This window comes from Brevibacillus fulvus (assembly GCF_016908525.1).
Taxonomy (GTDB): Bacteria; Bacillota; Bacilli; order Brevibacillales; family Brevibacillaceae; genus Brevibacillus_G; species Brevibacillus_G fulvus.
In genome coordinates this window covers 1-55,334 of record NZ_JAFBEB010000018.1, presented here as the reverse complement: position 1 = coordinate 55,334, position 55,334 = coordinate 1, and the positions used below count along the sequence as shown (strand labels likewise).

Annotated in this window: 64 protein-coding genes (1 of these 64 running past the window's edge); 45 read left to right on the top strand and 19 right to left on the bottom strand. The window is 49.8% G+C overall.

Annotation, left to right across the window (positions count from 1 at the left end; genetic code table 11):
* Both JOD01_RS18065 and JOD01_RS18060 read left to right on the top strand, forming a co-directional pair.
* Positions 1-2, top strand: partial view of an MFS transporter gene (locus tag JOD01_RS18065; protein WP_204519692.1) — a 2-nt sliver only. It extends 1,150 nt beyond the left edge of the window; a 2-nt sliver of its 1,152-nt coding sequence is all that appears in the window; its start codon lies beyond the left edge, outside the window; only part of the stop codon is in view: it crosses the left edge, with 2 bases visible at positions 1-2.
* 89 nt (positions 3-91) lie between these two features.
* A complete protein-coding gene (locus tag JOD01_RS18060; protein WP_204519691.1) occupies positions 92-1,396 on the top strand; it encodes a globin-coupled sensor protein in 1,305 nt (434 codons plus the stop codon).
* Between the two features lie 62 nt (positions 1,397-1,458).
* On the opposite strand, the gene JOD01_RS18055 is transcribed toward JOD01_RS18060, so the two are convergent.
* Entirely contained in the window at positions 1,459-2,352 is an 894-nt protein-coding gene (locus tag JOD01_RS18055) for a DUF421 domain-containing protein (protein ID WP_204519690.1), read from the bottom strand.
* Positions 2,353-2,432: 80 nt separating this feature from the next.
* On the opposite strand from JOD01_RS18055, the gene JOD01_RS18050 reads away from it, so the two are divergent.
* The 9 genes from JOD01_RS18050 (at position 2,433) to lipA (ending at position 11,676) form a co-directional block, all read left to right on the top strand.
* Positions 2,433-2,780 (top strand): DUF4363 family protein, encoded by a 348-nt coding sequence (locus JOD01_RS18050; RefSeq protein WP_204519689.1) that lies wholly within the window; start codon positions 2,433-2,435, stop codon positions 2,778-2,780.
* Between the two features lie 11 nt (positions 2,781-2,791).
* On the top strand, positions 2,792-2,992 hold the full coding sequence (locus JOD01_RS18045) for a DUF1657 domain-containing protein (RefSeq protein ID WP_204519688.1): 201 nt from the start codon (positions 2,792-2,794) through the stop codon (positions 2,990-2,992).
* Between the two features lie 113 nt (positions 2,993-3,105).
* Positions 3,106-4,224, top strand: coding sequence for an amidase domain-containing protein (locus tag JOD01_RS18040; protein WP_204519687.1), 1,119 nt, complete (start codon positions 3,106-3,108; stop codon positions 4,222-4,224).
* A gap of 84 nt (positions 4,225-4,308) precedes the next feature.
* Positions 4,309-5,817, top strand: a complete 1,509-nt coding sequence (locus tag JOD01_RS18035; RefSeq protein WP_204519686.1) for an oligosaccharide flippase family protein — start codon at positions 4,309-4,311, stop codon at positions 5,815-5,817.
* A gap of 60 nt (positions 5,818-5,877) precedes the next feature.
* Positions 5,878-6,603: a sporulation protein YunB gene (gene yunB, locus JOD01_RS18030; RefSeq protein WP_239565563.1), complete on the top strand. Its 726-nt coding sequence runs from the start codon at positions 5,878-5,880 to the stop codon at positions 6,601-6,603.
* A gap of 77 nt (positions 6,604-6,680) precedes the next feature.
* Complete coding sequence (locus JOD01_RS18025; RefSeq protein WP_204519684.1) at positions 6,681-7,232, top strand: DJ-1/PfpI family protein; 552 nt, start codon at positions 6,681-6,683, stop codon at positions 7,230-7,232.
* A gap of 163 nt (positions 7,233-7,395) precedes the next feature.
* Positions 7,396-8,520, top strand: coding sequence for a metallophosphoesterase family protein (locus JOD01_RS18020; RefSeq protein ID WP_204519683.1), 1,125 nt, complete (start codon positions 7,396-7,398; stop codon positions 8,518-8,520).
* The gene (locus JOD01_RS18015) at positions 8,517-10,691 is read left to right on the top strand and encodes an ATP-binding protein (RefSeq protein WP_204519682.1); all 2,175 of its coding nucleotides are present in this window, start codon (positions 8,517-8,519) and stop codon (positions 10,689-10,691) included. The genes JOD01_RS18020 and JOD01_RS18015 overlap by 4 nt, the downstream gene beginning before the upstream one ends.
* Positions 10,692-10,788: 97 nt before the next feature.
* Positions 10,789-11,676, top strand: coding sequence for a lipoyl synthase (gene lipA, locus JOD01_RS18010; RefSeq protein ID WP_204519681.1), 888 nt, complete (start codon positions 10,789-10,791; stop codon positions 11,674-11,676).
* Positions 11,677-11,734: 58 nt separating this feature from the next.
* Here lipA and JOD01_RS18005 read toward each other — a convergent pair whose 3' ends face one another.
* Positions 11,735-12,682 carry a YhcN/YlaJ family sporulation lipoprotein gene (locus tag JOD01_RS18005; protein WP_204519680.1) on the bottom strand — a complete coding sequence of 316 codons (948 nt, stop codon included), beginning with the start codon at positions 12,680-12,682 and terminating at the stop codon, positions 11,735-11,737.
* 127 nt (positions 12,683-12,809) lie between these two features.
* Here JOD01_RS18005 and JOD01_RS18000 point away from each other — a divergent pair, with 127 nt between their 5' ends.
* On the top strand, positions 12,810-13,376 hold the full coding sequence (locus JOD01_RS18000) for a YutD family protein (RefSeq protein WP_204519679.1): 567 nt from the start codon (positions 12,810-12,812) through the stop codon (positions 13,374-13,376).
* A 61-nt stretch (positions 13,377-13,437) separates the two neighbouring features.
* Here JOD01_RS18000 and JOD01_RS17995 read toward each other — a convergent pair whose 3' ends face one another.
* Complete coding sequence (locus JOD01_RS17995; RefSeq protein ID WP_204519678.1) at positions 13,438-13,737, bottom strand: hypothetical protein; 300 nt, start codon at positions 13,735-13,737, stop codon at positions 13,438-13,440.
* A 165-nt stretch (positions 13,738-13,902) separates the two neighbouring features.
* Positions 13,903-14,172 carry a DUF3055 domain-containing protein gene (locus JOD01_RS17990; RefSeq protein WP_204519677.1) on the bottom strand — a complete coding sequence of 90 codons (270 nt, stop codon included), beginning with the start codon at positions 14,170-14,172 and terminating at the stop codon, positions 13,903-13,905.
* A gap of 139 nt (positions 14,173-14,311) precedes the next feature.
* Between JOD01_RS17990 and JOD01_RS17985 the strand changes: the two genes are divergently transcribed.
* The 5 genes from JOD01_RS17985 to JOD01_RS17965 all read left to right on the top strand — a co-directional run bounded on the left by JOD01_RS17985 (position 14,312) and on the right by JOD01_RS17965 (position 17,987).
* Entirely contained in the window at positions 14,312-15,628 is a 1,317-nt protein-coding gene (locus JOD01_RS17985; RefSeq protein ID WP_204519676.1) for an EAL domain-containing protein, read from the top strand.
* Between the two features lie 191 nt (positions 15,629-15,819).
* Positions 15,820-15,939 carry an amino acid ABC transporter permease gene (locus tag JOD01_RS17980; RefSeq protein WP_204519675.1) on the top strand — a complete coding sequence of 40 codons (120 nt, stop codon included), beginning with the start codon at positions 15,820-15,822 and terminating at the stop codon, positions 15,937-15,939.
* A gap of 14 nt (positions 15,940-15,953) precedes the next feature.
* A complete protein-coding gene (locus JOD01_RS17975) occupies positions 15,954-16,388 on the top strand; it encodes a DUF86 domain-containing protein (RefSeq protein WP_204519674.1) in 435 nt (144 codons plus the stop codon).
* Positions 16,389-16,486: 98 nt separating this feature from the next.
* Positions 16,487-17,116 carry a DeoR family transcriptional regulator gene (locus tag JOD01_RS17970; RefSeq protein WP_204519673.1) on the top strand — a complete coding sequence of 210 codons (630 nt, stop codon included), beginning with the start codon at positions 16,487-16,489 and terminating at the stop codon, positions 17,114-17,116.
* Between the two features lie 82 nt (positions 17,117-17,198).
* Complete coding sequence (locus JOD01_RS17965) at positions 17,199-17,987, top strand: TIGR01457 family HAD-type hydrolase (protein WP_204519699.1); 789 nt, start codon at positions 17,199-17,201, stop codon at positions 17,985-17,987.
* A gap of 8 nt (positions 17,988-17,995) precedes the next feature.
* Here the strand turns inward: JOD01_RS17965 and JOD01_RS17960 are convergent, their stop codons facing one another.
* Positions 17,996-18,520, bottom strand: coding sequence for a phosphatidylglycerophosphatase A family protein (locus JOD01_RS17960; protein WP_204519672.1), 525 nt, complete (start codon positions 18,518-18,520; stop codon positions 17,996-17,998).
* A 112-nt stretch (positions 18,521-18,632) separates the two neighbouring features.
* Between JOD01_RS17960 and JOD01_RS17955 the strand changes: the two genes are divergently transcribed.
* Positions 18,633-19,685 carry a hypothetical protein gene (locus JOD01_RS17955; protein ID WP_204519671.1) on the top strand — a complete coding sequence of 351 codons (1,053 nt, stop codon included), beginning with the start codon at positions 18,633-18,635 and terminating at the stop codon, positions 19,683-19,685.
* Positions 19,686-19,731: 46 nt separating this feature from the next.
* A complete protein-coding gene (locus JOD01_RS17950; protein WP_204519698.1) occupies positions 19,732-20,655 on the top strand; it encodes an alpha/beta hydrolase in 924 nt (307 codons plus the stop codon).
* A 13-nt stretch (positions 20,656-20,668) separates the two neighbouring features.
* Here JOD01_RS17950 and JOD01_RS17945 read toward each other — a convergent pair whose 3' ends face one another.
* Positions 20,669-20,896, bottom strand: coding sequence for a NifU family protein (locus JOD01_RS17945; protein WP_204519670.1), 228 nt, complete (start codon positions 20,894-20,896; stop codon positions 20,669-20,671).
* Between the two features lie 177 nt (positions 20,897-21,073).
* Between JOD01_RS17945 and cysK the strand changes: the two genes are divergently transcribed.
* The 4 genes from cysK (at position 21,074) to JOD01_RS17925 (ending at position 23,996) form a co-directional block, all read left to right on the top strand.
* Positions 21,074-21,994, top strand: coding sequence for a cysteine synthase A (gene cysK / locus JOD01_RS17940; RefSeq protein ID WP_204519669.1), 921 nt, complete (start codon positions 21,074-21,076; stop codon positions 21,992-21,994).
* Position 21,995: 1 nt separating this feature from the next.
* The gene (locus tag JOD01_RS17935; RefSeq protein ID WP_204519668.1) at positions 21,996-23,129 is read left to right on the top strand and encodes a bifunctional cystathionine gamma-lyase/homocysteine desulfhydrase; all 1,134 of its coding nucleotides are present in this window, start codon (positions 21,996-21,998) and stop codon (positions 23,127-23,129) included.
* Between the two features lie 14 nt (positions 23,130-23,143).
* Positions 23,144-23,467, top strand: coding sequence for a YuzD family protein (locus tag JOD01_RS17930; protein ID WP_204519667.1), 324 nt, complete (start codon positions 23,144-23,146; stop codon positions 23,465-23,467).
* Positions 23,468-23,654: 187 nt separating this feature from the next.
* The gene (locus JOD01_RS17925) at positions 23,655-23,996 is read left to right on the top strand and encodes a hypothetical protein (protein WP_204519666.1); all 342 of its coding nucleotides are present in this window, start codon (positions 23,655-23,657) and stop codon (positions 23,994-23,996) included.
* A 127-nt stretch (positions 23,997-24,123) separates the two neighbouring features.
* Here JOD01_RS17925 and JOD01_RS17920 read toward each other — a convergent pair whose 3' ends face one another.
* A complete protein-coding gene (locus JOD01_RS17920; RefSeq protein WP_204519665.1) occupies positions 24,124-25,191 on the bottom strand; it encodes an NAD(P)/FAD-dependent oxidoreductase in 1,068 nt (355 codons plus the stop codon).
* A gap of 209 nt (positions 25,192-25,400) precedes the next feature.
* On the opposite strand from JOD01_RS17920, the gene JOD01_RS17915 reads away from it, so the two are divergent.
* Entirely contained in the window at positions 25,401-25,664 is a 264-nt protein-coding gene (locus JOD01_RS17915; protein WP_204519664.1) for a YuzB family protein, read from the top strand.
* Positions 25,665-25,784: 120 nt separating this feature from the next.
* Here JOD01_RS17915 and mqnE (JOD01_RS17910) read toward each other — a convergent pair whose 3' ends face one another.
* Together mqnE (JOD01_RS17910) and mqnE (JOD01_RS17905) are read right to left on the bottom strand one after the other, a co-directional pair.
* Positions 25,785-26,888, bottom strand: a complete 1,104-nt coding sequence (mqnE, locus tag JOD01_RS17910) for an aminofutalosine synthase MqnE (protein WP_204519663.1) — start codon at positions 26,886-26,888, stop codon at positions 25,785-25,787.
* A 27-nt stretch (positions 26,889-26,915) separates the two neighbouring features.
* Entirely contained in the window at positions 26,916-28,025 is a 1,110-nt protein-coding gene (mqnE, locus tag JOD01_RS17905; RefSeq protein ID WP_204519662.1) for an aminofutalosine synthase MqnE, read from the bottom strand.
* Positions 28,026-28,287: 262 nt separating this feature from the next.
* Here mqnE (JOD01_RS17905) and JOD01_RS17900 point away from each other — a divergent pair, with 262 nt between their 5' ends.
* The 5 genes from JOD01_RS17900 (at position 28,288) to JOD01_RS17880 (ending at position 30,605) form a co-directional block, all read left to right on the top strand.
* Positions 28,288-28,509 carry an aspartyl-phosphate phosphatase Spo0E family protein gene (locus JOD01_RS17900; RefSeq protein WP_204519661.1) on the top strand — a complete coding sequence of 74 codons (222 nt, stop codon included), beginning with the start codon at positions 28,288-28,290 and terminating at the stop codon, positions 28,507-28,509.
* Positions 28,510-28,634: 125 nt separating this feature from the next.
* A complete protein-coding gene (gene erpA, locus JOD01_RS17895; RefSeq protein ID WP_204519660.1) occupies positions 28,635-28,988 on the top strand; it encodes an iron-sulfur cluster insertion protein ErpA in 354 nt (117 codons plus the stop codon).
* Between the two features lie 103 nt (positions 28,989-29,091).
* Positions 29,092-29,469 carry a cupredoxin domain-containing protein gene (locus JOD01_RS17890; RefSeq protein WP_204519659.1) on the top strand — a complete coding sequence of 126 codons (378 nt, stop codon included), beginning with the start codon at positions 29,092-29,094 and terminating at the stop codon, positions 29,467-29,469.
* Positions 29,470-29,614: 145 nt separating this feature from the next.
* Complete coding sequence (locus JOD01_RS17885) at positions 29,615-29,944, top strand: hypothetical protein (RefSeq protein ID WP_204519658.1); 330 nt, start codon at positions 29,615-29,617, stop codon at positions 29,942-29,944.
* A 19-nt stretch (positions 29,945-29,963) separates the two neighbouring features.
* Positions 29,964-30,605, top strand: a complete 642-nt coding sequence (locus tag JOD01_RS17880; RefSeq protein WP_204519657.1) for a hypothetical protein — start codon at positions 29,964-29,966, stop codon at positions 30,603-30,605.
* A 99-nt stretch (positions 30,606-30,704) separates the two neighbouring features.
* Here JOD01_RS17880 and JOD01_RS17875 read toward each other — a convergent pair whose 3' ends face one another.
* Together JOD01_RS17875 and JOD01_RS17870 are read right to left on the bottom strand one after the other, a co-directional pair.
* Positions 30,705-30,962: a hypothetical protein gene (locus JOD01_RS17875; RefSeq protein WP_204519656.1), complete on the bottom strand. Its 258-nt coding sequence runs from the start codon at positions 30,960-30,962 to the stop codon at positions 30,705-30,707.
* 68 nt (positions 30,963-31,030) lie between these two features.
* Complete coding sequence (locus tag JOD01_RS17870; protein ID WP_420829102.1) at positions 31,031-32,035, bottom strand: NAD(P)/FAD-dependent oxidoreductase; 1,005 nt, start codon at positions 32,033-32,035, stop codon at positions 31,031-31,033.
* A 316-nt stretch (positions 32,036-32,351) separates the two neighbouring features.
* Here JOD01_RS17870 and JOD01_RS17865 point away from each other — a divergent pair, with 316 nt between their 5' ends.
* Together JOD01_RS17865 and JOD01_RS17860 are read left to right on the top strand one after the other, a co-directional pair.
* On the top strand, positions 32,352-33,545 hold the full coding sequence (locus JOD01_RS17865) for an NAD(P)/FAD-dependent oxidoreductase (protein ID WP_204519655.1): 1,194 nt from the start codon (positions 32,352-32,354) through the stop codon (positions 33,543-33,545).
* A 166-nt stretch (positions 33,546-33,711) separates the two neighbouring features.
* A complete protein-coding gene (locus JOD01_RS17860; RefSeq protein WP_204519654.1) occupies positions 33,712-33,978 on the top strand; it encodes a YuiB family protein in 267 nt (88 codons plus the stop codon).
* 78 nt (positions 33,979-34,056) lie between these two features.
* Here JOD01_RS17860 and JOD01_RS17855 read toward each other — a convergent pair whose 3' ends face one another.
* Positions 34,057-34,230 carry a hypothetical protein gene (locus JOD01_RS17855; RefSeq protein ID WP_204519653.1) on the bottom strand — a complete coding sequence of 58 codons (174 nt, stop codon included), beginning with the start codon at positions 34,228-34,230 and terminating at the stop codon, positions 34,057-34,059.
* 163 nt (positions 34,231-34,393) lie between these two features.
* Between JOD01_RS17855 and JOD01_RS17850 the strand changes: the two genes are divergently transcribed.
* Positions 34,394-35,032, top strand: a complete 639-nt coding sequence (locus tag JOD01_RS17850) for a 3D domain-containing protein (RefSeq protein WP_204519652.1) — start codon at positions 34,394-34,396, stop codon at positions 35,030-35,032.
* Between the two features lie 52 nt (positions 35,033-35,084).
* On the opposite strand, the gene JOD01_RS17845 is transcribed toward JOD01_RS17850, so the two are convergent.
* Positions 35,085-35,564, bottom strand: a complete 480-nt coding sequence (locus JOD01_RS17845; RefSeq protein WP_204519651.1) for a divergent PAP2 family protein — start codon at positions 35,562-35,564, stop codon at positions 35,085-35,087.
* Positions 35,565-35,835: 271 nt separating this feature from the next.
* Between JOD01_RS17845 and JOD01_RS17840 the strand changes: the two genes are divergently transcribed.
* From JOD01_RS17840 to JOD01_RS17815, 6 genes are all read left to right on the top strand, one after another.
* A complete protein-coding gene (locus JOD01_RS17840; RefSeq protein WP_204519650.1) occupies positions 35,836-37,332 on the top strand; it encodes a leucyl aminopeptidase in 1,497 nt (498 codons plus the stop codon).
* A gap of 13 nt (positions 37,333-37,345) precedes the next feature.
* On the top strand, positions 37,346-37,774 hold the full coding sequence (locus JOD01_RS17835; protein WP_204519649.1) for a CoA-binding protein: 429 nt from the start codon (positions 37,346-37,348) through the stop codon (positions 37,772-37,774).
* A 57-nt stretch (positions 37,775-37,831) separates the two neighbouring features.
* The gene (locus JOD01_RS17830; protein ID WP_204519648.1) at positions 37,832-38,428 is read left to right on the top strand and encodes a sulfite oxidase-like oxidoreductase; all 597 of its coding nucleotides are present in this window, start codon (positions 37,832-37,834) and stop codon (positions 38,426-38,428) included.
* Between the two features lie 208 nt (positions 38,429-38,636).
* Positions 38,637-39,293: an urease accessory protein UreH domain-containing protein gene (locus JOD01_RS17825; RefSeq protein WP_204519647.1), complete on the top strand. Its 657-nt coding sequence runs from the start codon at positions 38,637-38,639 to the stop codon at positions 39,291-39,293.
* Between the two features lie 226 nt (positions 39,294-39,519).
* Positions 39,520-40,728, top strand: coding sequence for an MFS transporter (locus tag JOD01_RS17820; protein WP_204519646.1), 1,209 nt, complete (start codon positions 39,520-39,522; stop codon positions 40,726-40,728).
* Between the two features lie 89 nt (positions 40,729-40,817).
* The gene (locus tag JOD01_RS17815; RefSeq protein ID WP_204519645.1) at positions 40,818-41,642 is read left to right on the top strand and encodes an EcsC family protein; all 825 of its coding nucleotides are present in this window, start codon (positions 40,818-40,820) and stop codon (positions 41,640-41,642) included.
* 73 nt (positions 41,643-41,715) lie between these two features.
* Here JOD01_RS17815 and JOD01_RS17810 read toward each other — a convergent pair whose 3' ends face one another.
* Positions 41,716-42,831 (bottom strand): GGDEF domain-containing protein, encoded by a 1,116-nt coding sequence (locus JOD01_RS17810; protein WP_204519644.1) that lies wholly within the window; start codon positions 42,829-42,831, stop codon positions 41,716-41,718.
* 88 nt (positions 42,832-42,919) lie between these two features.
* Positions 42,920-43,816, bottom strand: a complete 897-nt coding sequence (locus JOD01_RS17805) for a LysR family transcriptional regulator (protein WP_204519643.1) — start codon at positions 43,814-43,816, stop codon at positions 42,920-42,922.
* 110 nt (positions 43,817-43,926) lie between these two features.
* Between JOD01_RS17805 and JOD01_RS17800 the strand changes: the two genes are divergently transcribed.
* Together JOD01_RS17800 and JOD01_RS17795 are read left to right on the top strand one after the other, a co-directional pair.
* Positions 43,927-44,322: a CidA/LrgA family protein gene (locus tag JOD01_RS17800; protein ID WP_204519642.1), complete on the top strand. Its 396-nt coding sequence runs from the start codon at positions 43,927-43,929 to the stop codon at positions 44,320-44,322.
* Complete coding sequence (locus JOD01_RS17795) at positions 44,291-44,992, top strand: LrgB family protein (RefSeq protein ID WP_239565561.1); 702 nt, start codon at positions 44,291-44,293, stop codon at positions 44,990-44,992. The genes JOD01_RS17800 and JOD01_RS17795 overlap by 32 nt, the downstream gene beginning before the upstream one ends.
* Positions 44,993-45,207: 215 nt before the next feature.
* Here JOD01_RS17795 and JOD01_RS17790 read toward each other — a convergent pair whose 3' ends face one another.
* Positions 45,208-46,464, bottom strand: a complete 1,257-nt coding sequence (locus JOD01_RS17790; RefSeq protein ID WP_239565565.1) for a (Fe-S)-binding protein — start codon at positions 46,462-46,464, stop codon at positions 45,208-45,210.
* A gap of 86 nt (positions 46,465-46,550) precedes the next feature.
* Positions 46,551-47,963 carry an FAD-binding oxidoreductase gene (locus JOD01_RS17785; RefSeq protein ID WP_204519640.1) on the bottom strand — a complete coding sequence of 471 codons (1,413 nt, stop codon included), beginning with the start codon at positions 47,961-47,963 and terminating at the stop codon, positions 46,551-46,553.
* A gap of 166 nt (positions 47,964-48,129) precedes the next feature.
* On the opposite strand from JOD01_RS17785, the gene murQ reads away from it, so the two are divergent.
* The 4 genes from murQ to JOD01_RS17765 are packed head-to-tail and all read left to right on the top strand — an operon-like array spanning position 48,130 to position 52,320.
* Positions 48,130-49,044, top strand: coding sequence for an N-acetylmuramic acid 6-phosphate etherase (gene murQ / locus JOD01_RS17780; RefSeq protein WP_204519639.1), 915 nt, complete (start codon positions 48,130-48,132; stop codon positions 49,042-49,044).
* Position 49,045: 1 nt separating this feature from the next.
* Positions 49,046-49,900 (top strand): MurR/RpiR family transcriptional regulator, encoded by an 855-nt coding sequence (locus JOD01_RS17775; RefSeq protein ID WP_204519638.1) that lies wholly within the window; start codon positions 49,046-49,048, stop codon positions 49,898-49,900.
* A 36-nt stretch (positions 49,901-49,936) separates the two neighbouring features.
* Positions 49,937-51,301: a PTS transporter subunit EIIC gene (locus JOD01_RS17770; protein ID WP_204519637.1), complete on the top strand. Its 1,365-nt coding sequence runs from the start codon at positions 49,937-49,939 to the stop codon at positions 51,299-51,301.
* A complete protein-coding gene (locus tag JOD01_RS17765; protein ID WP_204519636.1) occupies positions 51,298-52,320 on the top strand; it encodes a MupG family TIM beta-alpha barrel fold protein in 1,023 nt (340 codons plus the stop codon). The genes JOD01_RS17770 and JOD01_RS17765 overlap by 4 nt, the downstream gene beginning before the upstream one ends.
* A 66-nt stretch (positions 52,321-52,386) precedes the next feature.
* On the opposite strand, the gene JOD01_RS17760 is transcribed toward JOD01_RS17765, so the two are convergent.
* Both JOD01_RS17760 and JOD01_RS17755 read right to left on the bottom strand, forming a co-directional pair.
* Complete coding sequence (locus JOD01_RS17760) at positions 52,387-53,907, bottom strand: succinate CoA transferase (RefSeq protein WP_204519635.1); 1,521 nt, start codon at positions 53,905-53,907, stop codon at positions 52,387-52,389.
* Positions 53,908-54,027: 120 nt separating this feature from the next.
* Positions 54,028-54,675: a LytTR family DNA-binding domain-containing protein gene (locus JOD01_RS17755; protein WP_204519634.1), complete on the bottom strand. Its 648-nt coding sequence runs from the start codon at positions 54,673-54,675 to the stop codon at positions 54,028-54,030.
* 313 nt (positions 54,676-54,988) lie between these two features.
* Between JOD01_RS17755 and JOD01_RS17750 the strand changes: the two genes are divergently transcribed.
* Complete coding sequence (locus JOD01_RS17750; RefSeq protein WP_204519633.1) at positions 54,989-55,243, top strand: HPr family phosphocarrier protein; 255 nt, start codon at positions 54,989-54,991, stop codon at positions 55,241-55,243.
* The last annotated feature ends 91 nt before the right edge of the window (positions 55,244-55,334 follow it).

Here is a 55,334-nt window from a genome sequence, read left to right as displayed (position 1 = left end):
AAAATTGGCAAATACTCACAATTCACCGGAAAAATTCCGATATAGAAAGAGAGTTGGTTTTTTTGGAATGAGAGATGAGGGGGATCGGTTAATGAAACTATTTGTACGCAAAGGTAAGGAAACGGAGCGGCTCACGCTGTCATCCCTGGATTTGAGCGATGTCCGTTTGCAAGTAACTCCCAACAGCGAGTTGGAGAAACAACTCCAGATGATTCATATTACCAGAGAGGATCTGGCGGTGGCCAAAGCGTTGAGACCATTGATTGCCCGCCATATCGAGGCGATTGTCAGCCAATTTTATGACAACCTGGCGCACCAGCCGGGTCTGCTGACGATCATTGAAAAACACAGCTCGATCGAACGTTTGAAAACGACGTTGCGGCAGCATATTGAAGAAATGTTTAACGGTGTGCTTGATGAATCGTATATCAAGAAAAGAAATACGATCGCGGTTGTCCATGTGCGAATTGGCTTGCAACCAAAATGGTATTTGTGCGCCTTTCAGGATTTGCTGCTCTCGATCACGCATCTGATTGAGCAAGAATTGCCGGATAAGGATTCCTATGGCAAAGCGATCAAGGCGATCACCAAGCTGTTTAGTCTGGAACAGCAGATCGTTCTGGAAGCATTCTCGGATGAACATGACCGGTTTCGGCACGAGTCCGAGGAAAAACGGTTAAAAGTAACCCAGATTTTATCCGAATCGGCGGAAGAGCTGCTGGCAGTATCGGAAGAAACGACTGCTTCGGTCGAACAAATGTCGGGTCAGACGAAGGAAGCGGTACAGTTCGCGCAAAACGGCGCCGAATATTCGAGCAAAGCGGTTCAGTTTTCGGAAGAAGGGAAGCGGCAGTTGGAACAGCAACAGCTGCAAATGACGCAAATTGAAGCAAGTGTAGGGAAAATTTCCGGCGAAATCGCTTCTTTGGAAAAAATATCGGAACAAATCCGCGACATCGTCCAGGTCGTTACTTCCATCGCCGAACAAACCAACCTGCTGGCGTTAAACGCTGCGATTGAGGCAGCGCGAGCGGGGGAACAAGGCAGAGGCTTTGCCGTCGTTGCCGATCAAGTGAGAAAATTGGCGGAAGAAACGAAAAAATCGGTGTCCAATGTTTCCGAACTGATTGAAAAGACTAATTTGCAGACAGAAAGCGTCTCAGCCTCGATGAAACAAATTCAAGGCCTGGTATCCTCCAGTACCAGGATGGTTGACGAAACGAACCAATCCTTTGAACAGATCATGCAGGCGGTGACGGTCAGCAAGGAACAAAGCAACCGGATTTTCCAACAGCTCGATAATGTTTCCAAAGTGATGGCTGATATGAACCAAGCGATCCGGCAAGTATCTGCCTCGGCCGAACGTTTGGTCGATGTGACAGAAGAGCTCAAGTAGGTGGGCCGGCAAGTGACCTCAATCAAATGATTGAGGCCTTTTTCTTTTGCGTTTGCTTTGCCCTATTGCTTCGTTTCCTGTTTGCTGGCCGGAGGACTGTCCAAGTAAGGCGCCAGAAGCGACTGCAGCTGCTTGACACGCTTTACATTTTTCTGGTACATCGTTTTGGCGGTCCTGCTTCTGGTTCCCAGCGCCAATTTCTCCAGCATGGCCTGCACCTTCCGCAATTCGTCAGCCATTAATTGCTGTGCGGGTACAGGTTTCCCCTTCAACTTGTCTTGTTTCAAATCAACGTACAGTTGGCCATCAGAAGTGATCTGGCCGAGAAACACATCTTCCGGATTCTTCGCTCCCTGTTTTCGAATTTCCCCAAGAAGCCACTCCGCTGTAAAGCCCAGTTTCTGCAAAGTTTTTTGCATGATGACGCCATCCATAATGACGATCCGTGGTGCGTGCTCTTCTTTGACAGCCAGGTTGAGCATTTTCGCGGTGACAGGCTGGGCGTCTTTTTTTAGCAAGACGCTTACATTGCCGTTGGTCTCAAGGACAGCAAACTCGACATCAGCCAGTTGAAAAGCGTTCTTTTCCCGCAGATAGAGCATCAGCTCGTCGGTGGTCAGTCTCGCCTGTGCCATGTTTTGCTCGAGGATCATGCCGTTTTCAACGAGAACCGTCGGATGGCCGTCGGTTAATCTCCGGAATTTGTATGATTTAAAATTTACCAGTGAAATGACGATCGGAAAAATCGCCCACACCAAAATTCCTACCAAGCCGTTCAATATTTTTATGCCTTGGTCAGAGGACAAACTTGCCGCGATTGAACCGATCGTGATGCCCACCACGTAATCAAAGAAAGTTAAGTGGGAAATCTGCTTGTTTCCCATCAATTTGGTCATCGCCATCAACACAAAGAATGCCAGAACTGCGCGAATGAGGATCAATATATATTCAGGCATGGCCGTTGCCCCCTGTGTACATGATGCTGTTATTATTGGAGAACCTTATAGAAAATCATGCATCAGATGGAGGACGAATGATGAAGCGGCATTTTTTGCTATATCTGGTCCTGGCTTTGGTTACGACAGGATTGACCCCGACGCAGGTCTCTGCAGCTCCCGACCCTTTTATGCAGCAAATTGAAAAAATCACGGCGCTGGTTGAACAGAAAAATTGGACAGAGGCGGAGAAGCATACCGACAAGTTACCCGAAGTGTTCAAACGCGTGAAATGGAAATACCAGCTGCTTGGCGACGAGAACGAATATGAGGAGATCGAGAAAGAGATTTTTAACGTACGCGCAGCGGTGCATAAAAAAGATAGCACCCAGGCGGCCGTCTCGTTGGCTTCGATTCGGGCGATGGTCCATCTGATCTATACCTTGTAGGAGGTGCGACGATGAAGGCGGCCGATCAGATCAGGGAGTCGCTTGCCGCGTTGATCAGCATTCAGGCGAATCTGCGTATGGGCGCGATTCAAACGCAGGACCGGCAAGCGCGAGAGACTTATGAGAATGGCGTGAACCTGACGGAGGAGATCATCGGTGATCTAAAGAGAAAACTGGAGACAGTTGAACTGCAAGAAACACGGCATGAATGAGTGCTGCTTGGCGGAATGGTATGTCTTTTCAGGCAAGCTCATCAAGGAATGAAGCAAAAGATTTCTGCAGATACTCAGGAAGTCAATGCAAAGGATAGAGGGTGACCAGCCGGATGATCAAGAAAGTTACCTTGTTGTTGCTGGTTTTCTGTTTATGTTTGGGCGGCAGCAATGATACCGTGGCAAAAGAAACGGACCGGACAGAGGAAGTGATCACATTCCTCAAGAACATGTACGACAAACGGATTCAGTTTTTGATCGATCAAGACGAGGCGAAAATCGCGTCTTTTTATTTGCCGGAAAAATACAGCCGTTATGCTTACAAACAGGAATTAAAAAGGGCCGCCTACATAAACGGATGGGCCGAGAAACGGGGGATCGATTTTCGCAAGGCTGAAGGGTCAATCCGCATAGGCCGGGTTGCAGTCAACGGAAATCGGGCGAAAGTATTTCTCGTGCAGAGTTGCAAACTAACCTACGCCTACAAGGAGCCGGAGGCAAAGGAACAATGGTTTGGTGTGGGAACAAGACACGCGCTCACGTTGAAATACGCGGACGGTGGCTGGAAAGTGGAAAAAGAATGGTACCTTGATCCTTTTGATGATGTCCCGCATAACATTCCGACAGCGCACAAACCTGCGGCTGAGCCGGCGGAAAAATTTGCGGCCCAACTGCTCCAGGAGAAAAAGTCATGGCGGAAGAAATACAACCGGCAGCAGGCGGTCGCTTATGCCGACAAGTATGCCGGCGCGGCAGCAGGAGCCGGCAACAACCACCGCTACAATCGCAAGTACAAAGACTATACTTACAGCGGCGGGGACTGTACCAATTTTTCGTCACAGGTGATCGGCGATCCACAAGAGGGAGGCGGACTGCCGATGTGGGGCGGCTGGTTTTATCGGAACGAGGGCAGCACCTCATGGATTCGCACTGATGCTTTCAAGGATTTTTTGCTGTACAGCGGCTATGGAAAACTGGTGATGCGTGGTTCTTACAAACAAGTTACCAAACGCACCGACAAGTATCCGTCGGGGGCGATCGCGGCCTTGGAACCAGGCGATTTGATCGGGTATGAAATCAGAGGGGATATTGACCATTTTTCCATCGTAACAGCCAAAGACGATCGTGGGTATGTCCTCGTCAACTCGCATTCCGCCGATCGCTATCACGTTCCATGGGATTTGGGTTGGGATCATCATACAAAAGTTTGGCTGATCAAGATCAGGGATTAGATCAAGAAGCTTGAATGAACAGACATACCGGCAGACAGGCTCCCATAAAATGTATACGAAGATGGACAAAATCGGAGGGGAACTGTGCTGCCTGTATTGATCAAACAATTTCTGGTACGCTCCAGTGCAATTTTGCTGGTAAAAGCGATCGGTGTCCTGGCCAAACTGCCGTTATTCCGTATGGTCGGAGGCGAAGGGATGGGGCTGTACCAAATCGCCTACTCACTGTACGGGCTTCTTTATGTTCTGCTGACCGGCGGGTTTTCCACCGCCCTTTCGATTATGACTGCAAGAGAATACCGACAGGGTTTGCGGATGTTTCGCTTTTCCATCCTTTTGCTGGCACCGCTGGGAGCCGTGTTTGGCTTGTTCGTGTACGTCAATGCGGCAATTATCGCCGATTGGTTTGGCAAGCCGGAACTGGAATGGGCGGTGCGCTGCCTGGCACCGGCGATCGTGATTGTCCCTTTGCTGGGGGTGATCCGAGGTTTTTTGCAAGGATTACAATATTTCGGCTTGATTGCTTTTTCCGAAGTGCTGGAACAGTGTGCGCGAGTGGGTGCCATGTTGATTCTTGTCGCCATCTGGATTCAGCAAGATATCGCGCTGGCTGTTGGCGGGGCAACATTTGGGGCGTTTGCCGGCGCGGCTGTTGCGTTGCTGTTTCTTTCCCTATTCTTGCTCGCGCAAAGCGGTAAATCAGAGCCGCTGGGAGTCGCGCCGACCGTTTCTTTGAGTGAGCAGCCGACAACGCTCCTGTTTTTGAGCAGTTCGTTATCGATTTTGGGCACTCGCATCATCTATCCGATCTCCGATTTCCTGAATGCCTGGATTGTTCCCAAGCGGTTGGTGGAGTCGGGATACAGCGGGAGAGAGGCGACAGCTATTTTTGGGGAAATTACGGGGATGACGGTGGCTGTCGTGTCCATTCCGACCATCATCACTTCCGCCCTGTGCCACATTTTAACGGCGCATTTTTCCGCAGACTGGGAACAAAAACGCCGCGCAGATTTTCGCCAGCGCACAAGGCGGTCGCTGGAAGTCGTTTTTTTGTGGGGGCTCGGTTCCACTCTATTGTTGTTTCATTTTGCAGAAGAGCTCTCGCTGCTCGTGGCCGGCAACGACTCGTTGGCCAAGGCCATTCGTTATTTGGCTGTGTACCCGTTGCTGATTGGATTGCGGGAGTTGACGACCATTTTGCTGTGGATTATGGGGTTGCAAAAAGAACCGCTCATCGCTTCTGTCTTGGGGACGCTATCGGCCGTTGCCGTCAATTATGTGCTGGTGGCCGTGCCCGGTTTTGGCTATGCCGGCGTTGCCGTGGGCATTCTCACTTTTGAATTTGTCGTTATTTTGCTCAACTTGCTGCAATTAAAAAAACAGGTAAAAGAATTGCTGGTGGCCTACAGTTTTTTGCGCCATACCGTTTATTTGCTGGTCGGCGTGTTTTTGGGGGTAGTGATCACCGATTATGTTTTCGCCTCGTTTGCCAGACTGTCCACGCTGCTGGTAACCGGAAAAGTGATGATGGCCGGAGCAAGCCTGGTGCTGACCCTCTTGTTTGCGTACGCCAAACCGGCTGCGCCTAAATAAGCTTGTGCGTATTTTTTGCCCGCCGTTTACATAGGATGTACCAACTAGGGGGTGACGGGATTGGCTGTGTTTCGAACCCGTCGTCGTTGGCGAAATCCGCTTACTCGAACCAAAGCATTTTTTATCGCACTTGTTATCTTTCTCACTTTCACGATTCAATTCTTTGTCGTGGTGGAGCAGCGTTTGGAACCGACTTTGCTGATTTTGGCCTCGCAAAAAGCGGAACAACTGGCGAAACAGGCGATTGCGGACGCCATCACCAAACGGATCGCCCAGCAAGGGGTCGATTTTAACGAGATTGTGAAAATGGAAAAAGACCAGGAGGGACGGATACAAGCGGTTCAATTTAACTTCAAGGAATATTCCCGGATAGTCGGCGAAACGACCTCGCGAATTCAGACTCGCTTAAAAGAATTTGAAGAAGAAAAGGTAGATCGGACGATTCCGTTAGGATTGGCGACGGGCAGCAGTTTTCTTGCCCAGCTTGGACCGGATCTGCCTGTTACGTTTGTGCCGATCGGCTCGGTCAAGACCCGGTTGGAAACCAAACTGGAAGAAGCGGGTATCAACATGGTCCTGGCGACGGTCTACATCTTTGTTGAAGTGGATTTGCGCATTGTGATTCCGTTTGCGACCGATCAAAAAACGGTCAAGACGGAAATTCCGATCACCCATTCGCTCATTATCGGTGACGTGCCGTCTTATTTGTATAATAATCCTGACGGCAAGCCGGATGTGCCCAAACTTGACGAAGCAGGAGAAGGCAGTCCGCCGGCCAACAATTAGGCCTGTTCAAGTCAGCGCGGACAGATTACGATAAGGGTAGGGAATATTTTCCACATAACGATTGAGGAGGTTTTACGATGAGCAAAAAAGTTTTGCTTGTGACTGGCGATGCAGTGGAAGCTTTGGAAGTTTTCTATCCGTATTATCGATGCCTGGAAGAAGGATTTGAAGCGGTTATCGCTTCACCGACGAAGAAAACGCTCTATACGGTATGCCATGACTTCGTGGCCGGTGTGGAGACTTATACGGAAAAGCCGGCGTATCAGCTGGATTCGCATGTCTCTTTTGCTGAAGTAAATCCTGCTGAATTTGACGGGCTGATCATCCCCGGTGGGCGTGCGCCGGAGTATATCAGGCTGAATGAAGCGCTGAAGCCGATCGTTGCCCACTTCTTTGAAGCGGGGAAACCGGTTGCCGCTATCTGTCACGGTTCGCAAGTGTTGACTTTGGTGAAAGAATATTTGCAAGATAAGCAACTGACCGCTTATCAGGCTTGCCGTCCCGATGTGGAAGCGTGCGGAGCGATTTATCAAACGGAAACTGTCTATGTCCATGACCAGTTGGTCTCGGCGCATGCATGGCCAGACCTGCCCGGATTTATGCGCGAATTTATCAAACTGTTGAAATAGACGGATCGCTGTCAAAACGCCTTGCCAGGTTGCGGCAGGGCGTTTTGCTTTGCCGGAGGAACGGAAGAAGGTTCTCCCCATTGGCAGTCAGGGCGGATTCCTGTATGATAAGAGAAAATATGTTCGGTCATCAATCAAGTTGATACAGGAGTGAAGCAATAGCATGTTGTCTTTTATCCATACGGCGGACATCCATCTGGATACGCCATTTGCCTCGTTGGCAGAATTACACGAGCGCCGGCAGGCGGACGTACGGCAAACATTGACACGGATTCGCGATTTGGTATGGGACAAACAGGTTGATTTTTGGCTGATTGCCGGCGATCTGCTGGAGTTTCACGGCGGCAGGCGGTCAACGGCTGTGTTTTTGCAGCAGTTGTTTGCCAGCATCGCGCCGATCCCGGTGTTGATTGCAGCGGGCAATCACGATCCATGGGTCGAGCGTTCGTATTACCGAACGATGGACTGGCCAGCCAATGTTTTTTTCTTTACAGACGAGTGGGGAGTACTGGAATTCCCCGAGAAGTCTTGTGCCATATATGGCTGGAGTTTCCCCAATGCCCATTATGGCGATTCCCCTTTGGCGCAATTTCCGGGGAAACTTCCTGCATACCGCTACCATCTCATGGTTTTGCATGGAACTCTTTTGACCAGCGAGGCCGAGGGGCACCAGCCCTATGCCCCGTTTTCCCTGCAGGAATTGGCCGATATCGGCGTTCACTATGCGGCGCTGGGACATATCCATAAGCCTGCTCAATTTCTCAATCCGTATACCAAACGGGTATTTGCGGCTTATCCGGGCAGTCCCGAAGGGCTCACCAGCAAGGAGAGCGGAGAGAGAACGGTTATTTACGGGACTCTGTCGGACGAGCAACAGCTGCACTTGCAGACGATTCCGGTGCATACGAGGGAGATCGTAAAACTGGATTTGCCGCTCGCCGGGGCGGAGACAAACGAGCAACTGATTGCAAAGGCCGAAGTTTTGCTGGCCAAGGTGGAGCGGACCAGTCTGGTTTACGTCAGACTTACCGGGGAACGGGCCGCGCATTTTGAACCATCGCTTTCCTTGTTAAAGGAACATTTTCGCGATTTCTTCTCGATTCAGTTTACGGACAAGTCCCGGCCGGATGTGGACGAGGACAAACTGCGGGCGGAGCAGGGGATTTTGGCCAAATGGCTGGAATTGCTGGATGAGCGGGCGGCAGCAGCAATGGATGAACGTCAGCGGAAAGTGGCGGAGCTGGCACGGGCAGAAGCGCTGCGCAAAATAGGGGGGAGCCTGCGATGATCATCAACGAGCTGCACATAAAAGGCTTTGGCAAATGGAAAAATCGCACGTTTCGGTTTGCGCCGGGTCTTAATTTGTTTATCGCCGGCAATGAAGCCGGCAAAACGACCCTGCTGAATGCGTTGATTGCCTCGCTGTACGGGTTGAAACGGGATTATGTGCGGGTAACGCGTTATTTGCCCGAATATGAGCAATATCTGCCCTGGGATGGCGGGCCATACGAAACGATCGTACAGTACCAGCTTGCGGAACAGCAGTTTCGGTTGCAGCGGGTTCACCGAAAGGAACAGGAACAGGCCAGGCTGTTTCGCGAGCCGGAATTGCTGGAGATTACCCATCGCTACCAAGAGGACAAGCGCAAGGAGTACAACTTCCTGGAAAGCCATCTGGGGTTGAGTCGAACCTTGTTTACCGATTTGACCTGGATCAACAGGGAGCCGTTGCAAGCGGCCGACTATTTGTCTTCCTCCATCGTCCCGTCAGAGCAGCAGCCGGATCCGCTGGCCAACCAAATCTTGGCTGCGATCGATCAGGAATTGACGTTAATCGGCAAAAAGGATACTGGCGGCACGACCTTATGGGGAAAAGCGGCTCGGCAGGCGGCGGAGGCCAAGCAGACTCTGGTTGCCGCCGAACAGGCTTGGCGGGAAGCTCAGGCGATTCAGGAGATGAGCGGACAATGGCAAGAGCAGCTGATCGATTGGCAACGACAGCGAGAGCGGATGGTCAGCCAGTTGAATGAGCGGGAACAGCAAGCAAGCGGCTGGCAGGAACGTTGGCAGCGAACGTTTCAACTCAAAAGCCCCGATGACTTGCTCGTTTGGGAGACCGAAGCCGGCGAGCAATGGGAGCGGCAACTGTATCGGCAGGTGCGGGAAGCGTGGGAGCAGCAAGAAAGACAACAGGACGAGACAGCAGATGCCTCGGCGGATGAAGCGGTTGTCCGCGAAGTGGAGGCTGCCTATCTCAGAGGTTGGCAACTGCTCAAAGAGCTCGACCGAAAGCGGGAGCAACTGCTGCAGGCGGGAGGAGCAAGCGCGAGACCGCGCTGGTCGCAAAAGCGTGCAAAGACGAATGGACGGAAGCGCTTGGCCATCGCGGGCGGTGTGCTGACTGCGTTGTTTGCCGGTTTGGCGTGGTGGCAGTTTTCCAGGCAGCAAATGAGTTGGTTTTTTTTCTTCAGTGTTTTGACAGTAGGCAGCATGGCCGGGTGGCTTTGGCGCAGCTTGGGCTGGGGGAAAAGAGGCGAGCCGGCGAAGCGGGCCGGACAGCTGCAACAGCTCGAACGGGAACTGAATCAAGTGACGGATCAGCTGGCTGCGCTTCTCGACGAATGGAAAGTGCCTGACTGGGATGCCTTTTTGGCCCTGCGGGAGCAATGGAAAGAACGGTTGCATCGCGCGGAGACGGGGCGATTGAGCAAAGAGGCGGCAACTGTCCGCGAACGGGAAAATCGGCGCGAGTACTGGATTTCAGAGATTCGTCGACAGCTGGAAGCGCAAATGGCATCCTGTGATGAGCAAAAAAAACTGCTTCAGGACAAGCTGTGGGACACGGAAGAGCAAATCGCCGCTCTGCGGGAAAAAATCGCGAAAGCACAAGGGGAAATGGGCCAATGGGATCAGCTTTCCCTGGCAAAAGCGCGCAGCGAATATGAACAGGCCGCCGCCGCTGTCGAGCAGCTGCTGTTGCGACGCGATGCTTTGCTGTTGGCCAAGGAATGTCTGTTGGAAGCCGTCCAGCAGTGGCAGCGGAATCTTGCACCGGGAATCAACCGGCGGGCTTCGCAAATCATGGCAACGGTTACGGCAAACCGCTATCGCGATGTTCGCCTTGATCCGTCAGACAAGTTTGCTGTGCGCGTAGTCTCCGAAGAGCAGCAGCGGGTCGCTTTGCAAACAGAACTCTCCACAGGAACAAGCGATCAGCTGTATTTTGCCCAGCGGTTGGCGTTATTATTGGCCGTCAGCGAACAGACAGGACCTTTGCCCATTTTTCTCGATGACCACTTCATCCATTACGATGAACAACGATTGAGCAGAACGCTGGCATATCTCGTCAAGTTGTCGGAACGTCATCAAATTTTTCTGTTTTCTTGCCATCAGCGCGAATGGACCGTATTGCAACCTTTCCTTCAGGGAAATGAGCGGCATTTGCTTCATGAGTTGTAAACATAATACTTTTTTCCGATCCCCTCTATTGCCGCTTCCAAATTGATTCAACTATAATAAGGGAATATTGAAGACAATAAACGCTAGGGGTGAGCCTATGATTCAACGGAAACCGGAATGGCTCAAGATTAATCTTGTCTCGGGCGAACAGCTGGCCAATTTTAAAGAATTGAAGCAAACGATGCGCAGCAATACATTACATACAGTATGCGAAGAAGCGAAATGTCCCAATATCCATGAATGTTGGGCAAATCGTACCGCAACTTTCATGATTTTGGGGGATATTTGCACGCGGGCGTGCCGTTTTTGCGCGGTAAAAACCGGCTTGCCGACAGAGTTGGACTTGGCCGAACCGGAACGCGTCGCCGAAGCAGCAGAGCATATGGGGCTGAAGCACGTGGTTGTCACTTCGGTTGCCCGGGATGATCTCGCGGACGGAGGGGCAGCGATCTTTGCGGAGACGATTCGAGCCATTCGCCGCAGACTTCCGTTGGCAACGGTAGAAGTGCTGATTCCCGACTTTCAAGGGAATTGGGATGCCTTGCAAGTCGTGATGGAAGCACGTCCCGATGTGTTGAACCACAATATCGAAGCGGTGCGCCGTCTGTCTGACCGGGTTCGGGCACGGGCAAAGTATGAACGGACATTGGAATTGCTGAAACGGGCAAAAGAAATGGCCCCGGCAATCCCGACAAAATCCAGCCTGATGATCGGGGTTGGGGAAACAATTGACGAAATACTGGAAACAATGGACGACTTGCGCGCCGTTGATGTCAATATTATGACCATCGGCCAGTATTTGCAGCCGACCAAAAAGCACTTGCAGGTCGAGAAATATTATCATCCTGACGAATTCAAGCAGCTGCAGGAAGAAGGAATGAAGCGAGGTTTCAGCCATGTGGAGGCTGGCCCGCTGGTCAGAAGCTCCTATCATGCGCATGAGCAGGCGAATGCAGCAAAAGCACAAATCATGCAGGCGCGATAAAAAACGAACCCCCTTGCTGCGGGCAAAGGGGTTTGTCTGGCATTATCGCCAATCGGTTTTAACGAGTGGTGCCGTTGGAAGTGCCATATGGCGTATTGGAGCCGACGGTGCCGGTATTTCTGGCAGTTCCCGTAGTTCCTTGGTTGCCATTGCCTTGGTTGCCATTGCCTTGGTTGGCTGTACCGTTCACATTGGTGTTCATGCCGGTACCGCGGTTGCGCATTTCATCTCCATCGGCCAATCCGCCAAAGCGGCGAACAAGGTTTTCCACGTTTTGGTCCTGATTAGCGGTATTCGTTGACTGGCTGGCTACTCTGGACATTTCACTGACCATTTGCGGGTTATCCGTCAAGTATACCTTGTAGTAGCGGGGCGCTACGGACAACGCACTCAAACGGGCTTGTGACTTTATTTGCGTATTGTTTTGTCCATTGGTTTGCAAACCGACAAAAACTTCTTCATCCGTCACCAGTACGGTCGAGGAGTTGACCCCTGGGACGCTGGCGGTTACACTTCCGACAGCATGGGCCAAGGCATTGCGGTCTACATAGACGCGGGTGGCGACATTGGCATCATTTCTTACCTGCGTTCCATCGAGATAGCTGAAGCCATATTGGTTTTGGTTCGCAGAAGCTGTCGTCATGTGCCGGTCACTGTAAATGGACGTTCTGCCGTTGTTGCCCGAATAATTACGAATACCGGTTGTGGTGGTGTAACCGTTACCGCCTCCGGCACCATTTGGTGTAAAGGCACCCATACCGGTTCCTCTTGTTTGGCCGTTTAGGGTTGTCCCGTTGTTTCGATTGGTGGTGGTACCGGTTCGATCGTACACACCAAGATTGTCGGTTCCGTAACTGCCGGCTCGGTCATAATTGTTTAATGTCCTTGGTGCCGATTGACTGTGGGTTGTTCCAGTTGGATTGTTTGGTGAAGCGTTGTTTGTTCCACAAGCTGAAGTCAGCAAGGCCAAAGTTGCGATTGCACTTAATAAAATGGTTTTGTTCATGGTTACACCCCCTACGTGGTAGGATGCCCGTTCGCGATCGCTGGTTTCGTGGGAATTTCATCTAATCGAAAAAAGTGTGATAAAATAAATGCAAGGCATTTTTGCATGTAGTGAGGAGGAAGCCTGTTTGATCCGCTTGCAAGCTGGAACGTACGAATTGATGGAAGAAAGCCGCAACGGTTGGAATTTGGAAGCATTTAAGGAACGGTACAGCGATATTCTTGATAAGTACGACTACATTGTCGGGGACTGGGGTTATGGTCAGTTACGCTTGCGAGGCTTTTATGAAAATACAAATCGCAAGGTGCTGTTTGAACAACGGATCGCTGCTCTTGACGAATATCTTCATGAATTTTGCAATTTTGGTTGCCCGTACTTTGTACTGAAAAAGGTGAAAGCAACGGCGGCGGATGGGGATCAGGAGCTATCCAGGGACGACGAATTCGTACCGGTGGAGCAAACGGTGCAGTTTGAACGAAAACAGCGAAATTTCATGCCGAGACACTCACGCAACGAACGACAGGAGCGCTCTGGAAACGGGGAGAAGCAGGGAAGACCGGAACGCGCCAAAAACAACCGGCAGGAAGCAGGAGAACGAAACAACAGAGAGCGCCGCGGCGGCTATCGGCCGGTTCGCGACAAAGTGCCTGCGAACAGCACCAACCATTCCAAAAAGCCGGAAAAGGACATCTGAAAGAAAGACAAGCGCCGCTAACGGTTGGCCCGTTAGTCAGGCGCTTATTTTGATTGGAAATTTAGCGATTTTCTTCGCCGCCGTATTCTTCGCCTTCCGTTGGTGCGCTTACCGGCCAGTAGCGGTAAGGATAGGCGGGATAGGGCGGGTAGTAAGGCGGATAATATGGTTGATAGTACGGAGGATACGGCGGATAGTAGTTATGGTACGGTGTGAAGAATGGAGCCAAGGCAAATGGTAAAAGCAAGCTTGCCGCATCTTCGGGACTGTCAAAATATCTGCGTCTCCGTCTGAAATTAACCGGGGCAGCTTGTTGTTTTTTGGAAGGGGGGGTCGGATAATCGTAATGGTTTTCTTGCATAACGCGAATGAACACTCCTTTGATTTCAATTTTTCTTTCAAAGGCAGTATACGAAGGAGCAGGGCGATAGGCGAATTGTCCGGAGCGAAAATGGGCGAATATCCAGCTTTCAGGTTTGCAAAGAAAAAAGTTGCCGAGGTTTCTCGACAACTTGACGATAAAAACTTAAATGATGAGCAACAAAAAATTGTGCAGCTCTTCCGCTTCTTCGGCGGAAAGATTAAAGGCGAATTCCAGATAGCCCTCTTCTTTGAGATCGTCAGGACCGATGATCGCCGCTCTTCCATTTTGAATGTTCATAACCAGCTTTTTTCCATAGAAATGGTTGGTCGTTGTAATGGCCAAATCAAAGCGGGTGGTCTCGCCCATAAAACTGACGAAGCGCGTGCTGGTCTCCTCTGTTTCATCATACAAGTAAAACAAGTCATCTGACATTGTCTATCTCCCACTTCCATAAATTACTGATGCCTTTATTTTAGCATAAGTCATGGTTATACAATATTTTATTGAAGGAATGAATATTTTCTACTAAACTATTAAGAAAAGATATCGTCTCTCAGCAGGAGGGATTGTTTTGTACCAGAAGCCGCATAAAGGTTGGGAAAAGATTCGAACGTGGTTGTATTTCTTTTACCCGGGACGATTGCTGAAAATATTCCCTCCCCATTTTATTGTACGGGATGTAGTACTGGAACAAGTAGAGAAGGAGTTCAAAAGTGGTTCAAACTGTCTGCTTCTTTTGCTGGATTTAGAGCAATATACAGATATAAAAGCGTTATATCCGCCTGATGTGTTGCTGCAGGTGGAGAATTCAATCGCCGATGCTTTTCGGCAGTTAAGCCAGCGTTTCTTTTCTGCGGAAGAACTGCTCGCCGTCCAAAAATACGGAGACGATGATTACGTTTTGATTTTGAAAGAGACCGAACGCGGTCCGGAATTCCAGCACAGGTGTTATTCCTTCCGAGAGGCTTTGGAAGAGGAAATTCAAAAGAAAACAGCTTCTTTCTTCGATTATCCCATTCGATTTCACCTGGCCGCAAGCGATTTGAAAAAGGACGAAGGGGAAGCGCAAGAAACTTTGCTGTCCGCCTATTTCGACGCTCGGGCGATTGCGGGAAAATATTCGCCATCGCATTACAGCCGCATTCGCTCACAAGTAAAGCAGATTATCGAGGAAGAAAAAATCCATGTTCTCGCTCAGCCGATCTTTTCCCTGAGCAGCGGAGACGTGCTCGGTTGGGAAATCTTGACGAGGGGACCGAAAGACACCCCTTACTACAATCCGATGGAATTGTTTGATTACGCGCATCAGAGCAGAATGTTAATGAAACTGGAATTGCTGGTGATGAAAAAAGCGTTTTTGGCCATTGACCAACATAAGACGGATAAACCGGTTTTTATTAATGTCACCGTTCCTTCGTTAAATAATCCTCATTTTCTTGAAGGGGTAAAGCAGCTGTTGGCGAAGTTTCCCCAAGTAAATCCGCGCCAGGTGATTTTGGAAATCACCGAGCGGCACGTGATTGAGGAATACTCCACGTTTCAGCAAGTTGTCGATCTGTTCCGGCAATTGGGCTTTCGCTTTGCCGTCGACGATACCGGAGCAGGTTACTCGAGTCTGCATATGATTACAGAACTGATGCCGGATGTGATCAAAGTCGATCGTTCGATCATCCAGCAGATCGATCGCCATGAAGTGAAAGAGGCGGTATTGCAAGCACTGTTGGCTGTCGCTAACAAGATCGGGTCGGACGTGATTGCAGAAGGGATTGAAACAGCGGCCGAAGCAAGAGCGTTGCAGCAAAAAAATGTCGGTTACGCGCAAGGATACTATTTTTCGCCGCCGCATGAGCCTTTCCTGTTGCCGGTGGATAATCGACCGCTCTCGTAAGGATACATAGTGGTCCCTTTCAGCCTTTCGATACATACAGAGATCCCCCGGAATTCCTGGGGGTTTTCCTTTGCTCTCTGCTCAACCATTTCGGTATACGATGAGGCAAATGTTGGACAGTTTGAGCAAAGTGTAATCAGGTGACAGCCTGTTCAATTTTGGTATACTGATAAAAGAAAAGGGGTGGCGCCATGAGCGGAGGAAATTCATACCTGCAAGAAGGGGAACTGGTCCTCATCGTGCTCATTCTCACATTTGTCGGCACGATCTGGTATGCAAAACGGGCTGCAAAAAAACGGAAAAATGAGTAGGAAGGAAAATACCGATGTACAATGTGAACGTAACGAGGATTGAAGAAGTTTTGTCACATTTGGAACAGATGCTCGTGTTAATGAAACAGATAACTGCAGAAGCAGATGATCATATCAAATCAAGCAAACTGGTTACGGCCGCCCTGGAACGGGCATTGCACTTGAGCATCGAAGCGATTGCCGATGTTGGAAACGCTTTGATTGACGGATTTATTATGCGAGATCCAGGAAGTTATACCGATATTGTCGAGATTTTGGCCGACGAACAGGTGATTGGCGCAGAGGAGGCTGTTCAGTTGGGGGAACTGGTCTCCTTTCGCAAACAGCTGGTAAACGAGTACACAACAATTCCGGTCGACGCGATGATCTTGCTTGTCAGAAAGTCACTCCCGGCCTTAACCGGGTTTGCTCCCGCTGTTCGCCGATATGTCGAAAAAGAATTGTTTTAACGCTTTGCCACAATCCAACCATTTTTTAAACAAAACCATTTCTTTAGTTTACTATCGGCGCGGGATTGGATAAAATAGAAGAAGAAGGCGGTGAGATTGTGGCAAACGAGAACAGTTCAACGCGTGACCAAATTCTGCATATGCTGAAGATGAATGGTTCCTTGTCGGTCAGTGACATGGCCGCGGAGCTGGGAATTACGGAGATGGCCGTTCGCAGACACCTGAATACGCTGGAACGGGACAATTTAATTCAATCGACATTGGTTCGCCAGGCTATGGGGCGCCCTACCAATATTTATTCCTTATCTGAAAATGCAGATGAGTTGTTTCCTCGCAACTATTCCCATTTAACGCTCGACTTTTTGCGGGATCTAAAAGAACTGGATGGACAAGCAAAAATTGAAGAGCTGTTTAAACGGAGAGAGAGTCGTTTGGAGCAAGCGTATCTTCCCAAAATGGAAGGCGATCTGGAAAAACGCGTAGCTACTCTGGCAGACTTGCAAAATGAAAAAGGCTACATGGTTGAATGGGAAAAACAGGAGCAAGCCGACAGTTTCATCTTCAAAGAGTACAATTGCCCCATCTCGCAGGTGGCGAAAGAATTCCAGCAAGCGTGCAGTTGTGAATTGTCGTTGTTCCGCCGTGTTTTAAATGCAAAAGTAGAACAAACCACCTGTATGGCCAAAGGTGGAGACAAATGTATTTTCCATATTCACAAGGCTGAATAGCGTACATCCACTCTTGCCTGAGTGGATTTTCTTTTAAAGAGAAGGCCGGACGTTGATCTTACAAGCGCAGGTGGTGAAAACATTGAAAGTGTACAATGGGTTTTTGCTTGATTTGGACGGGACGATTTACCGGGGAACGGAACCGATTCCCGAAGCTCTGCAATTTATCAAGGAGTTACGGGAAACGGGCCGCCGTTTTTTGTACGTGACCAACAATTCCTCCACAACCCCGGAAAAAGTGGCGGTTCGTCTGGAAGCGATGGGGCTGCCGACAGATCCTGAGCAAGTATATACATCGAGCATGGCCGTCGCTGCCTACTTGTCGGAAAAGGAGCCGCATGGTGCCGATGTCTTTATCATTGGGGAAGAAGGATTGCACACTGCTCTGCAACAGAGCGGGTTTCGTCTGACCGCCGAACAGCCGCGCTATGTCGTGATCGGTATTGATCGTGCGTTCACGTATGAGAAACTGGCGATCGCGGTCCGAGCGATTCGCAACGGAGCGCAACTGATCGCCACGAACAAAGATGCCGCTTTGCCCACCGAAAATGGTCTGGCCCCCGGAACCGGTTCGTTGGTTGCGGCCGTATCGGTGGCAGCGGGAACAACCCCGCTGTTCATCGGAAAACCGGAAACGATCATCGTAAACTACGCTTTGCAGCGTTTGGGTACCGCCCCCGAAGAAACGCTGATTGTCGGGGATAACTTGTTTACCGATATCGAAGCAGGCGCCAACAGCGGCCTGGACAGCCTGTTGGTGTTAACCGGTTTTTCAACGGAGGCGGAAGCCGAACGTCATCCGCATCGCCCGACCTATGTGGCGGCAAATGTCTATGACTGGTGGAAACAACAGCGCGAACAAAGAAGCTAAAGCACGGATCAAACACGTTGCTTTAGCTTTTCTTCTTCTTCTTGCCGATGCCGATGGGCCAGCCGGCTTGAAGCCGCGGCTGCGATGGCGCCAACCAGATCGTCGAGGAAAGTGTTAACGCCGTTTCGTTTATCGTTCAGCCGTGCCAATACGCCGTGTTTTATTTTGTCGACATAGCCAAAATTGGTGTACCCGATGCTGCCGTACAGATTGACAATCGACATGGACAGCACTTCATCAATTCCGTAAAGCGACTCATCGGTCTCGACCATCTCTTGCAAGGGAGTAAACAGCTGGCTGTTTTCAGCCAGTATATCGAGCTGGATTCCGGTCAGCAGCGCGTTTTGCACTTCCCGTTTTTGCAGCACGGAGCGGATGCTTTCGATGCATTTGTCGGTTGTCAAATCAGGGATATAGTCCTTTTGCAAGAAATAGACAATTTCCGCAATCTCCTCCAGCTTTACCCCGCGTTGTTTTAACATTTCGATCGCTTTCTCGTATACAGCTTCACTCATAATTTTCGGCAAAACCATTTATTACGCCTCCTCGCCCGAAGTTCACAGCTAGTATCTGCATGTAAATAGGCACCTATCCCGACTTTTCTACATAAAATAAGGCAAACGACGGAACGGAGGGACGAAGTGGATGGAAGCGATAAAAGCAGCGTTGGCTGAACAGTATGGGTTTGAACTGATCGATTATCGGGAAGCGGGCGGCACGACCTATTTACATACGGACATAGGCCAATACTATTTGCAAAGTGTACCGGCCATCTATCGCTACAAAAGCAAATTTATTGAACGGGTCAAGAAACACCTGCAGCGAACGGAGGGACCGTCCGTATTGACAGCGTCGCAAACGTTTAAAGGGCAACATTACTTTATCGTCGACGATGAGCTGTATTACTGCTATCTGGGCGTGCGCGAGGCAGCGCTCGACAATCAGCCGTTTGCCTATGGCCATGCATTGGCGCAATTTCATCGGGCGACCGGCAATTTTTCAGGCGACCGGTTGTTTGCTCCGTACAGTTCGTTGGGAAGTTGGCCGAAGATGTGGAGGAAAAAACTGACCCATTTTGCCTTGTACCGCGACGAGCTGGAGCAGGCGAAGGAAGAGATTACGCCGTTTGATGAATTGCTGCTGACCAGCTTTACGTATCTGTATCAGCTGGGCGATTTGTCCGTTCAATATTTGCTCGATCAGCATTACGCAAAAGTGTGCAAAGAAGCGGAAGCATACGGAAAAATTGCCTATCAAAATTTTGATGAAGGATATATTTTGTTTGATGAAAACGGTTCGTTTCATCTGATCGGCGAATGGCAGTGGGTGATTGATACGCGCACTCGCGATATCGGACAATGGATCAAGGCGGAGACGCGGCGAAATGGCTGGCGTCCGGAAACTGTTGCGCAATTTCTTGACGGTTACAACAGCAGTTCTCCTCTGCTCGATCAGGAATATCCATTGCTGTATGCCATGTTGCTTTATCCGGGACGGTATTTCAAGCTCGTTGACATGTACCGGAATCTGCCGCATGATGAAAAAACAGAAGTAGATGCCGGACACTGGAAAGAGATAATGAACGAGGAATTGACGGAGCTGGAGGAACTACTCTGTCACTTTCCCCATCTGGTCAAAAGTCGGTACGGGGTAACGATTCCGACGATCGATTGGCTGAGGAGAACAAGCGATCGTTGAACCGGTGCCCATGCGCTTATGTGGAAAGGAGCTTTCTTTGGCAGGTATGGAGCTGATTGTGCTTTTCGTCGGAGGCATGATGTTGTTGAGCGTGTTGGTTGCGGCGGTATTGTCGCTTGTTGTCGGCTGGAAGCTGACTCACCCGCCGCGCAAACCGGTCGCGGTTCGTCCCGAACAGTACGGGATCGACGTTTATGAAGAAATCGCCTTTCCAAGCAGGCAAGATGGTCTGTTGTTGCGGGGCTGGTATTTTTCCGCTAAGGCAAACGGCCAGAGCGACAGCGGCTATACGCTGATTTTTGCTCATGGATATAGCCAAAATCGATTGGAACCGCATTTGCCGGCGCTATCACTGGCAAAAGAGCTGTTGGGTTCCGGTTACGATGTGTTGATGTTCGACTTTCGCAATGCGGGAATGTCGGAAGGAAACGTGACCACGATTGGGTTGTTCGAACAAAACGATTTGTTGGGGGCGGTTGATTACGTCAAACAACGGTTTGCCGAGCGGGGAATCGGATTGATCGGCTTTTCGATGGGAGCCGCAACCGCTCTGCTTGCCGCTGCTCGGGAACCGAGGATCAATGCCGTGATCGCCGACTCTCCGTTCTACTCTTTACCGGCTTATTTACGGGAAAATTTGTCGGTATGGACAGGCTTGCCGCGTTTTCCGTTTAACTGGTTGATCATGAAGCTGATTCCGTGGCTGATGCGAATAGATCCGGAAGCCGTAAATCCTTGGCAAGCCGTCCAGCGGTTGGTCTCGTGCCCCGTTTTATTTATTCATGGCCGGGCCGATACGACGATTCCCTGGGAGAACAGCAAAAACTTGTACGAACTATCTGACAAGCGAACCGCCGAGCTATGGCTTGTTCCCGCTTCCGGACATGTGCGAAGCTATGCCAGCCAGCCAAAGCGTTATGTGCAAACGGTTCAGGCCTTTTTAAAAAGAAAACTGCCCCCTGTAAGGTAGGGGGCAGAATATGTTAGAATACCTGTTGAACTTCGACAATTCCCGGAATTTCTTCAAACAGGGCGCGTTCAATCCCTGCTTTCAAGGTGATGGTTGAGGAAGGGCAGCTGCCGCATGCTCCCATCAAACGGAGCTTAACAATACCGTCTTCCACATCAACGAGTTGCACGTCTCCACCGTCACGTTGCAGATAAGGACGCAGTTTATCTAAAACTTCTTCAACTTGATCATACAATTCCATAGTACTCACTCCTTTCACCTTTTTATTATAAATCGCTTTACGCAGAAAATCCATGACAATGCATACCGTTTTCCTTGACAAAGTGCAGAAAAGTGTCAGGAAAGCAACGGTGAATGGAGTTTTTCTGTGATGAACATGCTATAATATTCATGGCATTACAAGGAAACGAGGGATACCGTGAACGTCAATCGAAGTGTCAAAGATTTAATCGGGAATACACCCATTGTCGAACTTACTGCTTTTTCACCCGAAGGCGTGCGCTTGTTCGCCAAGCTGGAGTACTTTAACCCGGGCGGAAGTGTAAAAGATCGCTTGGGCATGGAGTTAATTCGTTCTGCAGAGGCAAGCGGACAGTTGAAACCAGGTGGAACGATTATCGAACCGACAGCAGGAAATACCGGGATCGGCATAGCGCTGGCAGCGGTCGGTACGGGCTACCGGGTTATTTTTTGTGTACCGGAAAAATTTTCCGAGGAGAAGCAAGAATTGATGCGTGCGTTGGGTGCGGAAGTGGTCAACACCCCGACCGAATTAGGGATGCAGGGAGCGATCGCCAAAGCGCAGGAATTGGCAACGCAAATTCCTGGCTCTTTCGTACCGCAGCAGTTTGCTAATCCGGCCAATCCGGAGGCACATTATAAAACAACTGGACCGGAAATCTGGAGACAGATGGATGGGCAAGTGGACATATTTGTTGCTGGAGCCGGTTCAGGCGGAACCTTTATGGGGAGTGCCCGCTATTTGAAGGAACAAAACCCGACGGTAAAAACAGTGATTGTTGAACCGGTAGGCTCCATTCTGAATGGCGGCGAATCGGGTCCACATAAAACAGAAGGAATCGGGATGGAGTTTTTGCCTCCATTTATGGATACCAGCTACTTTGATGCGATTCATACCATTTCCGACGAGGAAGCTTTTGAACTGGTCAAACAATTGGCGGCCAAAGAAGGGATTTTGGCGGGCAGTTCGTCGGGAGCGGCATTGGCAGCTGGTCTGCGCGAGGCCAAAACGGCGAAACCGGGTTCCCATATCGTCATGATTTTTCCGGACAGCAGCGAACGATACTTAAGCAAAAAAATATACCAAGGAGGGCTATAAGATGCGTATCAAAACACGATTGATCCATGGAGGAGTAGATGGAGATCCCCATACGGGAGCGGTTTCCGTACCGATTTATCAAGTGAGCACCTACAAACAGGAAGCGATTGGCAAACATAAAGGCTATGAATATTCTCGTACGGGGAACCCGACGAGACATGCTTTGGAAACGTACATCGCCGAATTGGAAAATGGTGCGAGAGGGTTGGCGTTTGGTTCCGGTATGGCTGGGCTGTCCACCATCTTGTCGATGTTTGACAAAGGCGATCATCTGATTGTCGGCGATGATGTCTACGGCGGAACTTTCCGCGTGATTTCCCGGGTATTTACCCGTTTAGGTCTGGATGCTTCTTTTATTGATACGAGTGATTTGGGCGCAGTGGAGGAAGCGATTCGTCCTGAAACGAAAGCGGTCATCATCGAGACACCGACCAATCCGTTGTTGAAGGTTACGGATATTGCCGCCTTGGCCAGTTTGACCAAAGCGAAAAATCTGCTGCTGATCGTGGACAATACCTTCCTGACACCGTATTGGCAAAATCCGCTTGATCTGGGCGCGGATATCGTTTACCACAGTGCCACCAAATATTTGGGCGGACACAGCGATGTTGTAGCAGGCTTGGTTGTGACCAAGGATGCAAAAGTTGGCGAAGATTTACATTTCTTGCAAAACGCGGTAGGCGGCGTACTGGGGCCGCAAGATTCCTGGCTGTTGCTGCGCGGGATGAAAACATTGGGAATCCGCATGGAAGAGCACGAAGCGAATGCGCGTACATTGGCGAAATGGTTGAGTGAACGGAAAGACTTGAAACGCGTGCTTTATCCCGGATTGGAAAGCCATCCTGGCCACGAATTGGCGAAAAAACAGGCGCGTGGTTTTGGCGGGATGATTTCGTTTGATGTCGGAAGCGGCGAAAGAGCGGATCAAGTGCTGAGCAAAGTAAAATGGTTTACTTTAGCGGAATCGTTGGGAGCAGTGGAAAGCTTGATTAGTGTTCCTGCCCGAATGACACATGCTTCGATTCCGGTTGAGCGGCGGGCAGAACTGGGAATTACCGACGGCTTGATCCGAATTTCTGTAGGAATTGAGGATGTCGAAGATCTCATCGAAGATCTTGATCAAGCCCTTTCCTAGAAAGGAAGCTGCCAATGAGCATCGAAATCAAGGTGTACGGAACCGAACAGTTATGTGCAAGCTGTGTGAATTTGCCTTCTGCAAAGGAAACCGCAGAATGGTTGGATGCTGCACTGAGCAGAAAATATGGAGCGCATGCAATTCGTGTCGATTACTGTGATTTTCAACAGGCTGAGACAGAAGCAGACAAATACTGGGCAGAACGCATTTTGAATGAAGATTTGTGGTATCCGCTTGTCGTAATTTCCGGGGAAATTGTCGGTGAGGGAAATCCAAAGTTAAAAGATGTCTGCCAAAAGTTGGAGCAGCTTGGCTTACAACCCCTGGAAGCATCTTAAACTTTGCTGTGCTGCAAAGAAAATATGCAAGGAGCCGTTGGGCAAAGGGAACCGAGCAGAGCTGCTTGTTGAGAACAAAAGAAAGAAAGCTGCCGATGGAATGTCGGCAGCTTTCTTTCTTTTGTTCTAGTTCAAAACGTCATACATAATTTTATAAAGATATCCGGAGGGGAAGGTGAAACAATAAATGGAAGCAAAACTGGCAAGATATTATCAATTAAAGCAACTGCAAAAAGCGACAGAAAGTGAAATCGAGCAGTTGCGCCAACAAATTTTGGCGGAATGCAGAGAAGACCAAGTCATCGAAGCGGGTGAGTATAAACTGACGATCCACAATCAACACCGGCGTGAATATGATGATCAAAAATTATATGATGCTTTGCCGGATGCTGCCCTTTGGCGGCTGCTCTCCAAAGCGGATGCCGCGAAGATCAACAGTATGCTGAAACTAAAGGTAATCTCTGATGAGCTTTTGCAAGGGACGTTTCATGTCAAGCAAGTCCCCGTCATTCGTGTAGAAAAACAATAAGAAGGAAAAGAATATAAACAAACTTGATATAATTGCAGGGAGAATTGACATGCAAAAGAAATGAAAGCGAAGCAGGCAACGTATCGCTGACGAAGGCTTCGCTTGTTTGGTTCTTGTCAGCAGCGGTTTATCCGAGATGTCGTTTATACATCCACAGTACACCGCTCTTCATTACGCGCGGCATTTGTCCGACGAGCGAAACTTTTCCCATGATCCCAAAACCTTCTTTTTTGCCAAGTGAACCGAGCGTTCCTTTTAATTTGATTTCCGGCAAGCAGGCTGGATAGTCTTCATTTTTGATGTCTTTGTTCAAGATCAGTGCGATTTGTTCCCCTTGAAACTCGGCGAGTTGGGCACTGGGAGCAAACGGCAAAGCGGCACAGTCGCCAACGACATAGACATTTGGATGGGTCGGAATTTGATGATATTGGTTCAAAACGGTACGGCCTGCGGCATCTTGTTCCACCGGCATTTCCCGTACAATCCGGTTGGCCTGAATGCCCGCTGTCCAAACAATCACATCGCTGTCGAGCGGTTGATCGTGATTATAGACAACGCCTTGCTCGACACGGTTGACACTCGCTTTGGAAATCAATTGGACATCATGTTCCATAAACCATTGCGAAGCATAATTTTGCAGTTTTCTCGGGAATGGGCTTAAAATGTTTTCGCCGCGGTCAAGCAAGCGAATGTTTAGATCAGGACGGCTTTCGCGCAATTCTGAGGCGATTTCGACACCGCTCAGGCCGCCACCGACAATGGTGATTTGTCCATACGGCTTCACATTGTTGACGGCAGCATACGTTTTTCGCGTTGCCCCCAAAGTTTGAATAGAGTGGGTGTATTGATCGGCTCCCGGGATGTTATGATAGCGGTCTTCACAGCCAAGTGCGATCACAAGCCAGTCGTATTCGAGCAAATCGCCGTTGGCGAAAGCAACCGCCTGTTCTTCCAACTGGATTTGGGTCACTTCACCGTATTTAATCGTAAGCCGAGGATCATTGGGGAAAGGCACGCGAACGTCCGCTTCGGGGACAGTTCCTGCAGCCAAAGCGTAGTATTCTGTCTTTAAACCATGGAAAGGCATCCGGTCGACCAGTGTAACGGAAACATTGTCAGGCAAATCAGGAGTGAGAACCCGTTCGATAATTCGTAATCCTCCATAACCGCCGCCAAGAATAACAAGTCGCTTCATAAAGTCACTAGTCCTTTCTTGTTCCGAATTTAAAATTCCATTTTTTATTTTCCCATTCTATTTTTAGTCTCAATTAATCAAAATTGCAAGCAGAATCTTTTTACCACACGATGGCTCTGGATTTTTATCGGGAACAAGGTAAAATAAATATATTGAGCAAAAAAGTTGACAGACGCCACTGGCTTAGGCAAAAAGTTAGGTGATAAAAGATGAAGCCATTAGTGGAATTTTGTTCCAGCAATCTCTCCTCCTATACGCAAAGCGTAATGGAAAGGTTGGAACAAGACACAGAACTCGATGTTGATGTCGTTGAATATGGATGCCTGGGACATTGTGGAGAATGTTATATGGCTCCGTTTGCACTGGTTAATGGTGATTATGTGGCAGCAGAGACTGCTGAAGAGCTATACGAAAAGATTAAGCAAAAAATCCGCGAAGATGAAGAAGCGTTCAATCAAGATTTTCCGTTTTAAGCGGAAACCTTGCTTGAGCCAATACAGAAAAACACGCAGCCGAGCGTCAAGCTACGGCAGCGTGTTTTTTTTTGTCGGTTTGGCGAAAGGAAAGGCAGATCGTGGTCTTCCTTTGGCGGATTAATATTCTTTTACAACGTTATAGAACGTGTCGCGTTCCAGCGCCCGTTTGCCGGCTCCTTTAATCAGCCAGACCAGTTCATCCACGGTCAACGCTTGTTGGGTGAGCGCTCCGGCGGAGTGGCTGATTCTCTCTTCAATCAAGGTACCATGGACGTCTGACGCGCCCATGCGGAGAGATACCTGGGTCAACTGCGTACCGATATTGATAAAATATGCCTTGATATGCGGGACATTATCGACCATCAAACGACTGATCGCGATTGTTTTCAAATCGTCGATTGCGGACGTGCGGCGTTTGATGCCAGCCGTCGCCTTTTTCGGCTGAACTGCGAGCGGAATAAACACAAGGTAGCCATTCGTAATGTCTTGCAGTTCGCGAATCCGGATCATATGGGTGAGTCGTTCCTCATATGTCTCGATGGAGCCGTACAGCATGGTCGAGTGAGTGCGCAGACCGAGCTCATGCGCTGTGCGATGGACAGCTAACCAATCGTCGGTGCTCGCTTTTTCCGGGCTCATTTTCAACCGATATTCCTCGGTCAAGATTTCCGCGCCGCCACCGGTCAAGCTTTCCAGGCCGGCTTTCATCAATTCCTGGATGACTTCACGGAAGGACAGGCCGGAGATACGGGAGAAAAATTCGATTTCAGCCCCGGTGTACGCTTTGATCGTAACGTGAGGATACGCTTGTTTCAACGTCCGTACGGTATCTACATAATATTCGAACGGCTGGTGCTGATTATGTCCGCCAACGATATGAAATTCGCGGATGCCGGGATGAATGCGGCTTTCGACATAATGGAGCAATTCTTCCTTGTTCATCGTATACGCGCCGTCTTCGCCGAGATCGCGGCGGAATCCGCAAAATTTGCAATGGGCCTCGCAAACGTTGGTTGGGTTAATATACAAATTTTGGATAAAATAGACATTATCGCCGTTTTTGCGTTGATTGACCATATCGGCCAGCTGTCCGATCGTCAACAGGTCGGAAGATTCATAAAGAGCTAGTCCGTCCTGCAGGCTGAGACGTTCACCGTTGACTACTTTTTCTGCAATAGACAATAAACTTTTATCTTGTGTTGCCAAAGTTTGAATTTCCATAATTTGGTCACATCCTGTCCAATTAGATTAATTGTGTATTTTCACGACATTGTAAAGCGTATCACGTTCGACTGGTATCCGGCCGGCTTCTTTGATCATATTGATAAAGCTCGTTTTCGGAGTCATTTGATTGGCCGTGTTTCCGGCAGCGTGGATGATCTGCTCTTCCATAACCGTTCCGTCCAGATCATCGACGCCAAAGTTCAGGGAAACCTGCGCCAGTTTGAGCCCAATCATCATCCAAAAAGCGCGGATATGCGGAAAATTGTCCAGCATCAGGCGAGCGACGGCAAGCATGCGCAAGTCATTGTAGCCGGTCGTTTCTCCGGAAATGTTGTACTCGGCAGCCAGTTTGGTGTTGGCTGGTTGAAACGCGAAGGCGAAGAAAGCGTTGAAGCCGTTTGTCCGGTCTTGATGCTCCCGCAGGCGAATGAAATGGTCGATCACGTGTTCCGGTTTTTCAATGTGGCCATATAGAATAGAAGCGTTTGATTTCATGCCCAGTTGGTGGGTGATGTCGTGAATCTCAAACCACCGGTCAGCGCTCGTCTTATGGCCGGAGATGATTTTGCGGATTTCCGGATCGAACACTTCCGCACCACCGCCAAGAATCGACCCAAGGCCGGCTTTGCGCAGACGGTGGATTGTCTCTTCCACGCTCAATTTTGCGACGCGTGCGAGGTAGTCGATTTCCACTGCGGTAAACGCCTGGACATGAATTCCTGGCAAAATGTCCACCGCCATCCGGATCATTTCTTCGTAGTACTCGAACGGAAGTTTTGGATTAACACCGCCCACAATATGTAACTCGGTAAAACCTTTCCCTTTCATCTGCTCGTATTTCGCTTTGATTTGCTCAAGCGACAGCGAATAAGAGCGGGGATCGTCCGGTTTCAACCCAAATGCACACAATTTGCAGTCCAAATAGCATACATTCGTATAGTTTAGGTGGGTATTTACGATGAAATAAACATTGTCGCCGTTCTTTTGCTGGCGTACATAATCCGCCAGTCGACCAACAGTCAGCAGGTCAGGGGAAGTCAACAACCGCATGCCGTCATCAAATGACAAGCGTTCGCCACGAACGACCTTTTCTTCGATGTCTTGCAAGGAATGGCGTGTGCTAATCAACGTCATACTTTTTCTCCTCTCTGGAAGCTACACAAGTGAAAAACATGGAAATAAACCATTTTCATTATAAAACTCTTTTGACAAGGGAACAACATAACGCTCGACAAAGCGACTCGACAAAGTGTCGCAGTTCTCAGGAAGAAAATACAAGATCCGGCAAATCACCACTATTGACAAACGCTTGCTACTGGGAAAATATGTTTGCTAATCCCCATTCATTCCTGTAAAATAAGCGATAAAGATGTTACGAGAGTGGGAGGAGATTATCTTGCGTGACAAATTGCTTGAAAAAATCGAACTCCTTCGACAGCAAATGGTTAAAATCGGTTTAGAATGTGGCTTGGATCATCCTGATGTACTGGAATACAGCAAAAGAATCGACCAACTTCACAATCAACTTATCGAAATGGATCATAGCTTGTCTAAGGTTGAAAGCAAGAGTAAAACGTACGGTTTTTATATATTGGAAAACAAGGCGAACTTTGCCTGACAAAACAAATGATGCTTACACTTGCAGGTATGACGTAGCCTTGTTAGAAGCGGTGTTTCGGAGTATACTTAAGAGTACAGATGCGATTCAGCAAGGTATCTGGAAGCCTGTAAGGAGGGAACTGTATGATCACGTTAACAGAACAGGCAGCGCAGAAAGTAAAAGAAATGATTGCCACGGAAAGCCCGAATACTTTCCTTCGGGTAGGTGTTCGTCCCGGCGGTTGCAGCGGTTTTACCTATGGGATGGGTTGGGATCAGGAACTGAAGGAAGGCGACCAAACGTTTGAACAAAACGGCGTGAAAATCGTTGTCGATAAAGATAGCATCCAGTATATAGACGGTACGGAAATCGACTTCAAGGAATCGATGATGGGCGGCGGTTTTTCGATCCATAACCCGAATGCGATTGCTTCTTGTGGATGCGGTTCTTCATTCCGCACAGCAACAGCTGCGGGGAACGCAGAGAAATGCGATTGAGTTTGGAAGCGGAACCTTTCGAGCGGTTGGACAGACCGTTTGAGAGGTTTTTTTGTGTTCAGCCATTTGGCTTTTTGAATTTTTAGTGAAAAGAAGGTGCTCCATGAACAAAAGAATGTACGCCGCTGCCATCATCGCCGTTCTCCTGTTACTGGCGGGTTGTGGGGATAAGCAAACGAGCGCCCCGGTTTCACCGGTTTCCTCGGCGCCAACGACAGGGGAGAACGTCCTGAATATAGAAGCGAGCAATTGGCAGTTTCGTCAGCAGCAATATACCGTGAAAGCAAATGCGCCGGTGACGATCAACTTTCGCTCCGTTGACGGATATCACGGCTTGGCCATCGACGGAACGGAGGTCAGCATTGAAAAAGAGGGAAGTGTGAACGTCACGTTTCCCCATCCCGGTGAATATCTGGCTTACTGCAATGTCACGTGCGGCCCCGATCACGGAAAAATGGTCGCCAAAATTGTCGTGCAATAGTTCCGTCAAGAAAGAATACCTTCTGCCTGCCTTGGACAAGGGCTGGTTGGAGGTATTTTTTTTTACATGAATTTCCTTCTGTTCGTACATATTAACTAGATGAAAGGAGCGATGCCAACTGGAGAAAAAGCGCTATTACGTCACCTTGCAGGCAGGAACCAAAGTAGCCGAGATCAGGGAGGCGACCCCTGGATCGAACAGTACCTATGATTTTGAGATTGAGGCTTCACCGGAACAGGCTCTTGAACTGCGCAAGATGTTTCAGGAAGCATTTACTGTCGATTTTGATTCCTTTCTGCACGGCCATGTACTGTTCACTGAGGTAGGAGAAGATGACAACAAAACCTATGACAGCATCCTTCGCGACGCCTACAACATGCTGTATACGACCGGGACTGTCGAAACGAAGACGAGGCTTGAACAAATGGGGATTGTCGATCAGTTTAAACTGAATCAGCAAAACCGGCCAGACTAACGAACAGGAGTTGATCAAGATGATACGTCGGAAAGCGAAGTTCTTGCTAACAGCCAGTTTGCTTGTTTCATTGGCATTGCCGGTCGCAGCTTACGCGGAAACTGTGCCTGGAATGGAGGGCAATCAACATACGGGGCATGGACAGCGAGCAGCGGTCCATCATCGGGAACATTTTCGCTCCAGCTTCCATCTGGGACCCCATCGGCAACTGTATTTGCAGCTTTTGGCGGAGAAGTATGCGCCGGACAGCGTAGAAAGCTGGAAAGCAGCCTTTGCCGAACAGGAGCGGTTGATGCAGGAAATCAGGACACGCAGGGAACAGATGAAAAAAGATCCTGCTTACCAAAAACTGCGGGAGCAATACAAGCAATTGTCGGAGGATCTGCACAAGAAGGCGGAAAGCGGCGCAATCAGCCGGGAAGAAATGAGAGAGCAATTGCATGCGTGGAAAGAGAAAAATTTGCCGCAAGACTACAAACGGATGAGAAAAGAGTGGAAAGCGGTTCGGGAAAAATACAGACCCGTCCATGAGCAATTTGATCAGGCCGTCGCAGCCCGGGATGAAGCGGCCATCAAGGCCGTCTTGCCCAAACTGCTGGAGGAACTGAACGAAGGGAACAAGCAGTTGGCGCAAACTTTGGGGCAACCGAAAAGCAAATAGAGGCAGCTGTGACCGAATAACAAGGAGCGAGGCAAAACCATTCCGTACCAGTGAAAAAACGGAGAAGGATTGCCTCGCTTTTGTCGCGATCCGGGCTGATTATTTAAATTCGCTTCTCTCCTGAAGCGGAATGATTTGCTCCCGTTGGCAGTTTGGACAGAAGCCCAAATGCAGACATTGATGTTGTTTCAAATCGGGATAGCCGTTGGTCAGTTTGGAATCGTCGATCGGTCGGTAAGGGCTGTAATCGCCGTAAAAGTCATAAATCCGGCCACAATCATCCAAAGGAAGACCGCATGTCTTGCAGTGACTGTTAAAATTGCTGAACCCATTGCAGACAGGACAGATGTAATTCACGCGTTCCGCCTCCTTTGTCCCTACTTTGCGCAATGGGTTCCGTCTCTATACGGCCGAACCGATCGATTTTAGGCAAATTGATCCATGCTGGAAGAATGGCCGGGGTGCAGACGCGCATCCGGATTCAGATAGGCAATGGCATTATTGATCGCCGTAGGCGCTTCGCCAAATCCGACGGCGATCAATTTCACTTTCCCGGGATAGGTGGTAATGTCGCCGGCGGCATATATTCCCGGAATGTTTGTTTCCATTTTGGAATTGACGACAATGCTGCCTTTCTCCAAGGTCAACCCCCAATTTTTAATCGGGCCTAACGAAGAGATAAAGCCAAAGTTGACGATCACCGCATCCAGCGGCAGCTGACGCTGTTCGTTGGTAGCCGCATTCTCGATGGTTATCGCTTCGATTCGATCGGTTCCGTGAATTTCCTTGATTTCGAAAGGAGTAGCAATATTCACGCGGGAGGCTTTCAGTTGTTCGACGCTATGTTCGTGGGCGCGAAATTTGTCGCGACGATGGATTAATGTCACTTCGGAGGCAATCGGCTCCAGCATCAGGGCCCAGTCAACCGCGGAATCACCTCCGCCGATGACGGCTACACGCTGTCCGCGAAAGGAGTTCAAGTCCGTAACAAAATAATGAAGGTTGGACTGTTCAAAGTGGGCGGCGGCGGGATGTTCAAGCCGCCGCGGTTCAAAGGCACCTACTCCGGCGGTAATGATGATCGTGCGGGAGAGGTGAACGCCTTTGTTGGAAGTGATCTCAAACAAATCGGCTTTTTTGGACACATGCTCCACTTTCTCATCCAGGCACACGGTCGGAGCAAACTTGCTGATTTGCTGTTTGAGATTTTCGACAAGTTCTTGGGCGCGAATTCGTGGAAAACCGGCCACATCGTAAATATATTTTTCAGGGTAGAGAGCGGCGAGCTGGCCGCCCAACTGGGGCATGCTTTCGATGATCTTTACACGAGCTTGCCGAATTCCGCCGTAAAAAGCAGCGAACAAACCAACGGGTCCACCGCCCACAATGGTAACGTCATAAATCTGCTCGTCCGTTGGCAATTTTTCCATAGTTAACACCTCATTTTTCGTTTAGGCTTCGTAAGTTACTATATGCAATCATAACGTATTTTAGCGTTATGCACCAAAAGGGGGAGAAGGGAAAATTTTCTTGCAAAATGTGGCGTTCACCTGCTAATATGGAAATGAACTAAGTCAATTTCTTGACATTTTTTTTGTTGTTTTGTGCTTTTTTTCACAGCTCAATAGACGATGGACTCGAAGCATATTTTAACAAACGTTCAGGGCATAGTAAGCGTAGTTTATTTGTGAAAAGAAGCACAGCCTCGCTGATTCTTAAAAAAGGTGAAGATTGGAAGGGATCATGATGAGCAGACCCAAAATTCTTGTTCTGGGAGCTGGGTATGGGGGGCTTCTGACCACTCTAGGCTTACAGCAAAAATTGAATTACAATGAAGCGGAACTCACTTTGGTAAACAAACACGACTACCACTTTATTACCACCTGGCTTCACGAGCCTGCTGCCGGTACGGCACCGATTGAACATGCCCGTGTTGACCTGGATACGATTCTTGACAAAACCAAAGTGAATTTTGTGAAAGGAACGGTCAAAAGCATTCAGCGGGAAGCGAAGACGGTCACGCTGGAGAGCGGCGAAACCCTTTCCTATGACTATTTGGTCATCGGCTTGGGAAGTGAACCGGAGACTTTTGGGATCGAGGGATTGCGCGAACATGCTTTCAGCATCCGCAGCCTCAACTCCGTACGGCAAATTCGTGAACATATCGAGTATATGTTTGCCAAGTATAAAAACGATCCGACGCGCACCGACTATCTCACCTTTGTGATCGGGGGCGCCGGCTTTACCGGGATTGAATTCTCCGGCGAGTTGTCTGACCGGATACCTGAACTTTGCAAAGAATACGAAGTAGATCCGTCATTGGTGAAAATTTATAATATCGAGGCCGCACCGACAGCGCTGCCTGGCTTCGACGCGGATCTGGTAGAGTATGCCACGAGAGTTTTGTCCAATAAAGGCGTGGAGTTCAAAATCAATACCCCGATCAAACAATGCACACCAGAAGGGGTCGTGCTTGCTACCGGTGAAGAGATCAAAGCGGGAACCGTTGTTTGGACGGGCGGTGTTCGCGGCAATGGCATCGTGGAGGCAGCCGGCTTTGAAGTTGCCCGCGGGCGTGTGAAGGTCGATGAATATTTGCGTGCGCCTGGCCATGAAGATGTCTTTGTCGTGGGGGACTGTGCCTTGATCTTTAACGACCAAGGACGCCCATATCCTCCGACTGCACAGATCGCTGTACAAGAAGGGGAAAATTGCGCACAAAATCTGGCTGCCCTGATTCGCGGCGGCAAAATGACGCCATTTGTTCCTCATCTGCAAGGAACGCTGGCTTCCTTGGGAAAAGGCGAAGGAATCGGGATCGTGTTTGGGAACAAAAAATTGTTTGGTTCCAGCGCGGCTTTAATGAAAAAAGCCAGCGACTTGCGCTATTTGTACAAACTCGGCGGCGTTGGTTTGGCGTTGAAAAAAGCGAAACTGTAGCGAATGCCGACGACGAGGGGAGGATCGATTCCTCCCCTTTTGCTGTTTTTTGCTTATGCTTCCTGCCTGCGATTCATCTGGCCAAATCGGCAGCGATTTCAAATTGACCCATTTCTTTCTTTTCGTTACACTAAAGCTGTAGCTAGGTACTGGAGGGTTATCGATCATGCCGCTAAGTCCGATTCAATTTGTTATTTCCATTGTTTTGTTCTGTGTTTTGGGGTTTGGGATCGGGTTCATCTTAAACATGATATTACGTACGACATGGTTGCCGGTTGCAGTGGCGATCATTGTGATTGTGGGCGCACTTGCCTATAACCAGATTGTTCCCGGGCTGATCGACGTCATCATCCTTGCTTTTGGGATGGCGGGGACAATCGCCAGTGGCTTAACGATTCATACGCTGCGGAAAAAAGGATATCGCATGTTTTAACGGATGAACGCAAATGAAAAAAGAAGGCACGATGCTGTGCCTTCTTTTTGTTTGCTAACGGGTTGTTGAAGCTGACTGTTAACTGATATCCGATGCTTTGATGGCGCTCTCCCAGGAGGGGTAATAAAAGAGGGCGTGCCGCATCAATTCAGGATCTTGAGCCTTTACCGATTTTTTCGATAGATTTGTCCCTTGCTCGTGAAGTTGTCTAATTCTTTCTCGCACTTGTTCAGAGCTTAATGAAAGTTCCATTTGACCATCTCCTTCACTTACAGAATTAGTATTAGTTTGGGAAAAAACGCAGCGATTCAAACCTCTTCTCGAAAAATTTACCCAAAATTTTCCGCAACTCTAGCAATTTATGTATATAACTGCTGAATTTGGACATTACTAGAGTCGAGAGGAGGTTACAAAAATGAAGTGGTACAAACGAATCGTCTGTTTGGCGATTTGCTTGACGGTCATTGGAGGGTTCGCACCAAAAAGCTTCAGTTCCAATCTCATTGGTGCCCATTCTTTTGAAACGGTGTATGGCGTGAAGGAGATGAGGGAAGGAACGCAAATGGTCAAAAAAAGGGCCGTTTCGATCAGTTCGTTTACTCAAGTTATTGATAAAGATGACAAATGGAAAGAAGATAAAATTATGCTTGATCAATTCCCGAAAATCAGGGTCGTGGCCACCGGATACTTTGCCGGTTTTGAGTCAACCGGGAAATCGCCCAGCCATCCTTCATACGGCATTACCTATTCAGGTGTTCGGGTACGCCGTGATGCCTATTCAACGATTGCTGCCGACTTGCGCGTCTTTCCTCTAGGAACGATTCTCTATATCCCGGGCTACGGGTATGGCGTCGTTGCCGATAAAGGCGGGGCGATCCGCGGCAACAAAATCGATTTGTATTTCAACACCAAACAAGACGTGTTTGAACAGTGGGGCAAAAAGTCGGTCGATGTTTATCTCGTTCACAAAGGTACGGGAAAAGTGACCGAGAATATGCTGAATATGTTGAACGAAAAAGGGCTTGCGGCTATGGCCCAAGCAATGCAGGAATAAAGTCAGAAACGAGAGCAGCCCGTTCCTCGCAACGGGCTGTTTTTTATGCGGTTTAACGGGTAAGGCTGTGAAACAGCAAGGCTACCATGATCCCCAAGAAGCCGCCCATTAACACTTCAATCGGCTGATGGCCCAGCAATTCCTTCAATTTTTGCGCTTTTTCGTTTTTCGGTCGAACTTTGAACGTTTTCATGCCTTCCAGCATATGATTAAACTCTTCCACCAATTTATTTAAAACAACAGCTTGCATCCCGGCGTGACGGCGAACACCGGCAGCGTCGAACATGACGATGATGCCAATGATCGCAGAAATCGCAAAGGCGCTGCTGCCGAATCCTTCGCGTATCCCTACGGCAGTCGACAAAGCGGTAACTGCGGACGAATGAGAACTGGGCATCCCCCCTGTACTGAAAAGCAGAGGCCAATTCCATGTTCTTTCTGCGAGAAAATGTAGAGGAATCTTGATAAATTGCGCAATTCCAATGGCAAGCAAAGCAGCCCATAGCGGCGAGTTGTCTAGTAGTTCTAACATGCGGTTGAATCGTTCCTTTCCAGGGTAAGCTTAGTAAGATTATTGTAACAGAATCGGGAGTGAATCATCCGTAAAGTTTCTGTTGGGATTTCAGGACAACCCGTTCATATGGTACGATAAAGAAGTGGAAGTTGTTGCCGCTTTGTCTGCGTCTCGACAACTTGCCCGTTCGGATGGAAAGCTCATACTGTTAGGTTGTGTAACAGCGGCCAGAACAAAATAGCGTTCTTATTGGTATCGTATCTTATTCATGAGAAAGAGGGAAGAGCGAATGAATCTGACGGTGGAAAAAAGAATAGAACTGGAACAGATGCAGGCCGATGAATTAATCCTGGCACTGTACAAAGATGAACCATTGCATGAAGATTTAGCCAGATTGAATGAAACTTTTGGCGGATCGCTTGCCGCTGTAATCGAGCAGGAAAAAGCGGGAGAAGCTAACAATGTAACCGTGATACATACGCTGGGCAAATTAAAAGTCAACAAAGTTGTTTTGCTTGGCTTGGGGGAAAAAGGCAAGCTGACGTTTACCAAAGCTCGCGATGCTTTTGCCAAAGCAGTGAAAACAGTGCGGGCGAAGGGAAAAGACAAACAGGTCGCGCTGGTGCTGCCGGAAGCGGCGGGAATCGAAACCGACCGGATGGCACAAGCGGCCGCCGAAGCGTTTTTGCTGGGAACTTACTCTTATGAAGGATATCGGCAAAAACCGAAACAGGAAAAGGCGATTGCCGCCTTGCGCATCTATCCGTTTGCGGCTGAAACAGAAGCTGCGGCCGCGGCCGGCGTGAAGAAGGGCGAAGCATTGGCGACGGGAACCAATCTGGCCCGCGATCTGACCAATACACCAAGCAACTATTTGACGCCGCGCGCCTTGAAAGACGCGATCGTGGAAGTGGCCGAACGCTACGGCATGCCATATGAGGTTTTGGAAAAAGACAAATTGGCTGAACTGGGCATGGGCGGAGTATTGAGTGTGGCTCAGGGAAGTGCCGAGCCTCCGTATGTGGTGGTGGTCAAGTATCAGGGCAGGGAAACATGGGACAATGTCATCGGCTTGATCGGAAAAGGAGTCACCTTTGATACGGGGGGGATCTCGATCAAACCGGTGGCCGGAATGGAAGAAATGAAATCGGACATGGGCGGTTCAGCCACTTTATTGGGCGCGGTGGAAGCAATCGGTCGATTGAAGCCAAAGGCAAATGTCATGCTCGTCGTCGGCTGTGTGGAAAACATGCCGTCCGGAACAGCCTTTAAGCCGGGCGATGTGATTACGACGATGAGCGGAAAGACGGTAGAGATTATTACCACCGATGCGGAAGGACGGCTCGTGCTGGCAGACTGCATCACCTACGCCAAAATGCAAGGCGTCTCCTGCCTGATCGATTGTGCAACGTTGACAGGGGGGGTTGTCGTCGCGTTGGGCGCGGTTTCGACCGGTGCGATGAGCAACGATCAGTCTTTGGTCAACGAATTGCTTGCCGGAGCGGAGCAAGCGGGCGAACGTTTGTGGCAGTTGCCGACTTTTGAAGAGTATCGCCAGTTGAACAAAAGCCGGGTAGCCGATTTGAAAAATTCCGGTGGCCGACAAGGACATGCGATTATTGCCGGAGTATTTTTACAGGAGTTTGTAGAAGAGACGCCGTGGGTGCATCTGGACATCGCCGGAACAGCTTATATCAATGCTGCTTCCGATTATCATCCGGGCGGAGCGACCGGAGCGATGGCCCGATCAGTCGCCCAGTTTATTTTGAGTCGAAGCGAAAAATAAAGGAGTGAAGTCGATGGCTTTTCAAAATCCGAGCGATGAGGTGCGTCGGAATCTGTTGACGGAAGCCCGTAACATTGCTGTGGTTGGATTGTCCAACAAACCGGATCGAACGAGCTATATGGTAACGCAAGCAATGCAAAATGCCGGATATCGGATCATCCCGGTGAATCCGGTAATTGCCGGGGAAACGGTTTTGGGAGAAAAGGTGTTTGCCTCCTTGACCGAAATTGACGAGCCGATCGATATTGTCAATGTGTTTCGCCGAAGTGAAGAAGTCATGCCGGTAGCCGAAGACGCCGTCAAAGTAAAACCGAAAGCTTTTTGGCTGCAGCAGGGCATCTTCAATGAGCAAGCGGCGGAATTGGTGCAACAAAACGGGATTACCGCGATTATGGATAAATGCATCAAAGTTGACCACGCCCTTTTGCGTCCCGAGCGGTAAAAGAAAAACAAGCGCGCATTTACAGTTAGAAACTGAGAGGAAAAGGGGAGAACGAACGTGTTTATTGGCAAAACAGCAGGGAAAAGTCACGACCGGGTACCGCCTAACCAAAAAGTAACAACTGGATTTCCGGTCTTGCATTATGGAGATGTTCCCGAATATACCGATTTGGCGACACAGTGGGACCTGCGCATTTTTGGCCTGGTGGAGCAGGAGGTAACGCTTTCTTACGAACAGATTTTGGCCTTGCCCAGCACTCAGGTGACCAACGATATTCATTGCGTAACCGGCTGGAGCAAACTGGACAATGTCTGGGAAGGAGTCGCGGCCGAAGAATTGGTCAAACTGGTTAAAATCAAGCCGGAAGCCAAGTATGTGATGCTTCACGCTGAGCAAGGCTGGACGGCCAATATGCCGCTGTCCGACTTTTTGACCCCAGGCAACTTGTTTGCCTACAAACATAACGGTGAGGTGCTTGCGCCGGATCACGGGTATCCATTGCGTTTTGTCATCCCGCATCTTTACTTTTGGAAAAGTGCCAAGTGGGTGCGTGGCATTGAATTTATGGACAAAGACCGTCAAGGTTTCTGGGAAAAGAACGGGTATCATATGTACGGAGATCCTTGGAAAGAGCAACGTTTCGCTTGGGATTGAACCGTCAGGCCGGAAAAACCGATCACACGAGATGTGGTCGGTTTTTTTTTGTCGTGTTGCCGATGAGACGGTTCGTTGCATGTTAACCGTTGGAAAAACGTACAAATTGGTTGAGCAAGAAAATCGGTTTCCTCTGTACGAACATGATTTTGGGGAGAAACTGTTTGCGCACGTCCAAATCAGACGAACAGCTGAAAGGAGTGACCGTATGGAGCAAGGTTTGGTATCCATTCTGTTGGTCGGTTTTTTCCTGGGGATTCGCCATTCATTTGAACCTGATCACATGATCGCAGTCAGTACGGTAGTCTCGCAACATCGCAATCTGTTTCGTTCTTCGCTGGCCGGACTTTTTTGGGGAATCGGCCATACCTTGACGCTTTTCCTGTGCGGGCTTTTGACGATTTTTACAAAAAGCCAACTGTCACCGACCGTTTCCTTGTCGCTGGAATTTGTCGTCGGGGTGATGCTCGTGGTTTTGGGAATCGCCGGAATTTACAGGCGGCAGAGAGCCAAATCCGCGCCACCGCGGCAACAGTCGGTCGACAAAGTCTATCGCAAATCGGTTATGATCGGTTCGGTTCACGGTCTCGCCGGCAGCGGGGCATTGATTTTGTTGACGATGGCCACTGTGCAGGAATTTTGGCAAGGGATTTTGTATATGCTGCTGTTCGGGGCGGGCTCGATAATAGGCATGCTGCTGTTCAGCACATTGTTTAGCGTCGCATTTGGACTGGTGGCGAAAAAAGCGAAAGTGGAAAGTTTCCTCGTCCAGTTCGTTTCGTGCGCTACGGTGATTTACGGACTTTTTTACATGTATCACATTGGTTTTGCAGAGAAACTGTTTTATGCCTGGAGCGTGCAGTAAACGGCGGGAGGGACTCTTCCGTTCGCTTCGGGCCGTCAGCAAAGCGGCAAATTGTGAAGGCAAACTGACGCAGCGCGCAGTTTACGCTTGCGGCGTTTGCTCTGTTGCGCGTCCTTTTTTAAATTCAATCGGTTGGAAGAGAGCGGTGAAGTTTTATATAATAGAAAAGTAATCAACAATGTTAAAAGCTGTAAGCTTAACCAAGCGAAGAGAGAAGGCTTTTCTGATGAATTATATACGGCGCGGCAGCAAAGCTTATCGAAAAGTAAACCTTGCTTTGTTTGCCGGCGGATTCACAACTTTTGCAGTTTTATATTGTACGCAGCCGATGCTGCCCGAATTTACCCGCGAATTTCAAGTGTCCCCGACAGTCGCCAGTCTTTCATTGTCTGTCACGACAATCGCTTTGTCCATTAGCATGCTGCTTTTCGGTACATTGTCTGAAGCGTGGGGCCGCAAACCGATCATGGCGACGTCGCTGTTTGCCGCTTCTGTGTTAGCGATTTTTACGGCGTTAAGCCCAACCTATCATGTTCTGTTGGCGGTGCGCATCCTTGAAGGCATTGTCTTGGCGGGTTTGCCGGCAATCGCGATGGCCTATCTCGGGGAAGAGATTGAACCGAGCAGTCTGGGGGCGGCGATGGGGTTATATATCAGTGGGAATTCACTGGGCGGTTTGGGCGGACGTGTCGTGACGGGCATGCTGACCGATTGGTTTAATTGGCGGGTTGCCATTGCGGGCATTGGGGTGATCAGCTTGCTCGCCAGTCTGTATTTTTTCGTCTCGCTGCCGCCGTCGCGCCATTTTCAGCCGCGCAAGCTGGAAGTAGGAAAATTGCTGCAATCTTTGTGGAGCCATTGCCGAAATGGCCGATTGCTTGCGTTGTTTTCGATCGGCTTTTTGCTCATGGGCAGTTTCGTCACTTTGTACAATTATATTGGCTTTCAGTTGATCGCTCCGCCCTATGAGCTGAGTCAAACCTTGGTTGGCTGGATTTTTATTCTCTACCTGGTCGGAACTTTCAGCTCGAGCTGGATGGGCCGCCTGGCAGATCGGTACGGGCGTCATCATATATTATGGGCGGGGATCATCATTTTTGCCGTTGGCGCCTGCATTACTTTGCATGGCAACCTCTGGCTAAAGATTGTCGGGATCGCCATTTTTACCTTCGGTTTTTTCGGCAGTCACTCGATCGCCAGCAGTTGGGTTGGTTTGCTTGCTTCCCATGACAAGGCGCAAGCGTCCTCGCTGTACTTGTTTTTTTACTACATGGGTTCCAGTATCGGCGGGACTGCGGGGGGACTGTTTTGGAGCATGTTTGGCTGGGCAGGGGTCGTTGGAATGATCTTGTTTTTGCTGTGTCTCGCATTCCTGCTTTCCTTGCGGCTGGCGGTCAAAGGAAAAAGCGTGCAAGGGCACTCGCCGATTGGGTAGATTCTGTTCAGCAAATCGGCGAATTTCCGGAAACGGCAGACAGGTTTCATTCGTAAAAACAACCATTCCGCATGAAAAGGGGGCAATCGATGATCCACGAGTCAAAAAGCGAGCTGTTGCGTGAATTGCAAGCGATCGAAACATGGGAAAGCGAGCAGAAAGATCTGTGGTTTTGGGAAAAATGGGGCCGGCTGCCTTTTGTATGGCTCGATAAGCTTACTCCCGCCTTTATCCAGGAAAAAATCGGAGTGGCGCTGAACGAATTAGGCGGGTTCATTCAAACCGGCGGACAATATCTCATCCAGGAACAAGACATATTGCATAAAGTGTTGAGCAAGGCGGAGATTGATGCAGACAAGCGGGAACCGCTGTCAATTGTCCGCGGGTTGCCATTAAGGCTGATGGATGAAACAGCGAAAGAATTGATGGAATCGCGTGTAAAGCTGGCGACCATTCAGGGAGCCACGACCGGGATCGGCGGGATTTTTACGTTGGCCATCGATATTCCGCTTTTGTTGGGCATCTCGCTGAAAGTGTTGCAGGAAATTGCGCTGTGTTATGGCTATGATCCAAAGGACAAGGCCGAGCGGGTTTTTATCGTCAAAAGTTTGCAATTCTCCTCAGCGGACTATGTGGGGAAGCAGGCTGTACTCGAAGAATTGAGCGATTTTCCGCAAAACTCCCAGACGATGATTTCGCAGTTGCAAGGCTGGAGGGAGGTAGTGACCGCCTATCGGGACAACTTTGGCTGGAAAAAGCTGTTCCAAATGATTCCGATTGCTGGCATGTTGTTTGGCGCTTTTTTAAACCGTTCGACATTGACCGGGGTAGCGGAGACGGGGATGATGCTCTACCGAAAACGACGGATCTTGCAACGATTGCAAACAACAGAAGACGAAAAAACCTGGCAATAGAGGAAAAGCAACTCGAACATGTTTGTCTGGAAACGGAGGTGGAACGGTTAGGTTCCACCTCCGTTTCCTTAACTCAGTTCCGTTTGTTCAACTTGATAGATTTGATAGTGGTTTTTTCCGCTATGTTTCGCATGATACAAAGCTTGATCGGCATGGCAATCAACGTATTTAGAGACATGGGACGCTCCCCATTGTTCATCGCAATCCCGATACTTGAGGTTACAGTCAGCAGATTTTCCCCGATTGGATACCCTTCCCGAAGTGCAGAAACAATGGACTTGGCGATTGCCTCGACCTGCGGAACGGACAGCGGATTTTCGAGAATAATACTAAATTCGTCGCCGCCTAGACGGCAGGCGATATCTTGTTCCCGGATACAGCCTTGAAGCCGTTTCGCAACCTGTTGCAGCAACTGGTCTCCGGTCGCGTGGCCGTAGGTGTCATTTACTTGTTTGAATCCGTCCAGATCAAGAAACATCACAGCAATCCGGCGATCAAGTTTAAGCGCAGCGGACGACTCATTTTCCATATCGGTTAAAATTCTTCGATTATATAAACCGGTCAAAGTATCCCGGTAGACCAATTCGTTCATCAATTTCAGCCTGTTTTGCGAGAGGGTGAAAGCAGTCCGAAAATGATCAAAAGCGAACAGCAGCACAATATAAAGAATGTTTGACAGAAAAAACTGAACAAAAAAGTTGACTTGATGACTGCTAATGGCCGTCAAAGGCTTTGAGAGCAAGTTCGAGAAATAAGGAATGGTGATGATCAGCGTACATACAAAAAATAGGATGGAAAACTTCTTGGCCAACTTATTGGTGAAAATCAACAGCGTCAAGATGTAAAAAGACGGAAACCAGACAGAAACGGGAAACTGGACCATGGCGAAGTCGTCAGACGGGTCGGCAAAGTAGATTTGATCAACCATTCTGAGCAGTAAAAATCCTCCTGAAATAACATAGCTCAAGAACTCGACCAGCCAAAAACTGATTTTTTTCCAAATCAGGAAAAGCATCAAGCTAAACCAAATCACATAAGCAATCGAAGAAACGACTTTCAATTGGTCGGGAGAGTTCCGCAGCAGTTCAAAATACAGACCGCAGATCGCACCCAGAAGTGCTCCGGGAATGACAAACAGGTAGATTTTTCTTCGCAGGTCCAAATAAACCGGATCGTTGGCAGCTTTCAAAGATTCCCAAAACGAGGCAAACTGGGTAATAACGATTCCCCCTTTCTATGAAAAATTATACCGAACTTATCGAGGTGTCGTAAAATATTTAAGTTTGCCGCTGCTGTTCAAGAAAATCTTGCATGAATTGCAGCCATTCCCGGGAGGCATGGGATAAATACTTCCCTTTCAACCAAATAATCGCCAAATTCCAATGAATCGCCGGATTCACCAGCGGCACGGTAGCGATTTGCGCCGGATTCAGTTTTCTGCAGATCGCATCCGGAAGCAAGGAGATTCCCAGATTGGCGGCAACCATCTCGCTGATGAAATCCCATTGCGAGCTTTCGCAGACGACCGTTGGTGTAAAGCCTGCTTTCCGACACTCGTCGCGAATGACATAATGCAAGGTAAATCCTTCGCGAAACAAAATAAAAGCTTCCTCGCGCAGTTCAGGCAAAGAGATTTCTGCTCGCGTTGCCAACGGATGATTCGGGTGGACGACGAGCCGTAAATCTTCCTGATAAAACGGATAAAATTCAAACACCGCCGGATCGACAGGCAGCACGACCGCGGCCAGATCAAGATCCCCGTTGATGACAGCCTTTTCCATATTTTTCGCGCCATCTTCGATCAATTTAATGCTGATCTGCGGATATGCGTCATGAAAGCTGGACAGCAGCTTCGGAAAAAAGTGCGCGCCAATCATGGGAGGGACGCCAATCTTGATTTGCCCTTTGCGGACATTTTTGATGTCAGCGATCTCCGCAGCCAAATCGACGAATGATTGCAAAATTTGTTGTCCTTTCGCATACACAATTTCGCCAACGTCTGTCAGTTGAAAGGAATGGACGGAACGATGAAGGAGAGGAGCGCCGATTTCCCCCTCCAAATTGCGGATCATTTTGCTGACTGTCGGCTGGGAAATGTGCAAAGCTTCCGCCGCTTTTGAAAAGCTTTGCTGTTTGGCCACTTCAATGAAATAGTGCAAGTGCCGGATATCCAAAGTGTCAGCCTCCTTTATATAGACAATTTGAATAGTTTTTATTCTATATATGTATTTTACCTATTTTGACAGCCAGCGTATACTATCTCTCGAGAGGAGAGAATCCGCAGATGAAAATCGTTAAAATATTGGTACAGGTTGCCATTATGGTGCTGTTTACAGTTGTTGGTGACCTGCTTGCCAAATGGTTCCACCTGAGTGTTCCGGGAAGTATGATTGGCATGTTGCTGCTATTCATCGCTCTTCAGTTGAAATGGATCAAGCTGGAGTGGGTGGAGCTAGGCGGCAATTTTTTATTGGCGGAGATGCTTTTGTTCTTTGTTCCGTCGGCAGTGGGCATTGTTCAATATCAATCGTTGATCGTCAGCGACGGCAGCCGGATCATGTTTGTTATTTTGCTGAGCACGATTATCGTAATGGCCTTGACAGGCATATCGGCTGAGTATGTCAGCCGGATAAAGGAGGGGAAGAAGGATGGGGAACGTCAGCATCGTCGGGCTGTTTAGCATCTTGTTATCATTGCTGGCTTATGTCTGTTCCAAACAGCTGTATGCCCGCTTCCGTTTCTTTTTGCTCTCGCCATTGTTGGTCAGTCCTGCGCTGATTATCGCTGTCTTGCTGGTGGCGCATCTGGATTACGAGCAGTACAAAAGCGGCGCCGATTGGCTCACTTATATGCTGCAGCCGGCGACAGTCGCATTTGCGATTCCGATGTACAAATATTGGCAAACGTTAAAAAAACATGCGGTGGAAATTTTATCGAGCGTACTGCTCGGTTCGGTAACCGCGATCTTTACTTCCATGATTGTTGCCTATTTCGTGCATTTGAGCCCGCAAATTGTCGACAGCTTGGCTCCACGCTCGGTTACTACGCCGTTTGCCATGAAAATCGCTGAGCAAGTTGGCGGCAGCGATACGATGACAGCCGTCTTTGTGATCATCACGGGAATCTCCGGTTCCGTGATCGGCCCCTTGCTGATGAAAATGCTGCCGATTCGCACGGCGATTGCGAAAGGCGCAATGTTGGGCATGGGAGCGCACGGAGCCGGAACGGCCAAGGCGTTTGAATTGGGCTCGGTTGAAGGGACGGTCTCCAGTTTGTCGATGATTGTGGCAGCTTGCTGCAGTCTCTTGATCGCCCCGTATTTTATCCGGTTTATCATTGCGTTTCTCTAATCCATTTTCGCCCTGCAACGCAAACGAAGCCATAAAAAGGCAGATTCAATTTGCTTTCCCGCTTGTCAAACCGTCAAGATCATCCACTGTCGAAACATTGGTATCTTCAGGTTTGAGAAGGGAGAATAGCTGCTTGAATCTGCCTTTTTTCCGCTTAAAACGAAGCTGATTTCTATTTGGCAAAGCCGTCCTTCAACGAAACAGCGTTTTATCGATCAGGAAAGAGCGCGGTCAAGCAAATCCATGATATGAACTGCTTCCATCTGCCCTTGCAATCCTGCCCGAATAATCCCCTGTTTCATTTGCAGCAGACAACCGGGATTGGAGGTAACGATAAAGTGGGCTTGCGTTTCTTTCACCCGTTCCATTTTCCGATCAAGAATTTGCATCGACATGTCAAAATTGGTGATGTTGTAGATGCCTGCGGAACCACAGCAGCTGTCGGCTTCCTTCAGTTCTATCATTTCCACGCCGGGAATGCTTCTGAGCAGCTGTCTTGGCTGGTTGCGCACCCCTTGGCCATGGGCCAGATGGCAGGAATCCTGATAGGTGACGCGCGCGTGCAAAGGTTTGCTGAAAGTCAGCGGCGGCAGCTCGGCGAGCAACTGATTGGCATCCCTGACTTTGGCGACGAACGCCTGCGCCCGTTCTGTCCAGTGCGGATCATTCGCAAACCAGTGATGATACTCTTTCAGCGCGGCGCCGCATCCGCCCGCATTGTTGACGACAAAATCGACGCCGGCTTGCTCAAACGCCTCAATGTTGCGCTTGGCCAGCTCGATGGCCCCGTCCATTTCTCCGGAATGCGCATGCAACGCGCCGCAGCACGCCTGGTTGTCAATGATCACCACATCACAGCCGGCTTTGCTTAACAGACGGGCCGTCGCCTGATTTGTCTCGTAAAACAGGACATCCATCACACAGCCGGTAAACAAGCCAATCGTCAATCGCGTTTCTCCTTCTGCCTTGAGCACAGGCGCCCGTTTGCTTCGTGCGAGAGGAGAAGCGACTTTGGCGACCGCTTGCTGCATTTCGGCCATTTCCCGGGGCAGGATGCGCATCAATCCGGTTTTGTCGGCCAGTTTTTGCAAGCCGCTTGCTTGCGCGGCCCATAAAGCGTTGCCCAGCCATTTGATGCGTTTGGGATGGGGAAACAAATGCTTGAACACCAGCCGGTGTACGAGCGGCGGTCGGCCGGTTTCTTTTTTGTGATCGGCCACGACTTCCCGGGCAGTTTCAATCAAGCTGCCGTAGGGGACGCCAGCGGGGCAGGCGGTTTCACATGCCCGACAGCCGAGGCAGGCGAACATGTTTTTTTCAAATTCGCCATCGACGGCAAGCTGTTGCTGGGCGACGCCTTTCATTAAGGCGATCCGCCCGCGGGGACTGTACGATTCCAGTCCGGTTTGCTGATAAGTCGGGCAAGCAGGCAAGCAAAAGCCGCAATGCATGCAGTTCATCAGTTCATCCATATTGAACTTATCCAAAGCGCCGCGCACAAGCGAAATCGCTTCCGGGGAGTCGCAAGCCGGACCGGTTTTGACACGGGAGGAGTTGCTCATTTTTTCACCACCAATCTGCGTCGCTCGCTGTGCGCAAAAATTTTGCCTGGATTCATGATGTGATTGGGATCGAAAGCGGCTTTAATCCGTTTCATCAGTTCCATCCCGTCCTGTCCTACCTTCAGGTCGAGATAGTTCATTTTGGCCATGCCGACCCCATGCTCCCCTGTAATGGTTCCGCCGAGCCGGATCGCAGTGTGAAAAATTTCCTCGAACGCTTTTTCTACGTTTTGCAGTTCCTCATGGTTGCGCTCGTCAGTCATGCAGGTAGGGTGCAGATTGCCGTCACCGGCGTGGCCAAACGTACAGATGTGCACCTGATATTTGCGGGCGATCTGCTCGATTGCTTCAACCATTTCCGCCAGCCGGGAGCGGGGCACAGTGGCATCCTCCAAAATCGTGGTCGGCCGCAAACGGGACAGCGCGGACAAAGCAGCCCGTCTTGCCGCCAACAGCTTTGCGCCTTCTTCGGCGGTACGGGCGATCTCCACCCTGGCCGCACCGTTCTGTTTGGCAATTTCCGCAATTCGCGCAATATCTTCCGCAACAGACTGCTCCGGTCCGTCCTGTTCGATCAACAGCATCGATTTCATTTCCAAGGGCAAGCCGAGTTTGGCAAAGTCGTCGACTACCTTCATTGTGCCCTGATCGAGAAATTCCATGGTCGCCGGTATGATTTTCGCGGCAATCACTTCTTCAACAGTGCGGGCAGCGTCAACGAGATTGCTGTAATAAGCGACCAGCGTTCGTTTCGTCTCGGGGAGCGGAAGCAGCTTGACGGTAATTTCCGTAATCACGGCCAGCGTTCCTTCAGAGCCAACCAACAGCCGCGTCATATCGTAGCCGGCGACGTCTTTCACATTTTTCCCGCCGCAGCGCAACACTTCTCCGGACGGCAGCACATATTGCAAACCCATCACATAATCTTTCGTAACCCCGTATTTGAGACCGCGCATCCCGCCCGCGCATTGGGCCAGATTGCCGCCGACCGTGGAGATGCGCATGCTCCCCGGATCAGGCGGATAAAACAGTCCCACTGCCTCTACCGCTTGATGCAGATCGGCCGTGATCACGCCGCTGCCGATGGTAGCTGTCAAATTTTTCGTATCAATTTCATGGATTTGCTGAAAGCGATTCATGTTCAACACCATTCCGCCATGCACGGGAATGGTTCCGCCGGCGAGATTTGTTCCTGAACCGCGGGTAATGATCGGAATCTTGTGCTGATTGGCCAGTTTCAGAATCGCAGAAACTTCATCGACTGTCCCCGGAATGATCACGGCATCGGGAAGCGACTGATAAAGAGGGGTAGCATCATAGGAATAGGCATACAGTTCGTTTGGCGTATCGAGAAACCATTTGTCGCCGACGATGGCAACGAACGCTTTTCGCAAGGCTGAATCGAGCATGGACCGCACCTCCGTTTTTGACAATTTACCGCTATTAAAAAGAACGGATCAGAAAGCATATTTTAGGAAAAACCAAAAAATATTGAAATTTTATTTTAAAATCAATTATACTTATAATAAATCAAAAGTGCAATCGCTTACATCAGGATCAGAAAGAGGTTTGCCAATGGATAATTTGTCATTTTTAACCACAGAGGCTCGTAATTCTTCTACAAAGCATATTGATTCTGCCAGCACCTTGGAAATCGTCCAGTTGATGAATGAAGAGGATCGAAAGGTCGCGAATGCCGTCCAGCAAGTATTGCCCCAGGTCGCAACCGCCGCTGAATGGGCTTGCAACTCCCTGAAACAAGGCGGACGGCTTATTTACGCAGGGGCAGGAACGAGCGGCAGATTGGGCGTGCTGGACGCAGTGGAATGTCCGCCGACTTTTAGCACTTCGCCGGAACAAGTAGTGGGCATTATCGCTGGGGGAGAAAGAGCTTTTGTCAAGGCGGTGGAAGGTGCAGAAGACAAGCCGGAGTGGGGCGAAGCCGATTTGCGGGCCATTCAATTGGACCAGCGGGATACCGTTGTCGGCATTGCTGCCAGCGGACGGACTCCGTACGTGATTGGCGCATTGAAATATGCCCGCTCAGTTGGCGCCAAGACGGTCGCTTTGTCTTGCAATGAACAGGCGTTGATCAGCCAGGAAGCGGAGTGTGCGATCGAAGTAATCGTTGGTCCGGAAGTTTTGACCGGTTCGACCCGGCTCAAAGCGGGAACGGCCCAAAAGATGGTGCTGAACATGATTTCGACCGCTTCCATGATTCGTCTCGGAAAAGTATACGAAAACTTGATGGTTGATGTGCATGTGAGCAATTACAAGCTGCGGCAGCGTGCGATCAAGATTATTTGCACGATCACCGGAGCCACTCCGGAGCAGGCCGAGCAAACTTTGCTGCTGGCCAACAACCAGGTGAAAGCCGCGATTGTGATGCTAAAGACCAAGTCGTCCTACCAGGAAGCCGCCGAGAGGCTGAGTCAAGCGGACGGAAATGTCAGAAAAGCGATTGCTTTGCAGCAGGAAAAGGGGAACTGAAATGGCAACAGGTGCGCTCCATATGATTGAAAGCATGCTGGATCAACTGCCTCCTTCCGAGCGCAAGATTGCGGTCTATATCTTGCAGCATCCGCATGAAGCAGTGAACAGTACGGTCGAGCAACTCGGGGAGATGACCCATTCAAGCGGCGCAGCTGTGATTCGTCTGTGCAAATCATTAGGGGTCAAAGGATTTCAGGAGCTGAAAATGCGGATCAGCGGTGATCTGGCCAAACAGGTCGCGATTGGCTACCGCGATATTGAGGCAAATGAATCCATGTATGTCACGGTGCAGAAGATTACCGACAACAGCATTCTCCAACTGCGGGAAACCGCGGAAATCATGAATTATGAAGAACTGGCCAAGGCTGTCGATGTGCTGATTGAAGCAAGCCGAATTCATCTGTTCGGGATTGGAGCATCCAGTATTATCGCGCTTGATGCCCAGCAAAAGTTTTTGCGAATCAACAAAACGGCGACGATGTTTACCGATGTTCATCTAGTAGCATCGCTGATTGCCAACGCAGGGCCGCATGAGGTGGTCATGGGCATTTCTTTTTCCGGGGAAACGCAAGAGGTGATCGATGTGTTAAATCTGGCCAAGGAGTACGGGTTAACGACCATCAGCCTGACGAAATACGGGCAATCGCCGGTCGCTTCCATCTCCGACATTCGCCTGCATACATCGTCGGCCAAGGAAGCGCCCTTTCGCAGCGCCGCCACTTCCTCCCGGATCGCTCAGCTTCATGTGATTGATATGCTGTTTTTGTGCATGGCCGCCAAGCAATACGAGGTGACGGTCGAGCATATCGACCGTACCCGGGAAGCAATCCGTTCGCTAAAGAACAAAAAGTAACGCGGTGCATGCCGTTATATTAAGGGGGAGACGTAGATGTCGGCCGATAAAAACAAAGTTTTAGCCAGCCAAATCCTGGAGAAACTCGGGGGAAAAGAGAATATTGGAACGTTCACGCATTGCATGACCAGATTGCGCGTGATGCCGAGAAACCAGCAACTTGTCGACATGCAAGGTCTGAAACAAATTGATGGCGTAATCGGTGTTGTCGAGAACGAAACGCTGCAGATTATTCTTGGACCGGGAACGGTCAATAAAGTTTCGGCGGAATTTGCCAGTCTCGTTGGCAGCGGGACAGAGATTGACCTGAAGGAGCGGGCCAAGCAGACCAAATCTGCGCTGGCGGAGAAAAACGCGACGCCGTTTAAGCGGCTATTGCGGCGTATTTCCAGTATTTTCATTCCGTTGATTCCCGCATTGGTTGCTTCCGGATTGATCAGCGGGATTTCCAAGGGGGTTGTTCAGGCGGGCTGGCTTCCGGCGGATTCATTGGTGGCCAGCGTCTTGAATGTGATCGGTTCCGGTTTGTTTGCTTACCTGGGGATCTTGGTCGGAACAAACGCGGCCAAGGAATTTGGCGGTTCCCCGGCGCTGGGAGCACTGGCGGGCATTCTCATTATCAGCCCGGATGTGGCGAAAATTACGTTGTTTGGGGAAAGTTTGCTGCCGGGCCGCGGCGGATTGATCGGCGTCTTGATCGCAGCGATTTTCATGGCCTATGTTGAACAGCGCATTCGCCGCTTTGTGCCGGCTGCCCTGGATATCATCGTCACGCCAACCTTAACCTTACTGATTACCGGTATTTTTACCTATCTTATCTTCATGCCGATCGGCGGCTGGATTTCCACCGCGATTACGAGCGGGTTGCTGGCGATCTTGCATTTTGGCGGTGTGGTGGCCGGGTTTGTGCTGGGGGCAACCTTCCTGCCGCTGGTTGTGACCGGATTGCACCAAGGCTTGACGCCGATTCACCTTGAATTGATCAACTCGATTGGCAACGATCCGCTTCTGCCGATTTTGGCCATGGGCGGAGCGGGTCAGGTCGGGGCGGCCTTTGCCATTTACATGAAGACGAAAAAGAAAGGCTTGAAGCGCGCTGTCGGCGGTGCGTTGCCGGCCGGCATGCTGGGGATTGGCGAACCGCTCATCTTTGGCGTAACGTTGCCATTGGGACGGCCGTTTTTAACCGCTTGTCTTGGTGCCGGGGTAGGCGGAGCTTTCCAGGCTGCCTTCAATGTGGCTACTGTTGCCGTGGGGGTATCCGGCCTGCCGCTGACTTTCCTCGTGCTGACACACCAAATTTTGCTCTATTTGCTTGGTTTGCTCGTTGCCTATGCCGCCGGTTTTGTATTCACGTATTTCTTCGGATTTAAAGATGAAATGGCGAGTGAGTTTCAATGATCGGCATCTCCTTTTACCTACGCGACGCAAACGCCGCAGACCGGTTGAGGCATGCCGGCAGGCTGGGAGTCAAGGCCGCTTTTACTTCGCTGCATATTCCGGAGGAGAGCGGCGACCTGGTTGAACATGCGAAGCAGTTGCTGGCACTGGCTCATTCGTTGGGAATTGCTGTTTATGCCGATGTTTCCCGATCGACGCTCGGTCATCTGGGCATCGGGACGTTTGAACAGTTAACGGAATTGGGCGTTGCCGGACTGCGGCTGGATGACGAATTTGCGCTGGAGACGACCGTGCGCTTGGCCAAAACATTTCGCATTGCCTTAAATGCGAGCACCGTCTTTGCAACGGAACTGCGCTCTTTGTTGGACAGCGGCTTGCAGCCGGAGCAGTTGATCGGCTGGCACAATTTTTACCCACGGCGGGAAACCGGCTTGGATGACCAATTTTTCCGCAAGCAGACGGAACTGTTCCGTTCCTGCGGGATTCCCGTCGCTGCCTTTGTGCCGGGGGCAGGGGAGAAGCGGGGCCCGTTGTTTGAGGGATTGCCTACGCTGGAGCGTCACCGCACGGCAGATCCGTATGCGGCCGCTGTCGAGTTGTGGCGCGGCGGTGTAGATACCGTTTATATCGGCGATCCCGATCCGGGCGAGGGCGTGCTGGAGCGAATGACCGCTTTTCAGCAAACGGGACGGCTTGTCCTTCGTATATATTCGGATACGCTGGGCAGCGGAGAATACCGTTTGCGGCCCGATCTGGGGCGAGACGTCCTGCGGTTCATGGACACGCGTTCCGCAGTGCCTATTCCGCCGCAGGAGACGCTGGCGCGGCCGCGGGGCACGCTGACCAGGGATAACGAGTTGTACGGGCGGTATTGCGGCGAATTGCAAATTGCCCGGACAGACTTGCCGGCGGACGAGCGGGTAAATGTGGTTGGACGGGTGTGTCCGGCGGATTTGCCGCTGCTCGATTTGCTGGAACCAGGTGCCAAGGTATACCTTGAAGCAATTCCGCACAGCTAAATAAAAGGGAATGATCAGCCAACAGGATTTTATCGGCAGGTCGTTCCCTTTTTTTTTATATCCGTTCTAGTTCAGATCGGCTGTGGCAGTTGAAAGCATCGTTCCATTCTGAGCATAGTTCAGATGGAAAGAAAACGCCTTGTGCAAAAGATGGGGCGTCTGTCCGCCATATTGGAGAGCCTCTTCGTAATACTCCCGCAATTGTTGCCGATACATCGGGTGAGCGCAGCGTTCAATGATAACGAGCGGCCGCTCGGTCGGAGCCAAGCCGCGAAGATCGGCATAGCCTTGTTCGGTTACGATCACATCCACATCGTGTTCTGTATGATCAACGTGGGCTACAAACGGTACGATACTGGAGATTTTCCCGCCTTTGGCGATCGATTTGGTGACAAAGATCGAGAGCCGGGAATTGCGGGCAAAGTCGCCGGAGCCACCGATCCCGTTCATCATTCGGCTGCCCAGTATGTGCGTGGAATTGACATTGCCATAAAGATCGACTTCCAAAGCAGTGTTGATGGCGATCAATCCCAGACGCCGGATCAATTCCGGGTGATTGGATATTTCCTGCGGACGCAGCAAAATGCGTTGCCGATAACGTTCGAATTGCGAGAAGACGGCCTGCATCTTCTCAGCGGAAAGCGTGATCGAACAGCCGGAGGCAAACCGGACCTTGCCGGCATCCAACAGTTCGAATACCGCATCCTGCAATACTTCGGAGTAGATTTCCAAATCGGTAAACTCGGAATGCAGCAGACCGTGGAGGACGGCATTGGCGACCGAACCGATTCCAGACTGCAAGGGAGCCAGTTGATTCGAAAGCCGACCGCGCGACACTTCCTCACGCAAAAAGCGGATCAGATGATCGGCCATTTGCGCGGTCTCTTCATCAGGCGGCACGATGGTTGAAGGAGAATCGGCAGCATTGGTGATGACGATTCCTCTGATTTTGTTCAAATCAACAGGAATACCTTTTACGCCGATGCGCTGGTCGATCCGGGTCAGGGGGATCGGGTCGCGGCGGCCCATCGGCGTCAGTTGATAGATGTCATGGACGCCTTCGAGCGAGAGCGGTTGAGCCAGGTTAATCTCAACAATTATCTCTTTTGCTTCCTGCACAAAGATGGCGGAGTTGCCGACAGAAGTCGTCGGATAAAGCAAGCCATCTTCCGAGATTGAAACCGCTTCCACAATTGCAAAATCGATAGGGTCAAGCACTCCGGAGCGTATCCATTCCGCTGTATGAGACAAATGTTGATCCACGAACAGGATTTCGCCTTGATTTATTTTTTGCCGCATTGTTGGATCTGCTTGAAAAGGCAAACGTTTTGCGACAATTCCGGCTTCAGCCATCAATTTGTCGATATCCGAGCCCAAGGAAGCACCGGTATAAACATTTACTTTCAACGGGGCAGTTTTGGCCCGCGAGACAAGCGCTGTCGGTACTGCCTTCGCATCTCCGGCGCGCGTAAAACCGCTCAGCCCCAAAGTCATACCGTCCTTTATCCAAGCAGCGGCTGTATCAGCCGTTACGACGCGAGCAAGCAAGGATTTGTTACGCAAACGGTTTGACAGTTGTTCTTCCACTGAAATCCCCTCTTAACTTTTTTATTCATTTTAGCAACGGTCTGGGGGAATCTCATTCGTTTTGGGGCCAAAAGGCTTATATTTGGCTTCAGCCAGCAAATTTCCGTGTGAAATCGCAAATCAAAATTGCAGCAATTTGCGAAACTGGCTGGAATACGACTGGCTCACGGGAATCCGCTGCTGGTCTTTCATGACGAGCAGAAACGTCGAGTGATAATCAGGGTGAATTTCCGCGATATAATGAGGATTTACAATATAGGAACGATGCACTCTGATAAAAAGCTCGTCGGGAAGCAGCCATTCGAGTTCGCTTAAAGGAGACTTGTGAAATCCTTTCCCCTTCAGCGTGACCACTTGCGTCTTGCGATTCTGGGCTTCCAGATACATGATCTCAGCGTACGGCATCGGCATCCATTGATCAGGGCTGGTGCGAACCGTCAAAAACGGAAGCGCTGACGGCTGGCAAGGCAAGATGGCGGTAATACAGCCATTGACAACGCCTTCTTCCAGCAGCGGAATGGAGGTGCCGAAATAGGGGACTCCCAGCACGTCGGCGGCAATCGTTTCCGATACTTTTTGCCGGAGCGTCAACGCTTTGTGACTGGCGGTTCCTTCCTTGATCAAATCGCCCGGGCTAATGTTCAAATCAATCGCCTGGCTGGGCTGATAGTAAATGTACTGCTTGGCATCCGTAACGGCAATGGAAGTATGTTTGGGGAAAAATTCACTCATGATCTGCAGGATAGATGGAATCGAAAAGGGCTTCATGGGTAACCTCCCGTTTGAATACATCAAGCGATTCTATTATACAACTGATCGACTATAAGGGGAAACCGACGATGGAACAATCAGCACTTTAATGTTAGAAAAACTGACACAAATGTCATTGAATAAATAAACTGATTTTTGCTAAAATAATAAAAAGTTGCAGAGGGGGTCGTAGCGGTGTGTTGGCAGTGTCAGATAATTTAACGCAATCGGAGCGGCGAAACAAAGGAGATGCGCTGGACGGCGCGGGCGGTTCGCAGGAGGATGTGGTTTCAGTTTGCGTTCTTTTTATCCGGAAGTGAGGTGAGTTACATTGGAAAGAAAAAGAACGGTTACGTTATCGGGCGACCTGTTGGAAGAGCAAGTCAAACAAATCGTTGTTACAGCCAACAAGTTTGACAGTTATATATTGCTGGAACGAAACAACTGGAGGATCAATGCGAAAAGTCCGTTGGGCACAAGAGGATTCCGCGCCAGCAAAGGTGATACGATCAACATGATTGCGATAGGGGCCGATGCCGAGCAAGCGCTGGAACAGTTAAGTTTATTTCTTGACTCCGTATCCTAAAAGTCCGGTGAAAAAGTCCGCCTAAGCAGGCTTTTCCCACGGTGTTGCCGAATTATACGGTAACAATGAATTGAAAGAGTGATGGAATATG

Excerpts from the sequence above, each read along its gene's own strand:
- JOD01_RS17855 (WP_204519653.1), bottom strand. The coding sequence starts at position 34,230 with ATGGAACTTTCATTAAGCTCTGAACAAGTGCGAGAAAGAATTAGACAA.
- JOD01_RS17795 (WP_239565561.1), top strand. The coding sequence starts at position 44,291 with ATGGGGAACGTCAGCATCGTCGGGCTGTTTAGCATCTTGTTATCATTG.
- mqnE (WP_204519662.1), bottom strand. The coding sequence starts at position 28,025 with ATGACGTTGATTAGCACACGCCATTCCTTGCAAGACATCGAAGAAAAG.
- JOD01_RS17820 (WP_204519646.1), top strand. The coding sequence starts at position 39,520 with ATGAATTATATACGGCGCGGCAGCAAAGCTTATCGAAAAGTAAACCTT.
- JOD01_RS17990 (WP_204519677.1), bottom strand. The coding sequence starts at position 14,172 with ATGTCAGATGACTTGTTTTACTTGTATGATGAAACAGAGGAGACCAGC.
- JOD01_RS18025 (WP_204519684.1), top strand. The coding sequence starts at position 6,681 with ATGAGCAAAAAAGTTTTGCTTGTGACTGGCGATGCAGTGGAAGCTTTG.
- JOD01_RS18020 (WP_204519683.1), top strand. The coding sequence starts at position 7,396 with ATGTTGTCTTTTATCCATACGGCGGACATCCATCTGGATACGCCATTT.
- JOD01_RS17775 (WP_204519638.1), top strand. The coding sequence starts at position 49,046 with ATGGCAACAGGTGCGCTCCATATGATTGAAAGCATGCTGGATCAACTG.
- JOD01_RS17870 (WP_420829102.1), bottom strand. The coding sequence starts at position 32,035 with ATGGAAAAATTGCCAACGGACGAGCAGATTTATGACGTTACCATTGTG.
- JOD01_RS17880 (WP_204519657.1), top strand. The coding sequence starts at position 29,964 with ATGATACGTCGGAAAGCGAAGTTCTTGCTAACAGCCAGTTTGCTTGTT.
- JOD01_RS17860 (WP_204519654.1), top strand. The coding sequence starts at position 33,712 with ATGCCGCTAAGTCCGATTCAATTTGTTATTTCCATTGTTTTGTTCTGT.
- JOD01_RS17955 (WP_204519671.1), top strand. The coding sequence starts at position 18,633 with ATGGAAGCGATAAAAGCAGCGTTGGCTGAACAGTATGGGTTTGAACTG.
- JOD01_RS17790 (WP_239565565.1), bottom strand. The coding sequence starts at position 46,464 with ATGGATGAACTGATGAACTGCATGCATTGCGGCTTTTGCTTGCCTGCT.
- JOD01_RS17850 (WP_204519652.1), top strand. The coding sequence starts at position 34,394 with ATGAAGTGGTACAAACGAATCGTCTGTTTGGCGATTTGCTTGACGGTC.
- JOD01_RS17920 (WP_204519665.1), bottom strand. The coding sequence starts at position 25,191 with ATGAAGCGACTTGTTATTCTTGGCGGCGGTTATGGAGGATTACGAATT.
- mqnE (WP_204519663.1), bottom strand. The coding sequence starts at position 26,888 with ATGGAAATTCAAACTTTGGCAACACAAGATAAAAGTTTATTGTCTATT.
- JOD01_RS17845 (WP_204519651.1), bottom strand. The coding sequence starts at position 35,564 with ATGTTAGAACTACTAGACAACTCGCCGCTATGGGCTGCTTTGCTTGCC.
- JOD01_RS17935 (WP_204519668.1), top strand. The coding sequence starts at position 21,996 with ATGCGTATCAAAACACGATTGATCCATGGAGGAGTAGATGGAGATCCC.
- JOD01_RS17835 (WP_204519649.1), top strand. The coding sequence starts at position 37,346 with ATGGCTTTTCAAAATCCGAGCGATGAGGTGCGTCGGAATCTGTTGACG.
- JOD01_RS17945 (WP_204519670.1), bottom strand. The coding sequence starts at position 20,896 with ATGGAATTGTATGATCAAGTTGAAGAAGTTTTAGATAAACTGCGTCCT.
- JOD01_RS17840 (WP_204519650.1), top strand. The coding sequence starts at position 35,836 with ATGAATCTGACGGTGGAAAAAAGAATAGAACTGGAACAGATGCAGGCC.
- JOD01_RS18050 (WP_204519689.1), top strand. The coding sequence starts at position 2,433 with ATGAAGCGGCATTTTTTGCTATATCTGGTCCTGGCTTTGGTTACGACA.
- JOD01_RS17755 (WP_204519634.1), bottom strand. The coding sequence starts at position 54,675 with ATGAAGCCCTTTTCGATTCCATCTATCCTGCAGATCATGAGTGAATTT.
- JOD01_RS18040 (WP_204519687.1), top strand. The coding sequence starts at position 3,106 with ATGATCAAGAAAGTTACCTTGTTGTTGCTGGTTTTCTGTTTATGTTTG.
- JOD01_RS17765 (WP_204519636.1), top strand. The coding sequence starts at position 51,298 with ATGATCGGCATCTCCTTTTACCTACGCGACGCAAACGCCGCAGACCGG.
- JOD01_RS17980 (WP_204519675.1), top strand. The coding sequence starts at position 15,820 with ATGAGCGGAGGAAATTCATACCTGCAAGAAGGGGAACTGGTCCTCATC.
- JOD01_RS17890 (WP_204519659.1), top strand. The coding sequence starts at position 29,092 with ATGAACAAAAGAATGTACGCCGCTGCCATCATCGCCGTTCTCCTGTTA.
- JOD01_RS17975 (WP_204519674.1), top strand. The coding sequence starts at position 15,954 with ATGTACAATGTGAACGTAACGAGGATTGAAGAAGTTTTGTCACATTTG.
- JOD01_RS17770 (WP_204519637.1), top strand. The coding sequence starts at position 49,937 with ATGTCGGCCGATAAAAACAAAGTTTTAGCCAGCCAAATCCTGGAGAAA.
- JOD01_RS17960 (WP_204519672.1), bottom strand. The coding sequence starts at position 18,520 with ATGGTTTTGCCGAAAATTATGAGTGAAGCTGTATACGAGAAAGCGATC.
- JOD01_RS18045 (WP_204519688.1), top strand. The coding sequence starts at position 2,792 with ATGAAGGCGGCCGATCAGATCAGGGAGTCGCTTGCCGCGTTGATCAGC.
- JOD01_RS18005 (WP_204519680.1), bottom strand. The coding sequence starts at position 12,682 with ATGAACAAAACCATTTTATTAAGTGCAATCGCAACTTTGGCCTTGCTG.
- JOD01_RS17785 (WP_204519640.1), bottom strand. The coding sequence starts at position 47,963 with ATGCTCGATTCAGCCTTGCGAAAAGCGTTCGTTGCCATCGTCGGCGAC.
- JOD01_RS17930 (WP_204519667.1), top strand. The coding sequence starts at position 23,144 with ATGAGCATCGAAATCAAGGTGTACGGAACCGAACAGTTATGTGCAAGC.
- murQ (WP_204519639.1), top strand. The coding sequence starts at position 48,130 with ATGGATAATTTGTCATTTTTAACCACAGAGGCTCGTAATTCTTCTACA.
- JOD01_RS17825 (WP_204519647.1), top strand. The coding sequence starts at position 38,637 with ATGGAGCAAGGTTTGGTATCCATTCTGTTGGTCGGTTTTTTCCTGGGG.
- JOD01_RS17950 (WP_204519698.1), top strand. The coding sequence starts at position 19,732 with ATGGAGCTGATTGTGCTTTTCGTCGGAGGCATGATGTTGTTGAGCGTG.
- JOD01_RS17865 (WP_204519655.1), top strand. The coding sequence starts at position 32,352 with ATGAGCAGACCCAAAATTCTTGTTCTGGGAGCTGGGTATGGGGGGCTT.
- JOD01_RS18055 (WP_204519690.1), bottom strand. The coding sequence starts at position 2,352 with ATGCCTGAATATATATTGATCCTCATTCGCGCAGTTCTGGCATTCTTT.
- JOD01_RS18060 (WP_204519691.1), top strand. The coding sequence starts at position 92 with ATGAAACTATTTGTACGCAAAGGTAAGGAAACGGAGCGGCTCACGCTG.
- JOD01_RS17800 (WP_204519642.1), top strand. The coding sequence starts at position 43,927 with ATGAAAATCGTTAAAATATTGGTACAGGTTGCCATTATGGTGCTGTTT.
- JOD01_RS17915 (WP_204519664.1), top strand. The coding sequence starts at position 25,401 with ATGAAGCCATTAGTGGAATTTTGTTCCAGCAATCTCTCCTCCTATACG.
- lipA (WP_204519681.1), top strand. The coding sequence starts at position 10,789 with ATGATTCAACGGAAACCGGAATGGCTCAAGATTAATCTTGTCTCGGGC.
- erpA (WP_204519660.1), top strand. The coding sequence starts at position 28,635 with ATGATCACGTTAACAGAACAGGCAGCGCAGAAAGTAAAAGAAATGATT.
- JOD01_RS18015 (WP_204519682.1), top strand. The coding sequence starts at position 8,517 with ATGATCATCAACGAGCTGCACATAAAAGGCTTTGGCAAATGGAAAAAT.
- JOD01_RS17815 (WP_204519645.1), top strand. The coding sequence starts at position 40,818 with ATGATCCACGAGTCAAAAAGCGAGCTGTTGCGTGAATTGCAAGCGATC.
- JOD01_RS17925 (WP_204519666.1), top strand. The coding sequence starts at position 23,655 with ATGGAAGCAAAACTGGCAAGATATTATCAATTAAAGCAACTGCAAAAA.
- JOD01_RS17995 (WP_204519678.1), bottom strand. The coding sequence starts at position 13,737 with ATGCAAGAAAACCATTACGATTATCCGACCCCCCCTTCCAAAAAACAA.